Here is a 55,363-nt window from a genome sequence, read left to right as displayed (position 1 = left end):
AGCAGACCGGCGGCTCGAACCCGGAGGCCAAGGAACTGGCCAAGGCCATCGAGACCGCCCAGCAGGCCGAGGTGGAACAACTCCAGAAGATCGCCGACAGGCTCTGACAGCCGAAGACCCGCCCGGGCGCGCTCCCGCGCCCGGGCGGTCGCATCTTGATGGAGGGCTCTTTCCGCCCTGGCTAGCCAGGTCACTGCCAGCAGACGAACGCCACCATGATGCCCATAGCGCTGTCGTAGGCGGCCCGGCCAGCCGTCCGAGGCGATGATCTCGCCTGCGGCAGCGAGCAACGGTCAATCCGCATTAGCTGGATTGCGCGCCTGACCTTCGCCTGCGATCAGGGCCGTGGTCACCTTGCGCATGCGGACGCGCAGATCGGGGGCATGGGGCCGTCAGCCAGACGGCGCGCTCAGACGGTCACGCGCAGCAGCCGTTCCAGGGCGGTGGCCGCCGCTGACGCGCCGCCGGCGGCACGCAGCCGGGCTCCCACCTCCTCGGCCTGCCGTTTGCGCGTGATCGTCTGGCGTACGGCCTCGCGAAGGTTGCCGGCGTTCAACCGGGAGAGCGGTAGCCTCGTCCCTGCTCCGCCTCCTGGACGCGCCGGGCGACTTCGACCTGGTCCCTGCTGAACGGCACCACGCAGACGGGGACTCCGTTGAACAGCGCCTTCTGGGTGATTCCCATCCCGCCATGGCACACGACGGCCGCAGCGTTGCGCAGGACGAGACTGTGCGGGACGAACCGCTCGACGTGGGCGTTTTCCGGCCGGCGGAAGTCGCCGGGGTCGAGGGACGCCGTCGTCACGACCACGTCGTACGGTTCACCTTCCAGGGCGTCCAGAGCGGTCTGAACGAGCTTGGCGTCGTCCTGGAACAGCGTCGAACTGGTGACCAGCACAACGGGCCGGGCAAGGCGCGACAGCCAGTCCGGTTCCGAACTGGGCTCGGAGGGGTCCCAATCGCCAGGTCCCACCATGAGCACGGACGGGGGCAGCTCGGTCCGCGGATACTCCAGCGGCTCGGCGGTGTAGCTGAGCACGAGCGGGGCCTGCATGTACAGCTCGGGAACGTGCTTGACCGGGGGCAGGCCCAGGTCGCGCCGCATCGCGTTGACCGGAGGCAGGAGCATGTCGAAGATCGGCAAGGCCGAGGCCCGCAGCACGGCGTCGCGCAGGCGGGCCGGCCTGCTCCGCGAAGGCTTCAGCCCGAGGCCGAAGGGTGGCGCATCCGAGGACACGAGGGGAATCCGCACCATGACCTCATCGCTGATGCCGGCTAGCGGCAGACTTGGCCCATCTAACTATTGGCCATAGTAGAAAGCATGGCAAGCATCCGCCTTGGCCTTGACGCGTGCACACTGGATCTCTCATGATTGATACATGACCGTCTCACAATCGCGACACTATAATCGCATCACCCTTCCATCCTCGGCGGTCGGCATCGTTGTGGCTGCGGGGCTCGCCTCCCTGACAGCCACGTACTGGGACGACGCCTGGCACACCGATCTCGGGCGGGACGACGCTTTCATCCCTCCGCACCTTCTGCTCTATGGATCGATTGCCGTGTCCGGGCTGGTGGTCGCGAGCTGGGGCCTGCTGACGATCTGGCGGGCACGCTCCTTCCTCGCCGTGTTCCGGCAGCCCGACCTGCTCACCGCGGCGGCTGGTGGAATCGTGACCCTTGGGGCCGCTCCCGCCGACGCCTTCTGGCATGACGCCTTCGGCAGGGACGCGGTTCTGTGGAGCCCGCCGCACATACTGGGCGTCTTCGGCACGGTCGCCCTGATCGTGGGGATAGTGGCAGGCGTACGCCCCGGAATCCCGTCATGGCTCACCTCGGCGGCCGGTGCGCTCCTGCTCGGTGGCGCCTTGGTGTCGGTGATGGAGTTCGAGACCGACGTGCCCCAGTTCAATGAGGCCCTCTACCTGCCCGTCCTGCTGATCGGCGCGATGTTCGCGACCCTCGCACTCCGTCAGTTGATGCCGGGCCGATTCTCCGTGGCAAGGGTGGTCTGCGCCTATGGCGTGGCCCGGTTGATCATCACGGCCGTGCTGCTGGTGCTCGGACGTACGACACCGGACCTGCCGCTGGCCATCATCGGCTTGGCGGCGATGGACCTGCCCTGGCGGCGGGCGACCACCGCCTATGCCGCGGGCGCGGCCGGGATCTCGCTCACGACACTGATCTCCAGCTCGTTCGGCCTCACGAGTGTGCCCGTGCTCAGCGTCCTGCCGACAGCTCTGCCCGTGACCGTGGTGTTCGTCGTGGCCGCGCTCGCGGAATCACGCCGCCTTCGCCCAGCGGCCACCGCCCTCCTGCTGGGGGGCATCATCGTCCTGCCGCTGACGGACCAGGACCAGGCCTTGGCACATGACCCTGGCCAAGGCGAGCCGGTCGCGCAGGTGAGCCTTGTCGGCACCTCCGATGGACATGGATCACTTTCCCTCACCGGCGAACTACCACGCGATGCCACGCCGAGCCGAATCGTGGCCCGGCGTGCGGGAGAAACGGTGACCGGCACCTTGGGCACCGGCACGGTCCGCGTTCCCCCGACCGGTGTGTGGTTCGTCTACCTGGAGGCGACGCACCCACGCGGTGCCGTCGAGACCTGGTTGCCGCTCGACGCGAGTGCCAAGGAGCGCGTCAGCGAGCGCCGTGATCTGTACCTTCCCGTGGGCCGAGCGAGCGGGGCGAGCATGTCCGCGGCACAGATCGCCACGGGTGCCGCCCTCTACGCGCTCGGCATCGGCGTGCTCGTCCTCGCCGTCGCGCAGGCGCGCCGCGCGAGCGTTGATACGGCCGTGTAACGATATTGTGCCGTCCATGACCGCAATTGAACCCGCTCTCGTCGACGCCACCGCCGCGGCCGTCACGCGGTGGGGGCTGAGCCAGGCCACGCTCGAGCGAGTAGCCGACGAAGCGGGAATCTCGCGCGCGACCCTGCATCGGCGCGGCGTGTCTCGTGAGGCACTCGTTGGCGCGCTGGCCAAACGCGCGGCGGATGAGTTCCGCACTGCCCTCTGGCCCGCGCTGACGAGCGCGGGCACCGCGGCAGAACGTATGCGCGCCATGCTGAAGGCGATGTTCGAGGCGGCCGACGGACACCTGGAACTACTGGCAGGCATGTACGTGTCCTCCGGCGAAATGTTCCACGAGCCCGGCCCCGACGCCCTCGTCGTCGACATCTTCGCGGGGCCGTTCGATCGGCTGCTTCGCGACGGCACGCTGGACGGATCGCTGCGCGAGGTGCCGCCCACAGCCACCGCGACCGTCTTGTTCAACACCGCGGGCTGGGGATATGTCCACCTTCGCGCCAGTCACAAGTGGCCGATGGAACGCGCTCGAGACGCCATAACGGACCTGGTCATGAACGGTCTCCTCCCTGAGCATCGGGGCAAGCCGGACTCATAACGCATGGAGATGTGTCGCTCAGAACCCGTCGAACCGGCAATGGCCGCAGCACGTATGGGGTATGGCCGCCACATTGAGATTGATCGCGTCAGGCGTGTTCGTGGCCATGGGGATCCTCGCGACCCCCTCGGCCGCCGTCGCCGCCGACTGCGTGCAGACTCCGCCGGCCTCTCCTCACGTCTTCACCGGCACCGTGGTCTCCGTCGAGTCGTCAGGCCGTGTCGCCACTGTGCGTACCGACGACGGCGCCGAGGTCAAGGTGATCGGCACCCCGTCGGAGACGGCCGTGTCCACCGTGGATCGGGCGTACGACGTCGGCGCGCGCTACGAGTTTCACCCGCTGAACGCCACCAGTCCCTTCAATGACAACGCCTTCGTTCGCCTCAGATCTGACAGGCGTAACAAGTTTCATCTCCAGGAAGGGACAGCATCCCTTCCTCGGCACGTGCCCCCCACCCCCAACTCGCGTGTCGAAGGAGGTTCAGCCTTGCGACGCATCACGACGGCGCTCGCGATGGCCGCCACCATCGTGCTCATCCCGGTGCTCGCCGCACCCCAGGCCCTGGCCCACCAGTGGGACGGCTGGCACTGGAACCGTTACGGCGCGACCGTGACGATCAACGTGCTCAACACCGCCACCTACGCGGCCGAGGCGAACGCGGCGCTCAACGACTGGGACTCCAACACCATCCTGTCGCTGCCCCGCGTCGGCTCGCATACCGACATCAGCATGTTCGACGGCAACTACGGCAACACTGGCTGGGGCGGCCTCGCCGAGATCATCAGCTACATGTCCGGCAATCACATCACGCACGGGCACGCCCGGCTCAACTACTACTACAGCTACACCTCCGCCATGAAGCAGGGCATCCAGTGCCAAGAGGTCGGCCACCTCTTCGGTCTGGACCACTCCAACAACGGCTGCATGGGCCTCGGCTACTACAACAACGTCACCACGACCGTGGCCCACAACTGGAGCGACATCTCCTCCATGTACCGCACCTCCCACCACGCGTCGCTCCTGGAGGGAACCGAGGCGGTCGCCGGCCCGCCGCAGTACTCCGCCGTGTGGCGCTACCAGCCCAGATCCGTCGCCCAGGCCGTCCGCATGGGCACCTCGGTCGTACGGGCGACGGTCCTGGAGACCAAGCAGGCCGAGGACCTCGTCGTCAACGCGCAGGCCGAACCCGGCGGACAGGATCGGGTGCCCACCCAGGCGATCACGTTACGCACCGACGAGACCTTCAAGGGAGCCCCTGGCGCCGTCTTCACCCTGTTCAGGACTGGAACGGACGCCTCAGGCATCGTCGACGACCCTGCCTACCAGGTCGGCCAGCAGTACGTCATGATCCTCGACGGACGGCGGGCCGACGGACGGCAGGTCGCGCTGTCGCCCAGATGTTAGGAACAGTTGGGCTGTCTCAGCCGAGTAGCTGTCTCAGGTTCTGGCACGATCCGGCACACGGGGCATCCATCATGACACGGACCCCATGGCCTGTGATCTGTCTCGGGTTCCCGTAGCATCCGCCGAACATCCAACACATTTGGCTGACCAGTGGAAACCACGTCCGATGGGTCGTTGGAGGCATGCAGCCCGCCAGTAAGGAACTCCGGTCCGATGACAGCAGCCCGCGACGACGAGGCGTTTGCGTGATTGACGTGATGGCGGGGCGGGCCGGTACGCGGATGCCTTCGCTCGGAATGCTCCGTACTGTCGGCGCGGCGGCCGACGGATTACTTCAGCGTGAGCGTGGTCTCGGATGCGATGCGGGTCAGCTTCTGCGGGTTGCGGACGTAGTAGAGGCCGGTGATGCGGGCGTCCTCGACACGGGCCGCTATGACGCCGTCGATCTCGCCGTCCACGCACAGGAGGAGCGCCGGGTTGCCGTTGACCACGGTGGGCTCGCCGGCGAGCGCGATCCCGGCCTTGCCGAGACCGCTGACGATCATGCGGGCCACCTTGCCTGCGCCGATGATCGGCTGCGGAGCGGCCTGCTTGACGCCGCCGCCGTCGCTGATCAGGACGACCTCGGGGGCGAGCACATCAAGGAGACCCTGCAGGTCCCTGGTTTCGACCGCGCGCTGGAACGAGGCCAGCACCGCCCGGGTCTGGCTTGGGGAGACCACCTCTCGAGGGCGGCGGGCATCGACGTGCCGCCGAGCCCGGTGCGCGATCTGGCGCACGGCCGCCGGGGTCTTGCCGACCGCGGCCGAGATCTCGTCGTAGCTCACATCGAAGACCTCGCGCAGCACGAAGACGACACGCTCGGTCGGCGACAGCGTCTCGAGTACGAGCATGAGCGCCATCGACACGCTCTCGGCGAGCTCGACGTCCTCGGCCACGTCCGGTGCGGTGAGCAGCGGCTCGGGCAGCCAGGGGCCGACATACGCCTCCTTGCGGCGCTTCATGGTGCGCAGCCGGTCCAGCGAGCGCCGGGTGGCGATCCGCACCAGGTAGGCGCGCTGGCCGTGCACCTGCGCCGCGTCGACCTTGACCCATCGCAACCAGGTTTCCTGCAGGACGTCCTCGGCGTCGGCGGCCGAGCCGAGCATCTCGTAGGCGACGGTGAACAGCAGGTTGCGGTGGACGAGGAAGGTCTCGGTCGCCTCGGAAACGCAGGCCATCCGGTCACCACCAGCCATCGGCTCGGCTGTGCCCGTCGTCGGCCCGCTGCGCTCGTTCATAGCTGGCTCCTGCCTGTCCACTCTCAACTCCTGCTCCACCACAAGACGCCGGCTCTCACCGCTGTGTGACACCCCATGCTCGGTGGCGTACGTCACATGACCGCACTGTCACAAAGTTCGGGGCGCCGACGCCTCATGGTCGTCAGGACGCCGCGCGAACGATGCGCGCGGCACGTACCTCCCCGAGTTCATCGCCTTGGCCCCGTTGCGTGGTGACCGCCGCGCAACCGCCGCTGCAGAAAGAACGGAAAAGACATCATGAGCAAGGTCTGGTTCGTCACCGGTTCGTCTCGCGGCCTTGGCCGCAACTTCGTCGAGGCCGCCCTGTCGCGCGGTGACAAGGTGGCCGCGGCCGCCCGAAGCACCGCAAGCCTGGACGAGCTGATCGCCGCCTACGGCGAGGCGGTGCTTCCGCTGGAGCTGGACGTGACCGACACGGCCGCCGTCTTCGCGAGCGTCAAGCAGGCCAAGGAGCACTTCGGCCGGCTTGACGTCATCGTCAACAACGCCGGCTACGCCCAGGTCGGCGCGGTCGAGGAGCTGGCCGGGCAGGACCTGCGCGACCAGCTGGAGACCAACCTGTTCGGCGCGCTGTGGGTGATCCAGGCCGCGCTGCCCTACCTACGCGAACAGGGCGCGGGGCACATCATCCAGCTGTCCTCGGCGGCCGGGCTCATGGCGATGCCGCTCAGCGGCGCCTACAGCGCCTCGAAGTGGGCGCTGGAAGCTTTGAACGAATCCCTCGCCCAAGAGGTCGCCGACTTCGGCATCAAGGTGACTGTGATCGAGCCCGGCGGCTTCGCCACCAGGTCCGGCAAGAACCCCGATCCCCTCGCCAACGGCCACCTGGCCGAGCCGAACCCGATCTACGACGCCCTTCGCCGGCGCATCGCCGCGTACGCGGGCAAGCAGCCCGCCGGCGACCCGGCCGCCGCGGCCCAGGCACTGCTCAAGATCGTCGACTCCGACAACCCGCCCCTGCGGGTGCTCTTCGGGCAGGGCTTCTACCCCATGCTCCAGCAGGTCTACGCCGACCGGCTCAAGACCTGGGCCGACTGGCAGGACCTCTCGGCGGAGGCGCACGGCACCCTCGATCGAGAAAACCGCTGACGAAGGGCCGAGTCCACCCCATCAGTGCAAGCCAACCGACAGGAGCGACACATGAGGCATCGGATCGTCGTCCTCGGCGCCGGCTATGCCGGGGCCTACGTGGCCGGGAACCTGGCCCGCCGGCTGTCCCGCAAAGATGTCAAGATCACTGTGGTGAACGCCGTGCCGGACTTCGTCCAGCGCATGCGGCTGCACCAGCTCGCGGCCGGCCAGCAGATCGAGGCCCCGACGCTCGCCGACGTCTTCGCGGGAACGGGGATCAAGCTGCGCCTGGCCCGCGTCACCGCCATCGATCCCGAGCACCGGATCGTCACCATGGCCCCCGCCGACGGCGCCGCCGGCGGGGGCGGGGAGCTCGGCTACGACACGCTCGTCTACGCACTCGGCAGCCGCGGCGACGACGGCAGCGTTCCCGGCGCGGCCGAGCACGCCTTCGACGTCGCCGCCCGCCCCTCGGCGCTACGCCTGCGCGAGCGCCTGGACAGCCTGGACAGGCGAGGCGGAAGCGGGAACGTGGTGGTCGTCGGCGACGGGCTGACCGGCATCGAAGCCGCCACCGAGATCGCCGAGGCCCGGCCCGGCCTGTCGGTGACGCTCGTCGCCCGCCACGAACTGGGCGCCCGGCTCTCCGCCGGAGCCCGCCGCTACCTGCGCCAGGCCTGCGACCGGCTGGGCGTCACCGTCGTGGAACACACCAGCGTGGAAGCGGTCGAGGCGACGCGGGTGCTGTGCGCCGACGGCACCGCCCTGGCCTCCGACGCGGCCGTGTGGACGGCAGGGTTCGCGGTCAGTCCCATCGCCGCCGCCGGCGGGCTGGAGGTCACCGGGAAGGGGCCGATCGTCGTCGACCGCACCATGCGGTCGGTCTCGCACCCGGACGTGTACGCCATCGGAGACAGCGTCCACGCCATCGGTGACAACGGCCGGCCACTGCCGATGTCCTGCGCGTCGGCCGGCTACACTGGCCGGCAGACCATCGAGGCCATCGTGGGACGCCTGACGGGCCGTAAGATCGCGCACACCAAGCTGGTTCACACGTACAACCACATCAGCCTCGGACGGCGGAACGCGATCCTGCAAACAGTCGACGACCAAGGGCAGGCGAAGCCGACGTACCAGGGCGGCCGGCAGCCCTCGCGGGTCCAGGCGGCGATTCACAGGACGGCGCTGTGGGCCACCTTGCACCCCACGTACGGCTTGCCCAAGCGCAGGCACCGCCTGGCCGCCGCGCCGTACCGCATCACCGCGCGGACATCGGCGTAACCGCCACGTGGACCTAGGAGGTGCCGGTGCCGTCAGACACGGTTTCAGGCGTGCCCGGCACCTCGCCCCGCTTGCGTGCCCGCCAGTGGCAGGCTGGGCGGAGCGGTTCGAGCAGGTGCTCGCCGCAATGGGGTGCGGTTGCGGTAGGACAGGCTTAGCAGTCGCACGCGCGCTCGGCCAGAAAGGGCGCCAGTCCGGCGGAGGCTCAGTCCGGCAGGGTTCCGGGTTCGGTCAGATCCAGCCGGACTCCGTGGCGGTCCGGATGGCGTCGACGCGGTTACGGGCGTCCAGCTTGACGACGGCCGAGGTCAGGTAGTTGCGGACCGTCCCGTAGGCCAGGAACAACCGTTCGGCGATCTCCACGGGCTGCGCACCGGTTGCCGACAGGCGCAACACCTCGGTCTCCCGCCGCGTCAGCGGGCTCGGCCCGGCCCGCAGCGCCGCGACCGCCAGCGCGGGAGAGATCACCCGGCCACCCGCGGCGACCGTTCTGATCGCCGCGGCGAGTTCGGCCGGCGCGATGTCCTTGGGCAGCAGCCCGGCCACGTGGCTGTCGATCGCCCGGCGCAGCTGGCCGGGCCTGGTGAGGAGGCCGAAGGCACCCTGGGCGGCAACCCCTACTACCGCCTGGGCATCCTCGGCTTCTCCACCATCGACAAGCGTTATGAGTGGACGACCTTCGACAGCGTGACCCCTTCCGCGATGACGTACCGCGGCCCCAACCTCGCCAGAGGGACACACGTGCTGTCGCTGCCCGGCACGTTCGCCGACCCCGGTTTGCTCGGCCCCAATTACGTCGGCAAGACCATCCCCATATGCACCGTGATCACCATCAGGGAGAACGACCGGCACACCTTCGACATCTACCTCACGCCACCTGGCGAGTCCGAACGCCTGATAGACCGCGTCATCTACGTCCGAAAGTCGGCATAGACGACGGCCGGACGTGAGGCCGTGGGGACTCCCCGGCCGATTGCGGCCGTCGCACGAAGCTGTGGCATGAGGTCGAAAGTCGGTGGTCAGGTTCCTTCCACGGTCTCTCGCGGTCGCGCCGTCGGTGCCGGCGAGCGGCACGGCGGTATCCGTCGTCGGCTCGCTGCGCTCTTCCATACCGGCTCCTGCATGTCCACTCTCGATCTCGGCCTCCACGCACAGGACGCCGCGTCTCACCACCGTGTGGCATCCCGGATCGTGGCGCATGTCACACGACGGCGCTGTCACGGGGAAGGGGTCGCGGACGCCTCATGTTTGTCAGGACGCCGCGCGAACGTTCCGCGCGGCACACCTCTCCATAAGTGATCGCCCCGGCCTGTCGCGCGGTGACTGCCGCACGACTACCGCGGCCTGGGCGGGAACGGAAGGACATCATGAGCAAGGTTTGGTTCATCACCGGCGCGTCGCGCGGGCTCGGCCGTAACTTCGTCGAGGCTGCCCTGTCCCGGGGCGACCAGGTCGCCGCGACCGCCCGCACCACGGCGAGCCTGCACGACCTGGTCACCGCCTACGGCGACGCGCTGCTGCCGCTGGAGCTGGACGTGACCGACAAGCCGGCCGTCTTCGACAGCGTGAAGCAGGCCAAGGAGCACTTCGGCCGCCTGGACGTCATCGTGAACAACGCCGGCTTCACCCAGATCGGCGCGGTCGAGGAGCTGAGCGAGCAGGAGCTGCGCGACCAGATGGAGACCAACCTGTTCGGCGCGGTATGGGTGATCCAGGCCGCCCTGCCGCACCTGCGCGAGCAGCGCTCCGGGCACATCATCCAGCTCTCCTCGGTGGCCGGGATCGTCGCCATGCCGCTCGTCGGCGCTTACCACGCCTCCAAGTGGGCCTTGGAAGGCCTCAATGAGGCCCTCGCCGGCGAGGTCGCCGCGTTCGGCGTCAAGGTGACCATCATCGAGCCGGACGCCTTCGCCACCCGGGACGGCAACAACCCACTCGACTACGGCCACATGGCGCAGATGAACCCGGCCTACGACGAGCTGCGCCAGCGTCTCGGGACCACCGCGGAGCAGCCGACGGGCGACCCGGCCGCCGCCGCCCAGGCGCTACTCACCCTCGCGGACACCGACGACCCGCCCCTGCGCGTGCTGTTCGGCAAGGACTTCTACCCCATGATCCAGCAGGCGTACGCGGACCGGCTCAAGACCTGGACCGACTGGCACGGCCTGTCGGCGCAGGCGCACGGCCCGCTCGACGCCTGACGTCCACGGCCTTCCTGCGCCGCCGTACCCGGCGTGAGCGGTCCGGCTCGGGCGCCACTGCGCAGACGGGATCAAGGATTCTGGTTGAGGTCCGGAATCCCGTCATGGTCGGAGTCGGTCATCTCGGACTGGTGGATTCGCCGGTAGACGTGGCAGATCGGTGCCGTAGCACGCAGCCTGTCGGCGTCGCCAGGCCCGCCCGGATGGCGAGGGTGCCGATCACGCTGGTAACCGCGACCGAGCCGCGCGGGCCGATCAGCCAGGCTTCCGTTCTCATGAGGTTCTTCGCGCCCGGAACGCCCCCGTCTCGGAGGGGTGGTCAGCGTCGAATGCCAAGGAGAGGCGAGACGGTCCGCCGGCCGGGGAACAGTTGATCGGCCTGGGTGCCGTGTGTCACGTGTCCTCCACAATGCTCGGGCGGCTGCTGGGAGCCGCACACGTCATGATCGGATACCGTGGGCAGGATCCGCTCGTAAGCGCCATCGTCCGTACGCCTTCAGAGCGATGTTCTGCGCTGGAGGCCGAGAACCGGGCACCGGCGTGGCCGGCCCCGGTTCCTACGCCTCGATCCCGGCGTTCGGACGCCGGGCGGGCGAGGACTAGCAGTACTTTGTTAGTTCGTTAGGGTGGGCGCTGGTCGCAGGTGGGACAGCGTCCACTCCAGGTGGTTGACAACACCTGGAGAATGGCCGAGATCTTGTAGAAGGTCAGCTCACGCGAGCCGCTTTTGGGCTGGTCAACCGCAGTTCGGTGAGAAACAGGTGAGCCGCCGAGACCAAGGTGACATGGCGATGCCAGCCGTTCCAGGAGCGGCCCTCGAAGTGGGTCAGCCCCAGGCCGGTCTTGAGCTCGCAGTAGTCATGCTCGATGCGCCAGCGGATCTTGGCCAGGCGGACCAGCCCCCAGGCGGCCAGCTCATCGAGCATCTCCAGCACCTGCCGCCACTTGGGGTGGTGCCGCTGATCGTCAGGGATGTGGCAGCGCCGTTGCCGCTCGGCGATCGCCACGGCTTCGGTCCTGTCCTCGGCCAGCGCGTCGTCCCAGCGTTGCGGCGGGAACAGCCGCCAGTTCAGCACGGCCGAGCAGGCATCGATGATCGCGTGCACACTGACCGCGATCTGGCAGTTGGTCACCTTCCCCGCGGTCCCGGTGTACTGCCGGCCACCCCGGGCGAGGCGTCGCCGTCCTTCAGACGCCCAGTGTCATCCAGCACCCACGCCTGCGGCGCCACCACCTTGACCGCTCGCTGCGCCAGACATCGCCGTACCGCCACGTGATCCCGCGTGCATTTGCGCTGCCGTCAGGCCCGTCATGTCTCTCCAATCGGCAGGAAGGGCGTCTCTGATGGGGAGGGCGAGGCCGAGGGCCGCAGGCAGCGGCCCTCGACCGGGCGGCTCAGGACGCCATGCAGATGTTGCCCGTCAGACGAGTGCTCTCGGCGCGTACGATCTCGATCTTCACTATGGTCACCTCCCTCCGCACACTGTGCAGTCCGGATTGCGCTGCCACTCATCCGGCTGGTTCACCGCGCAACCGGAGGCGAAGTCGAGGACGAGTGGCCGACCGACGTGTGCCGGCGGCCGACGAGCTCAACGAGCTGTTGCGGGCCGTCGATCGAGGTGTCGATCGTCTCCACCTCGACCGCGGGGTCGAACGCGCGCACCCACTCCGCGGCGCGCGCCACCTTGCGAGCGCCGAGGTCCGCCGAGCGGTACAGGTACTGCCGCGCGAAGTTGCGCGGCTCCAACCGGTCGCGGTCGAGCAGCGTGAACCTGCCTACGCCCAGACCGGCCAGATGCTGGATGACGGAGGAGTTCAGACCGCCGGTGCCGAGCCAGCAGCTCCGAAACGGACTTGCCGAGTGCCCGCACCATCGGCGCGGCGGCCGGATCGACTATGACGATCGACAGGCCGATGTCGCGGGCGATCGCGGTGGCCTCAGCGCCGATGAACCCGGCACCGATGACCACCATTCGCGATTCCGGCCGCCTACGCGGTCGCAGTGCCAGCGTGTCGTCCAGAGTGCGCAGATAGTGGACGCCGGCCAGGTCGTCACCGGGCAGCCGCCGTGCGGGCGCGCAGGTGGCGATGATCAAGCCGTCGTAGTCGACCGGCTCGCCTTCGGCCAGCGTGAACTCCCGCCGATGCGGATTCAGGCTGGTTGCGGTGGCGCCCAACCGCAGGTTCAGGTCCAGCTTGTCAGCTGTTCGCCGCTGCGCAGCCGCAGCCGTTCCGGTTTCCACTGGCCCGACAGCAACTGCTTGGACAGTGAGGGCTGGCCATAGGGCAGATGGATTCGCTGCCCAACAGCGTGATCCGGCCGGTGAAGCCGCGTTGTCGCAGGGGGTCCGCGGCACTGATGCCCGCCACGGACGCGCCCACAATGACAATCTGGTCCACTATGGTGATCCCTCGATCGAGATCGCCTGTCCTGGACACACCATGGCTGCTTCCTGGACGGATTCGTGTTGCTCCGAATCAGCGTATGGATGCAGCAGAACCGCGATCCCGTCCTCCTCTCGCTGATCGAAGAGCTCAGGAGCGGTAAGCACGCATTGGCCTGAACCGCAGCATTTTCCCTCGTCCAATGTGATCTTCATGGAGGCGTCTCTTACCAGGTCACCGGCAGCCGGTGGATGCCGTAGACGAGTGCGTCGCTCTTGAACGGCAGGCGCTCGACCGTGTCCGCCAGTGCCAGGTTCGGGATCCGGGCGAACAGCGTGTTCAGCACGACCTCCAGCTCCAGGCGGGCCAGGTTCTGTCCGAGGCACTGGTGGATCCCGAAACCGAAGGCCAGGTGGTGCCGTGCACCGCGGTCGATGTCGATCTGATCCGGCCGCGTGAACACGTCCGGGTCGTGGTTGGCGGCCGCGGCCGCCACGATGACGCCGTCGCCGGCGTGGAAGGTGACGCCGTCCAGTTCGAAATCCTCGATGACCACCCGGGAAGTGGCGTTGTCGACGATGGAGTGAAAGCGCAGCAGCTCTTCGACTATCTGCGGGGTCCGCTCGGGCCGCTCCCGCAACCCGGCCAGCAGTTCCGGATCGTCCAGAAGCGAGGCCACGCTCAGCGAGATCATGTTGGCGGTGGTCTCGTGACCGCCAACCAGTAGCAGTAGCCCGATCCCGGTCAGGGCCTCGCGGTCATAGGCATCGATATCGCGGTACTTGTCGATCAGCCGACTCAGCAGATCCTCGCCCGGCTCGGTCTCCTTGCCCACGACCAGGCCGTTGATGTACTGGCGCAACCACAATGCGGTGTCACGTCGCTGTTCGCTTGTCGAGTTGCGACTGAGAATGATCTTTGTTCTGCCCTGGAACTGACCGCGATCAGCGTAGGGCACTCCCAGTAGCTCGCAGATCACCAGCGACGGTACCGGCAGCGACAAGGCCTCCACCAGGTCGGCCGGCAGCGGTCCAGCCAGCATCTCGTCGATGGATCGGTCGGTGATCCGCTGGATCGCCGGACGCATCTGCTTGACTCGTTTGACGGTGAACTCATTGGTGATCATGCGCCGGTGCTGGGAATGCTCCGGCGGGTCCATGGCGACGATCGTGCCCTTCAGCGGCACCGAGGCCACCCCGGGAATCAGCTGCGGAAAACCGGGGTTCGCGCGGTTCGAGCTGATCTTGTCACTGGACAGGAATTTTCGCGCGAAGGCGTGCCCGGTGATCAACCACGCTTGCTTGCCATCTTGCAGGGTCACCCGCGAAATCGGTGCCTCCCGTCTGACTTGCTCGTACTGCGGCGGCGGACCGAATGGGCAGGAGCGGGGCATCGGGAATGCCGGCGGAGCCTGAGTGACGGAATTTGTCATGATGTCACCTCTCGAAATAAGAAACCTTGAGTTCCTTATGCTCAGGCTAAGCTCAGCGATCAGGGAACGCAAGGTTTCTTGGGAGTTGTGATGCCGAACACGCCGAGGACGGCCCCGTCTGCAGGTGAGACCATGTCGCGCCGCCGGGGGACCGAGCTCGAAGACGCCATTCTGGACGCGGCTCGCGAGGAACTGGCCGAACTGGGTTACGCGAAGTCCACCATGAGCGGTATCGCGAACCGCGCCGGTACCAGCAAGGCCGTGTTGTACCGCCGCTGGAGCAGCCTGCCCGAGCTGGTGCTGGACACACTGCGGAGCCGGTTCACCAACGTGCCGGTCCCCGACACCGGTGATCTGCGCGACGATGTGCTGGACCTCTTGCGTCAGGCGCAAACGAACCTCGGCGACACCCGCCGCGACACGGTCTCTGGGCTGATCGCGGACACAGTTCACGACCCGCGGCTGGCACAGCGATTGCGGGACCTCATCGCCAACTCTGCCCTGTCGGACGCTATGTCCACGGTGCTGAAGCGCGCGGCCGAGCGCGGTCAGATCCCGCCCGGCCCCTGGCCGCGACGGGTGATCACCCTGCCGATCAGCCTGCTGCGGGACGACTTCGTGGTCTTCGGGATCTGGCCATCCGATGCCGACCTGGCCGCGGTTGCCGACGAGGTCTTCCTTCCGCTGCTGGGTTACGCGTCACCTTCCAGCGTGGTTCGAAACGGCGATCGTCCGTCGAGCGAGCATCGAGGGTGATGCGCACCACTGATTGACGCTGTCAGAGTACGGTTCGCGACTCTATGTTCTTGAGGTCGCAGTGTGATCGCACGGATTCGTAACAGCACCATCGGTTTCCACCGCGTTGGTGAGCAGGGTCAGGCACCAGGCTTGCTCGCTCTGCCCGGTCAGGTGCGGGCTGCGGAAGGCGCCGCCGTGCGCGTAGCGCAGGTCACGGCGCAGCGCGTGCAGGCTCTCGCCCTTGTTCAGCTGCCGGGCGATGCGCCCCGGTAGGCCTCGTCCGACAGGTAGCGGGCGGCGTTGACGGTACGGCGGATCATGCCGTACTCCTTCAGCGCGGCCGCCATCGGGAACCCCGTCTCAAGGTCAAGGCCTCTGAGTTGTCAAATCGTGACGCTCCCTCAGCCAGGGGAACAGCTCAAGGACCTGTAGGCGGCTGTTGGGCGTCAAGTTCTCTGCTTCTCGGACCTGCTGTTCGGTCAGCCAGACGCGCTCCATCACCCGGACGCCGACCCGGTCGAACTCCTGAGGCTCCTCCAGGACTGGACGAGCCGTCCGGACCCGCTGCTTGCGTTCCCCTCGGCGTGCCATCAGGCAGCCCCCCGTCCCGCAGCGTGGGCCGCATAGTCCGCGTATGTCTTGTCGGCCTCGTTCCAGTCGGCGATCGCCGGTGCGACCAGCGCATTGGTGTTCCGGATGTAGCGCAGGTACCCAAACGTCGAGGACGCGTTGTGGTGACCGAGCAGTCGCTGCACGATCAGCAGCGGATTACGGGCGAGGTGGTCGGCCAAGTAGGCGTTGTGTCCGCCCTCGCGGATCCGCTCGCTCTCCTGCTCGATGACCAGTTGGGTGAGCTGCTGCAGCATGTAGATCGCGAACGAATGGCGCAGATCATGGATTTGAAACCGCGGCGGCATGACCAGGCCGAGCTCATGGGCTGCAGCAACCTCGATCGCCCTGACGTGGGCGGCGGTGAACACCTGCTCCCAGCGCTGCTTGCCGGGCATCCGGCCGCCTCGGGCGACGAACAGTGCCGTCGGCTCCAGTCCATGATCGCCCTCGATCACAGCCTTCCGGCGCAATTCCGCCGACATCATCTCGACCTTGAACGTACGGACCCTGTCATCCAGCCGCCCGCGCACCTTCATGTTGCGCTCGTCGATGTCGGTGACGACGAACAGTTCGGCTCTGCGCCTGGTCAGTGCACGGGCGGACTTCCGGATCGTGGCCGCGCGCTCAGTCCGCCGGTAGAGATCGAGTTCCTTCAAGGTGGCGTGCTGGATTGTCACGTCCCGGGGTAACCCGTACTTGGCGATCTCCTGCAATCGGACATCGACCGGCAGGCCGTCGCGGCGCGGCGGGCCGACCTCCATGTCCAGCAGGCAGGAGAACTCCCTGAGCCGCATCCCCGTGGTGATCGCCAGTTCGCCCGCCGCCGCGTTCCGCAGCGGCGACGAACCCCGAAAGGTCGGGTCCGCCGAGCCGTCCGGGAGCAGGCCGCGTAAGCCCACCTGCTTCAAAACCGCCACTGCCGGTACGCCAATTCCATGACCGCACCCCAGGACAGGACGTCCCTGCCGTTCCTGGTCTTGGTGTAAGGACGACGTTCGAGCCACTGAGCCTCAATAGCCCAGTCGTAGAAGTTGTTGATCAGAGCCCTGCGTCGCCGCCAGGTCGCCGGCGTGACCGGCTCGTCTTGGTACTTCGTCCGCTCGTCCCGATAGGCAAGCAGATCCTCCTCCGTCGCCGACAGAAGATCTGTGGGCAGTTCCAAGCTGTCCAGGAAGGCGACGATGTCCAGCAGGTCATAGGTGTAGTCCTGGAGCGTCTTGGCCAGCTCGAACATGAACGAGCACAGCGGTTCCACCGGACGCATATCCGACCCCAGGAAAAACGGCGTCCCGTCCGGCAACGCCCCCTTGCCGCGTACATCATGGACATGACCGACAAGAAGGATCATGCTCAGAGAGACTGGTGAGACAGGCTTAGATCGTGGTCCTAATGAGGGCCGCTATCTCGTGGACGGCGGCGTGGTCCGCACGTTCAGCGCCATTCCCGGAGTGGCCCGTGCGAACGGGATGTCGTACGACGACTTCCAGCGCATACTCCGTCAGAACGCATGACCTCCTCGGCGGGGCGGGAGCTCAGCACGTGAAGCGGAATGCCCATCGCGACCATCAAGTTCTATCGCCGCGAAGGTCTGCTGCCACCTGGTCGACATGTGTCCGCCAACCAGGTCGAATACGAAACGAGCCATTTACACCGGTTGCGCCTCATCCGCGCACTCGCGGAGGTCGGCGGGCTCACGCTACCTTCCGTCCGCGCCCTGCTCGACTCGCCGCAGGCCCCCTCGGACGTGCTGGCGGCGGCGACCGAACGGCCGCGCCGTACGTCAGCGCGCGACGAGAGGTGGCACTCCGCACGCGACCAGGTCATGCGGTTGCTGGTCGTCAACGGATGGCGGGTCCGCCGCGAGGCGGCGGGCCTCGACGCGGTGGCCGACGTGCTGTTCTGCCTGCGGGATCTCGAACAGGGACTGCCCGCCGACATCCTCGCCGGTTACGTGAGGCTCGCGCGGGCGACCGTGGGACTGGCAGCCCACAGCCTCGAACGGCCGCAGGACCGCCCGCCGCAGACCTGAGCGGCCCTCCCGAGTCGCTGGTCACCTGGCGTAGAAGTCAAGGAGGGCCTTGCCGATCCCGCCCGCCGCGTCGAACGCCCCATTGCCGTGCGCGACGACGGGGATCTCGACGTACGTGGCGTCCGGCCAGATTCCGGCCGCTTCGCGGGCGCGAGACGGGGGGAACTGGACATCGTGCTCGAACGCGACGATCAAGGCGGGTACGGTCATCCGTTGCCAGCGCTCATGGTGGGTGCCGTCGAGCAGCCAGTCCCGAGCCGCGGCTGCCTGGCCCAGCGAACAGCTCCCGCTCGGCCAGCATCTTGGCCCGCAGGTACGCGGTCGTGCGCCCCGCGCCGGCGATGAGTGCGACCGAGCGGACCAGGTCAGGGCGCTGGTGGGAGATCTCCTCGGCCACGAATCCGCCCAGTGACAGCCCGACGACGCGGCACGGTCCGGTGGCCGCGCTCTCAATGACGTCGATCGTGTCGCGCGCCATGTCGGCGATCGAGTACGGGGGAGGCGGGGTGTAGGAGCCGCCCGTTCCCCGGCTGTCGACGGCGATGACCCGGTATCCCGCCTGGACGAGCGCGGGCTTGAACGGCAGGTCCCAGGCTCCGGCGGTCACGCCTGTCCCGCCGATGAGCGCGACGTCCTCTCCCGTCCCGGTCTCCGTATGCGCGATGTTCCCCATGCTCACAGTTCATCGGGAGTCGGCTTCGGCGGTCGCCGGCTGGGCGTACCGCTGTTCGAGCTTGGCGAGCTTCCAGTACGCGACGCTGCCCAGCCAGGTGAGCAGGAAGACGCCGACGATCACGTAGCCGATGGTGTTGAGATCGATGGCGGCGAGAGCGGCCCAGGGCTGGCGGTCGGCCAGGCCGAGTTGGTCGGTGAGGATGCCGAGCAGTTCGACGGTGCCGACGGCGAAGGCCACGAAGATGGACAGGCCGGTGGTGGAGAGATTGTAGTAGATCTTGCGGAGCGGGTTGCTGAAGGCCCAGTTGTAGGCGTGGGACATGAACGCGCCGTCAAGGGTGTCCCACAGCGACATGCCCGCCGCGAAGATCAACGGCAACGAGATGATGGCGAGCGGAGGGAGTTGGCCGCCCGCGGCTGCTCCGGCGGAGACGCCGATCAGACCGACCTGGGTGGCGGTGTCGAAGCCGAGCCCGAACAGCAGGCCGACCGGGTAGATGTGCCAGCCGGCGTTGATCAGCCGGGTGTAGCGGCCTTTGAACAGACGGTTCAGCAGGCCGCGTTCGGCCAGCAGGCGTTCGAGCCGCTCCGGTTCGTAGGCGCCGTGGCGTACCTGTCGCCACATCTTCCAGATGCCGGCGAAGATGACCAGGTTCAGCCCGGCCACCAGGTAGAGGAAGGCGCCTGAGACGGTGGTGCCGATGATGCCGCCGACGTCGGCGAACGAGCTCTGGAATCGCACGGCCGCCTGGGTGGCGAACGCGACCGCCACCGACAGCGCCAGCACGACGGTGGAGTGGCCGAGCGAGAAGAACAGCCCCACGCCCTGCGAGGGCCGGCCCTTCTGCAGCAGGAGCCGGGTGGTGTCGTCGATGGCGGCGATGTGGTCGGCGTCGAAAGCGTGGCGCATGCCGAGCAGGTAGACGATCCCGGCGGCGGAGGCGAAGACGAGCTGGCCGCGGCCGTCGGTCAGGTTGTGGTAGGCGGGCTGGGCGTTGTAATAGGCGAACAGTCCGAAGCCTGCCACGTGCAGAGCGGCGACGACGCCGAACAGGGGGATCAGACGTAGGACGTCGGTCCGGGTGAATCGTCGGCTGCTGGTCTGCATGGGAGCCCTCCGTAGCTTCTGCACAAGGTTAGCAACTGCGGGCTATTCGCTACTAAATGGCATAGCAGATGAAGCGCCTCTGAGAAATTCACATGGAGGTCGGAATACCCATAGGGGGTATATGGTTCCGGGCGGGTGTGAGGGTCTGCCGGATCTTCCGGGAGGCCGGTCTTCCAACCTCAGAGGAGCTTGCGATGAGGAAGTTGCCGCTCGCGATCTGGGCGATGGTGCTCGGCGCCTTTGCCATGGGGGCCGACGAGTTCATCGTCGCCGGAGTCGTACGAGAGATAGCACAGGCACTCAACGTCTCGATCGGCGCGGTCGGTCATCTGGAGAGCGTGTACGCGCTCGGCGTGGCCGTCGGCGCTCCTGTGTTCACCGCGCTGGGCACCCGGTTCGGCCGGCGGTCGATGCTGCTGCTGACTACCGGCGTGTTCCTGCTCGGGAACCTGATCTCGGCCCTTGGGCCCACGTACGCGTTCATCATGTCCGGCCGGGTCGTCTCCGCGATGGCCCATGGGGCGTTCCTGGGCATCGCGGCGGTCTTCGCGGCCGAGCTCGTGGATCCGGCCCGCAAGGGGCGGGCGGTGGCGGTGGTGTTCTCCGGGCTGACCGCCTCCACGATCCTCGGCGCGCCCATCGGGGCGGCGGTCGGGCAGGCACTGGGCTGGCGGTTCACGTTCTGGACGCTGGTGGTCTTCGGCGGGCTGGCGCTGCTCGGCCTGCTGGCCGCCTTGCCCCAGCAGACCGCCGCCCACCAGCACGAACACGCGCCCGAGCACCACGCGCCCGAGCACCACGCGCCCGCAGCCGGTCATGAGCAGCACGATGTCGGGAGCGAGTTCGAGGGGCTGGATGCGCACGCGCTGGCTCATCTGGGAGGCGGTGGCCAGGGGCCGTCGATGCGCGAGCAACTGGCCGCGCTGCGCCGCCCGGCGGTATGGGGCGCGCTGCTGACCACGATGCTCGGTTACGGCGGCGTCTTCACCAGTTACGTCTACATCGCCCCGCAGCTCACCGAGGTGACCGGGTTCGGGGCCGGCTGGGTGACGCCGTTGCTGCTGCTGTTCGGGGTGGGCCTGTTCGCGGGCAACACGCTTGGCGGGCGGCTGGCCGACAGGACGCTCATGCCCACCGTGATCGGCACGCTCGCCGCCTTGGCGATCGCGCTGTTCGTGATGACGCACGCGATCGAGGCGCGGGCGACGGTCGTGGCGATGATGCCGATCTTCGGCACCGCCGCCTTCGCCGTGGTGGCGCCGCTGCAACTGCGGGTGATGACCGCGGCCGGGCACGCGCCCGACGTGGCCTCGGCGGCCAACATCTCCGCCTTCACCCTGGGCAGCGCCATCGGCATCTACCTCGGCGGCGCGGCCATCGACGGCGGTCTCGGACTGGCCTCGGTCAACTGGGTCGGCGGCCTGCTGACCACCGCGGGCCTGCTCACCGCCCTGATCACCTGGGCGGCCCTCGATCGCCGCCAGCCCGCGGACACCCACCACCACGAACCGGTGGCACACCACCACCACTGAACGCGATCTCCCCGGGCACCGAGCCCGGGGAGATTCGTCATGTACGGAGTCGGGTCAGTTCCTCGCAGAAGCGGGCCAGCTCCTCCTCGGAGTTGTAGTAGTGGACCGATGCACGCACGAGTTCGGAGATGTCGCGATCGGTCATGTCCAGGAGCGTTGACGGGGCCCGCGACACGCTGACGTTGATCCGGCGCTCCGCCAAGTACTCCTTGATCGTCTCGGCGGCGACGCCGTCGAGGGTGAAGGTGACGATGCCGCAGCGTTCGGCGCCGACGTCGCGCACGGTGCAGCCGGGGATGGCCGCCAGTCGTTCCCGGAGGGTGTCGCCGAGCAGGTAGACCCGGTCCCGGATGTCCTCCGGCCCCCAGGCCAGGGTCTCCTCGATCGCGGTCGCCAAGCCGACCCGCCCTGCGACGCCGTACTCCCAGTTCTCGAACCTGCGGGCGCCCGGCTGGATCTCGAAGCGGTCGGGCGCCGTCCACCTGGCGGAACGCAGGTCGAGGAAGGGCGGATCGAGCTGGTCGAGCACGGACCGCCGGACGTACAGCAGCCCGGTCCCGCGGGGCGCGCGCAGGTATTTGCGGCCGGTCGTGGAGAGTATGTCGCAGCGGATCTGCTCGACGTCGACGGGGATCTGGCCCACCGACTGGCACGCGTCGAGCAGATACAGTACGCCCGCCTCGGCCGCGATCTTGCCGATCTCCGCGGCCGGGTTGACCAGGCCGCCGTTGGTGGGGATGTGGGTGACCGAGATGAGGCGTACGCGCTCGTCCATCATCGCTCGCAGCGCGTCCACGGAGAGCTGGCCGAGCCCGTCGTTGGGCACGACCTCGACGCTCACGCCGTGGCGGCGGGCTACCTGCAGGTAGGCGATGAAGTTGCTGGCGTACTCGGCCTTGCTGGTCAGGATCCGGTCGCCGGGGCGGAAGGGGATGGCGTAGAAGGCCAGGTCCCAGGCGCGGGTCGCGCTGTCGACGATGGCGATCTCGTCGGGGGAGCAGTTCAGCAGCCTGGCGGCGGAGCCGTACGCCGCCTCGACGCGTTCGGCGGCGCGTGCGGCCGCCTCATATCCGCCGATCTCGCCTTCCAGCCGGAGATGCCCGACGGTCGCCTCCAGCACGGGCGTGGAGGGTAGCGAGGCTCCGGCGTTGTTGAGGTGGACGGTGTTCGCGGTGCCCGGGGTCAGCTCCCGGGCCCGTGCGAGGTCGATCACGTTCGCTCCACGTTCTGGGGTGAGGGGTGGCCGTTGTGTGAAGGGCCGACGAGGCGCAGGAAGGCCTGTACGCGGGGGTGCGCGGGCGCGGTGAAGAAGCGCTGCGGGGGAGCCTCTTCGATGACGTTCCCGCCGTCCATGAACACCACCCGGTCGGCCACGTCACGGGCGAAGGCGGTTTCGTGCGTCACGATCACCATGGTCATCCCGTTTCCGGCCAGGTCTCGGATGACCTGCAGGACCTCGGCGTGCAGTTCGGGGTCGAGCGCGGAGGTGGGTTCGTCGAACAGGATGACCTGAGGCTCCATCGCCAGTGCCCGGGCGATGGCGACGCGCTGCTTCTGCCCACCGGAGAGGGTGGCCGGATAGCAGTCGCACTTTTCGTCGAGGCCCACGAGCGCGAGCAGTCGCCGTCCGAGGCCGTCCGCCTCGGTCCGGCGCAGGCCCCGTACGGAGATCGGGCCCTCCATGACGTTCTGCAGTGCCGTGAGGTGCGGGAACAGGTTGAACTGCTGGAAGACCATCGCCGAACGCCGCCGGATCTCGCGCACCTGCGCGGCCCTGGAACGCCCGCGCCCGCCGCAGTCCACCTGGTTGCCGCACATGCTCACCGTGCCGGTGTCGGGCTCTTCGAGCAGGTTGAGGCAGCGGATCAGGGTGGTCTTGCCGGAGCCTGACGGGCCCATGACCACCACTACCTCTCCGGGCCGTACGTCCAGGTCGATGCCCTTGAGTACCTCGTTGTCGCCGAAGCGCTTACGCAGCCCGCGCACGCTGACGATGGGTTCTGGGGTGGTCATGTGGCGTAGGCCTTTCTCATCCGGCGCTCGAGGGCCTGCTGGCCGACCTGCAGGAGGGTGTTGATCAGCCAGTACATGAGCCCGACGATCAGCAACGCGTCCATGTAGCGGAACGTCGAGGTGCCGATGCCCTCAGCCACCCTGGTCAGCTCCACCACGGTCACCGCGGACGCCAGTGACGTGTCCTTCATCAGCGCGATGAACCGGCTTCCGACGGGTGGCAGGGCGATCCTGATGGCCTGGGGGAAGATGACGCGGCGCAGCGTCTTCCAGTACGGCATCGCCATCGAGGCCGCCGCCTCCCACTGTCCTTTGTCGACGCCCAGGACGCCGGCGCGGAAGTTCTCGCTGAGGTAGGCGGCGGTGAACAGGGTGAACGCGATGATCGCCGACGGGATGGGAGGAATCTCCAGGCCGATCTGCGGCAGCCCGAAGTAGATGATCATTATTTGGATCAGCAACGGCGTGCCGCGGAAGACCGACACGTACGCGGTCGCCACGGCCGAGAGGACACGGTTGCCGGAGATCTTCGCCAGCATGATCGCGGCCCCGAGGACGCTGCCGAGGATGAAGGAGATCACACCGAGGAGAAGCGTGATCACCATGCCGGTGAGGAGATCGGGAAAGGAGTCGACCAGTAGATCCATCAGTGTCTTCCCTGCTCAGTTCGCCGAAACCTTGGCCAGTTCCTGCGTCATGTCGAGGCCGCCCAGCCACTTGCGGGAGATGGCGGCCAGGGTGCCGTCGGCGATCATGTCGTTGAGCGCCTTGTCGACGGCCTGCTTGAAGCTCGCCGAGCCCTTCGCGAAGGAGATCCCGTTGACCTCCGATTCGAGCAGCGGCCCTGCGGGCTTGACCTTCAGGTTGTTCTTCGCCGCCAGGAACGCCCCTTGGAACCGCGACACCAGCACGGCGTCGGCCCGCCCTCGCGCCACCTCGGTCAGCCCGAGCGTGGCGTTGTCGTAGGTCTTGATGTCGGCGCCGGCGACGCTCTTCTTGGCGAAGGCCGCCTGCGTGGTCCCGGCCGTCACGGCGATCTTCTTGCCCTGGAGGTCGGTCAGCCCCGCGATGGCGGAATTGGCGTCGGCCACGAAGATCGAGATCCCGTTGACCTGGTACGGGCGGGAGAAGTCCACCTGTTTGGCACGTTCCGGAGTGATGGTCTGGCCGGAGATGACGGCGTCGAACCGGCCGGCCTGAACGCCCGCGATGAAACTCTGGTAGTTGGAGGCGACGAACTCGACGTTGGCGATGCCGAGCCGCTTGGCGAGCTCGTTGGCGACGTCGACGTCGTAGCCCGCGGGCTTGCCGCCGTCCAGGAAGTTCCACGGCGGGTTCGCCTGCGTCTGGGCCACCCGGAGGGTCCCGGACGCCTTGACCCGCTGCAGGAGGTCGGCGGCGTCCGCGGATCCGTGGCCGCACGCGGACAGGGCGATCAGTAGAGCGGCGGACACGAGGCTTGATCGGATACGTATGTTGTTTGCCACCGTGGGCTCCTTGTGACGCGGTAGTAGCCCGGCTCTGAACCCCCGTGAACCGTGGACATCCCCTAGATAGGGCTTATCTGTCCATGACGTATACGGTGGGCCAATATGTCCTGAGCGTCAAGTACCCCCATGGGGTAATTTGTCGTACGCGCTGCTCATGCCGGGTGTGTCGCCAAGGTTGTCGCGTAAGGGGGTCAGATTTACGGACCCAGGGAGGTCAGTCCAGCCAGCCCAGGCGGGCCGCGCGTACGCCGGCCTGGAAGCGGCTGCTCGCGCCCAGCATCGTTGTCAGCTCGCCGACCAGCCGGGTCACGGTGCGCGTGGAGACACCCAGCCTGCGGGCGATCACGTCGTCCTTGGTGCCGGCCGCGAGCAGGAGGAGCACCGCGCGTTGCTGCTCGGTCAGCGCCGTGCCGTCAGCGGAGCGAGGAACGTCCTGCGGCTCCGACGCCGTCAGCCAGAGGTAGTCGTAGATCGCGGCCAGGGACCTGACCACGTTGGCGCCGCGGATCAGCACGGCGCCCGCCCCGACGTCCTCGGGGTCGGCCTGGACGACCGCGACCCGCCGGTCGTACACCAGCATGCGCGTCGGTACGACCGGCGCGACCCGGACCTCGACGCCCTCCGTCACGCGGTCGCGCAGATGATCGCGCATCAGCGGGTCGGACAGCGTGATCTGCGCGTGAATGCTGCGGATGCGGACGCCTCTGCTCAGCGAGATCTTGGTGCGTTCGGTGCCGCCGTCCAGCCCCCGCGCGGACCAGGTGGCGGCCGGGTGCATGCCCACGATCTCGTGCCGGGCCATCTCGGCGAGTTCGTTGAGGCGCTGGTTGAGCCGGGTGGCACGCTCCTGCCGCGGATAGAACTCCACCTGGGTGTCGTCGTGCGGCCGCTGCGCCAGCCCCAGGTAGTCCCGGGCCAGGGAGGCGGTCAGAACGTGCTGTTCCACGAGCTTGTCCAGGGCTCGATGGCCGTGTTCGAGACTGAGCGCCAGCGCCGTGGAGGTCTCGACGCTCAGCTCGGATCCGGGGGTGAGCAGGCCTAGATGGACCAGGCGGTCGCGCGCGGCGGCCCGCTGCCGTGGGGTGAGGCCCAGAGCGGCCGAGGCGTCGGCGACGCTCTCGCCTCTGGTGTGGACGCGTTCGTACAGGGCCTGCGCGAGGCGGTCGGCCTCGGCAGGGGGATCATCGCTCACGTCACAGCCCCGGTCATCGCGAAAACCATGACATATCGCCAAATGATTCACCAAACCGGCGTGTCTTGTTCCCGCCATGGCGTGACCCCGAACCCTCCAAGGCCCGCCACCCGGCTCCCCGTGCGGCAAGATCTCCACCTAGGCGCGCCGATTCCACCGTTTCGATACTTGGAGGATGGATGATCACTGTCGCCTATAGTCTGACCACCTACCGCGTCAACGGCCTTTCCGCGGCGAGCTGCGAACACTGCCTGGCGAGCATCCGTTCCGAGCTCATCCTGGTGCCCGGCATCGTCGGCGTCGACCTGAACGCCGGGGAGTCGAAGATCAGCGTTCTGACCGACGGTCCGGTCGACGACGCCCGGATCAGGGACGCCATCGATGCCGCCGGCTGCGACATCCTGACCTCCTGACGAGGTGCCCTTCCGGACGCCGGCATGCCCGGCGCCCGGAAGGGCTCATTCAGGGTGACGAGCCCGGCGGCGCCTGTCCGTCTATACCGTCTGCTCGGCGGGTTCGAGTCCGGCCAGGAGGTTGAAGGAGCCGGTCAGCAGGTTCAGGGCGACCAGGCCGGGGATCTCGGCGATGATCCGGTCGTTCCATCCGTGTCCGCGTATGTCGGCGATGTCCTGGTCGGTGAGGGAGGACGGTTCGGCCAGGACGCGGACGGCGACCGCGATGAGGGCGGCCTCGCGGGCGTCGGTGGAGGTGCCCTGCCGGGCAAGGGCGATGTCGGTGTCGCTCAGCCCCGCCGCCCGGGCTGCCTGCGTGTGCGCGTCCATGCAGAGACCGCAGCCGATCCATTCCTGCAGGGCGAGCGAGATCTTCTCGCTCAGGCTGCGCGGGAGTTTGCTCCGTTTCATGGCGCTTGAGAGGTCGAGGTAGCCCTGGAGCATCGCCGGCGAGTGGGCCATGGTGGACACCATCTCACCGACATTCCCCCTGCGGTCGATGATGTCGTTCAGCAGCTCGCGTGACTTGCCGGGCGCATCAGCGGGGTCGAGTGCGGTCAGGCGTCGCATATGTTCCCTCCTCAGGCTTATGGTGTGGGTACTATACCCCTGCACCGTATATGATGTGGATCATGATGCCAGAATGCCGGCTCGCCGAACACCTCGCCCGTTGGCTCGGCTCGTGGCCGCCGGGCCGAGAGCTCGACATCGTCGGCGAGCCGGGACGGGCGCGGCCCGGTTGGGATGGCAGGTTCCATCCCGTGCTCGGGGTTGCGACGCCGGAGCGCGGCGTGCTCTCCGTCCCGCCGGAGCATGCCGATCCGGTCGCGCGGGGATACGCCGGCGTGGGGTCGCTCACGGAGCTGGGGCCGCGGCTTCCCGCGATGGTGGGTTATCCGGAGCGTGGCTGGTTCACCGCCGTGTACCGGTGGACGGCCGCCCCCGCGGCCCTTCCTGAGCCGGGAGTGTGGGTTTCGGCTGCCGATCCCGAGGTTCCGGAGTGGTTGCGCGTCTTCGGCGGGGACGTGCTGGTCACCCGGGATGTGGAGACGGGTGCCCACCTGGCGGGTGTGGGGGTCAAGCGCCATGACGCGTACGGGCACGAGCTGGCCGTCGTGACCGTCCCCGAGGCGCGGGGAAGAGGCTTGGCGCGCGGGCTCATCGCCCAGGCCGCGCGGCGAGTTCTCGACGAAGGGGCGATACCCACGTACATGCACGCCCTGGACAACCATGCCTCGGCCGCCGTGGCGACGGGGGCGGGCTTTCCCGACCACGGATGGACCTCCTACGGCCTGACCGAAGAAGCGACAGCGGCCAGGCCGCCCGGCGACCGCACCGTCATCGCCGACAGTCTGGATCGAGAACCTCCGTGACGCCGGGCCGCGATCGACCGGCTGGGCGCCAAGGCGGTGGCACGGGCACTGACCCGCATGGACGGCGCCGGCCTCGCACCGGCGACAGCGGCGGCTTTCGAAGGCGCCGCCGAGGCCAGGATCGCTCAACTACCAGGCGACAGCCTGTCGATCCGCAGGCCGTCCAGGGCCGCAGTGGTCTTCTCCCTGACCGGTCTCATCGTGGTCGTCAGCCTGGTCATGTGCATCGGGCAGGCAGCGTGGACGCCTTGATGGCGTGACGGCACAGGTGCGGTGGTTCGGGGAGGTCAGGGGCGGACCGCGCCGAGGAGGCGGGCGCGCCAGTAGTCGTCGAGGTCGACCACCTTGACGACGTCGCCGGTCTGCGGCGCGTGGACCATTTTGCCGTTGCCCGCGTACATGCCCATGTGTCCCAGCCCCTTGCTGAAGAGCAGGTCTCCGGGCTGCAGCTCGTCCAGAGACACGCGACGGCTGGCGCCCCAGCTCCACTGGGTGTACGTCGTGCGAGTCAACTCGACCCCCGCGGCCCGCCAGGCGGCCTGGGTGAGGCCGGAGCAGTCATAGGAGCCTGGTCCTGTGCCACCCCATTGGTAGGGCTTGCCGACCTGGGCGAAGGCGAACTGGAGCGCGACGCGGGCATTGCCGGAGGCCGCACCGGTGTACTTGATGCCGGTGCTGTTGGGGTCGCCCGCCTGGAAGGCGCCCAACCTTCGAAGGATCTTGGTCTGTTCGGCGACCAGCTTCTCGACTTCCGTCTTCTGCCCGCGTACCTTGTCGCGCGCGTCGTCGGCCTCGGCCAGAACGGTCTTGGCGTCATCGCGCCGATCACGCAGGTCCTTGGTGGTCGCCTCGTAGGCGCGCAGTTTCGCCACCCTGATCTGGGCCATCTGGTCGAGCGAGGCCATGCCGCTCAGTGTCGTCTCGGGGGTGCCCTGGACGACGAACCTCTGCCAGCCGGCGAAATCGCCGAACTGGTAGTTGCTGATCGCTAAGGTCACGAGGTCTTTGCGCAGGGCATCGGCTTGTACGCCCTTGCGGCCGACCTCGGCGTTGAGGTCGTCGTACTTCTTCTTGGCCTTCTTGTACGTCTCGGTGGCCTGGTTGTACTGCTCGACCACCTTGTCGGCGCGTTCGTTGAGCTTCACCAGTTTGGCCTTCGCCTTGGCCCTGGCCTGTGGGGTGGGCGTCGGCGCGGCGAGAACGCTGCCTGGGGTGGAGACCAATGCCACCAGTGCCAGCGCCGCGACCACTGCCATCCGCCCAAGCCTTGTCGGCACGGCCACTACGACGCCTCCTCGTAACTATCCAACCTGGGGCGTAAGAGTACAGAAGTGGGCGGGTCCGATGGCCTGTTCGCAGCTATTTTTCGCGGGGAGCGGTCGGTACTACTCTCCATAGAGGAGAGGTTGTGCCGCTCCATGTGGAGATACGCAAGTCGCTTCCAGAGTGTTCGGTGTGCGCTCCTTTGGCGGTGGTTCGGGCCGTGGAAAGAGGATGCCGCCCCGCTTGGGTGCGTCCGGGCATGCGCGCTCAAGGCCTCCAGGGGCGTGGCGATCGCTCTCATGTACCGCGCGAACCAGGCGCAGTCGCCGCAGCGATGATCAGTGCGGTGATCGGGTCGGCGCAGGTCGGCCTGTTGTGCGCGGGGGAGGCGGGAGGGCGCCGTCCACAGCGGTGGCCAAGTGGGGGCAGTCGGCCAGCCGGGAGTGGAGCGACTGGCGGACGTTGATCATCCATTGGGAGGTGGTCGCTCGGCCGGTGGGTAGTTCTGGCGAGTCGGCGGTCGGGACGCGAGCGGGCCGGCGCCGCGTACGGTCGGTGGCTCAGTGGTGGTAGGCGTGGACCACCGCATGGCCCTTGCCCCGGCCGATGATCCACTTGTTGACCGGGGTGGTGATCAGGAAGGCGACCAGCAGGGACAGTGCCAGGGCGCCCCAGAACAGTCCGGAGGTCAAGGTGGCGTTCATGGCGCCGGGGATGATGAGCATCACGCCGTTGTCCACGATCTCCATCACGATGATCGACACGGTGTCGGCGGCCAGTGCCAGCTTGATCGCGGTGCTCCAGTTCACGCCTGCCCGGCGGAGTGGCAGCAGCGTCAGCAGGTAGCCGAAGAAGAAGGCGAGCACCACGGCCACGGCGATCGACGGAGCCGTGCTCCAGCCGAGCGCGGTGGCGATCACCAGGCCGAGGATCTCACCGATGGCGCAGCCGGTCAGGCAGTGCAGGGTCGCCGACGCCGCCGTCGACCACGACACCTTGCCGGGTTGGGCGGCGGGCTCATGTCCCTCCGGGTGTGACATGTGCTGGTGGTGCTGCTCACTCATGAGGTACTCCAAAACTGGTGCGTGATTTCACTGCTTCGTCCGGAAATGTATACCCCCTATGGGTATATGGCAAGTGAGCGGTAAGCAGGCAGAAGGCACCATACCCCCGCTAGGTATAGCTGGATAGGCGGATCCGCTGGAAAGGGAACGTTCTGGGGCGGAACAGCCGTGTTCTGCGTGCTGGCCGTGGTCGGTGTCCGCGTCGGGTGCACGAATCGTGCTCGCGACAGTCGTCGGGGTGGGCACGGTGACCGTGCCCACCCCGACCGCGTGGACGGTGCTCGCGACCGCCGTCAAGCAGGTACGTCGAGTACCGTGCCCGCGCCGACCGTCAGCCCGCCCTCGCGGATCGCGAAGCCGAGCCCCGGCTCCAGGGCGACCGCCTTGCCCAGCTCGACCCGCACCTCGACCGTGTCGCCCGGCTGAGCGGCCTCGTCCAGGAGCAGCTCGCCGGGTACGTCGGTCGTACGCAGGTAGAACTGCGGCCGGTAGCCGGACGCGACCGGCCGGCGCCGCCCGCCCTCCTCGGGGGTGAGGAGGTAGATCCGGGCGGTGAACGACCGGCGGGCCCGCTGGCTGCCGGGCGCGGCCAGCACCATGCCCCGCCGCACCTGGTCGCGGCGGACACCGCGCAGCAGTACGGCGGCGTTGTCGCCCGCCTCGCCCCGCTCCATCGTCTTGCCGAACGTCTCCACCCCGGTCACCACCGCGGTGAAGCCACCACTGGTCCCCGGCGCGGCGGCGTCGAACCCGACGACGCCCACCGTGTCGCCCACGCGGACCGTGCCGCGCTCGATGGCGCCCGTGACGACCGTGCCCCGGCCGGTGACCGTGAGCACGTTCTCCACCGGCATCAGGAACGGCGCGTCCACGTACCGCACCGGCACCGGGATGTGGTCGTCGACCGCCTGGAGCAGCGTGCCGATCGACGCGGTCCACTCGGGGTCGCCTTCCAGCGCCCGCAGCCCGGACACCCGGACCATCGGGACGTCCCGATAGCCGTGCTCGGCGAGCAGGTCGTGCAGCTCCAGTTCGACCAGGTCGGTCAGCTCCGGGTCGGCGCCGTCGGCCTTGTTGACCGCGACGACCAGGTGCTCGACGCCGACGCGCCGGGCGAGCAGCACGTGCTCCCTGGTCTGCGGCATGATGCCGTCCTGGGCGGACACGACGAGGATCGCGCCGTCGAGCTGCGCCGCCCCCGTGATCATGTTCTTCACGTAGTCGGCGTGGCCCGGCATGTCGACGTGGGCGTAGTGCCTGGTGTCGGTCTCGTACTCGACGTGCGAGATGTTGATCGTGATGCCGCGCACGGCCTCCTCGGGCGTGCGGTCGATCCGCTCGAACGGCGTGTACGTCGCCTGCCCCCGCTGCGCGAGCACCTTGGTGATCGCGGCGGTCAGCGTGGTCTTGCCGTGGTCGACGTGGCCCATCGTGCCGATGTTGAGATGCGGCTTGTTACGGACATAGGCCTGCTTGGCCATGATTTCTTCCTCTTGAAGTCCTGGATGTGCTGTGACCCGCACGGGCCGACTACCTCCCCCCGCCGGGTCACCACAGGACTTACGGGAAGAGGTCAGCGCTCCAGGCCGTCGCAGGCACGCTCGAACGCGCCCGCGTTGGCGGGCGTCGCGAGGTGATCGTGCCTGAACATGAGGACCATAGTGGGACCCACAGCGCCGCCACGCAACGCAATATTCCCGCCGGTCTTTCCGGCACCGCCCCGACCGTCCGGCACCAGGGCAAGCACGTCGGGACTCGTTCGCTGTCACATCTGGTCGGCCAGCCCGTTGGCGGCTTCGACGGCGATGTCGATGGCGCGGGTCGCGAGTGGCGATCGGGTGCGTCCGGCCGGCCAGTACAGGTACCACGTGCAGGCGGGCGATGGTCGCAGTCGATGGATGCTGAGCCGGTCGTCGGACCAGACATCGGATCCGTGGAGGCCGAGCCATGGCAGCACCGCCGAGCCTATGCCAGCCCGCACCATGGACACGATGGTTTCGTGGCCGGCGGTGCGGAACACGATCCGCGGCCGCGCGCCATCGCCGGCGAGCGTCCGCTCCAACCATTTCTGGTGATCTGTGGGAGGCCAGGCGACCATCGGAGCATCGTCGAGCAGTTCCACCCGTACTGGACCATCGGGGAACGCGCCGGCGCGGGCCACCAGGAGGTACGGCTCGTCGAGCAGTTCGACGTGCTCGACGTCGCCTTCGATCCGGCTGTAGTGGAACAACAGGTCGAGATCTCCGATCTGCGGATCCTCCGGCCCCACCTCGGACAGCCTGATGTCGCAGCCGGGGTGCTCCTCCAGCAGCCGGCGCACGACGGCCGGCAGGATCAGCTTGGTTGCGCCCTGGAAGGTGCCGATGTCGATCCGGCCGTTACCCGCCCTGAAACGATCGACGGCGTCGGCCAGCGCCTCCGCCTTCGTGAGCAGCTCGCGCCCGTGGGTCAAGACCACCTCGCCAAGGGGAGTGATCCGTACCGGCCTGGGACCTCCGGGCCGGTCGAAGACGGCACCACCGACGGCCTTCTCCAGCGCGGCGATCTGCTGGCTCACCGACGATTGGGTGTAGCCGAGCCGACCCGCGGCTCGTCCGAACGTCCCTTCCTCGGCGATAGCGGCCATGGTCCTCAGATAGCGCAGCTCGACGTCCGCCATAACGCCATAGCATAGCTAATAGCGATTAATTTGATCGGAAGTAATCGCTTTTCTTGATGTTCCGTACGATTCTCACACCGCTGGGCCATCGCGGAGTACGCCGCGCACGGTGTCGAGCCGTACACCCGGGTCGAGCTCCGGCAGCCACCAGGTCGCACCGGCCTTCGCGTACGGCTCGGGATCGACGCCGAGCGGCAGGCTGATGGCGATGTCGTAGGCGGCCATTTCGCCATCTCGCAGTTCGGTGAGGGTGCCGACGACCTCAGCGAGCTGGTCCGGGTGCTCCAGATTGATCGGGAAGAAGCCGTCGAGCCGGGCGGCCCGGCGGATCGGCTTGACGTTGCCGGGGAACCCGGCGGCCCACACCGGCACCCCGGGCCGCTGAACCGGTCGCGGCAGGAACGTGATGTCGTCGACGGTGTAGTGCTCGCCGCGATGGCGCACCGGCTCACCGGACCAGGCGGTGGCCAGGATCGTCAAGGACTCGTCGAGCATCCGCCCGCGCTGCCGGTCGTCGAGCTGCTCGCCGGTCTTGGACAGCTCGCCACCGAACCGGTCGCTGCCCAGGCCGACGCCGAGGGTGAGGCGGCCGTCGCTGAGCCGATCGAGTGTCGCGGTCTCGCGTGCGACCTTGACCGGTCGCCGGCGGGCAAGCGTCGACACCATCGGGCCGAGCCGCAGCCGCTCGGTCGCGGTCGCGATCGCCGCCAGCGCAATCCATGGGTCGGCGACCTGCTGGACCGGCGCCCGCCAGGACAGGTGATCCCACACGAAGAAACCGTCCCACCCGGCTTCCTCAGCGCCGGCGGCCAGGCGCGCCACCGCCCGTGGGTCGGCGAGGTCGTCGAAGAGCGGCAGCCAGAGCGCCGACCGTAGCCGGTTCATGAGCGGCCCCCTTCCGTGTGCCGCACCAGACCCGACACGAAGTCGTTCCACACCGGCCCCGGCAGGTCATGTCCGGCCCCCTCCAGGACCAGTAGCTCGGCATCGGGGATCGCGTCGCGTAGCGCCTGTCCGTGCGGCAGCGGCAGGAAGGGGTCGTGGTCGCCGTGGACCACGAGCGTCGGCGCCGCGATGTCGCCGAAGCCGCCTCGCGCAGGCCCATCGAGCTCGATGGCGTAGTGGTTGACCAGAGTCGAGGCATAGCTCTTGGCTCGCGCCACGTCACGTTCGGCCAACGCTCGAATCGCGGTCTCGTCGAAGTACGGAGAGCCACCGGCGAACGCCCTCGCACCGGCGACCACGTACTCGACGACCGCGGCCGCGTCGGAGGAATCAGGCTCGGCTGGCATGGCCAGCCCGCTCGAGGGCGGCGGGAGGTCGTCGGCCCCGGTCGAGGCCGAGACGAACGTCAGCGACGCGACCCGATCGGGATGGTCCACACCGAGGATGAGCCCGCTCCCGCCGAACATCGACTGACAGACCACGTGGGCGCGCTCGATGCCCAAGGCGTCATGGACACCGAGTACGTCCAGGGTCAGGTCGGTGAAGGAGTACGCCGGCTGTCCCGGCGGGTAGCAGGTCGACCGGCCGGTGTCGCGATGGTCGTACCGGACCACGAACCGGCCACGGGCGGCGATGCGTTCGCACAGTTCGGCGTCCCACCACAGCATTGAGGCAGACGCCCCGGCCACCAGTGTGATCGCCGGGGTGGCGCGGTCTCCGAAGGTCTCGACACACAGCTCGACGCCGTTGATCTCGAGGAGCTGCTCGCCGTTGGATTGACTGGTGTTCATGTCCGGCACGCTATGCCTGGCAACTTCATCGTGAAAAGCGATGATTTTCGATCATTTTGATCGCTTATGTCGATGGGCTTGTTTGGCTGGAGGTGAGCAGGGCCGCAAGCTGCCAGCCGCGGTGGTGGCCGCCGGGCAGCGGGACGATAGCCCCCCTACGAGGGTCAGCCAGCGAGTACGGTGTCGAGCCAGTCGAAGGTGCGCTGGTGGAACAGGGAGAGCGCACCCTCATGGCAGTGCTCGCCCGCGCCTTCGTCTTCGCGGAAGAAGATCAGCTCTTTCTGGCAGGTCAGCTCGTCGAGCAGACGCTGCGGCTGCCCCTTGAAGAACTGGTCGTTCTCGGCTTCCAGCACGAGCGTCGCGCAGGTGATGCGGTCGGCGATGCCCGCCATCGTGTACGCCTGGGTCGCCTTGACCAGCTCGTTGAGGTCGGACACGCCGAAGGTCCACCGGCCGTTGCGCACAATCCACCGCACCTTGGTGTTCTGCGCCATCAACGCCTCCAGACCGCCGGGCGTCGAAGCGGCGCGGTCGGCGGTCGCGGTGGTGACCGCGTGGAAGTCGTAGACGCCGTCGTACAGCACGCACGCGGCGATGCGGTGCTCGAAGGCGGCTGCTCTCGCGGCGAGGTAACCGCCGAGACTCATGCCGATCAGTACGAGGCGCTCCGCGTCCACGTCGGGCAGGGTGAGCGCGAAGTCGATGACCGGGGTGACCACGGCCTCCCAGTCCGGCCGGAAGTGCAGGCCCTGGTCGCGAACGGTGCTGCCCTGGCCGGGGCCGTCGAACGCGATGACGTTGTAGCCGCGCCGCAGCGCGCCCGCGGCCAGCGCCGGATAGTCCTCCTCCAGCGTGGAGTCGTACCCGCCGTGGAAGAGCACGGTCGGGCGCGGGGTGCCCGAATCGTCGGCGAGGAACAGGTAGCCAGGCAGCGTGGTGTCCTCGTACGGGATGCGCAGGGCGCGGGCCGGTGTGTCGAGCAGGGCGGCCGCGTCGGCGAACGTCTGCTGGGAGGCCTTGGCCAGCCGCGCCGACTCGGCGTCGGCGGCGGGATTGTCGCGGCGGTAGAAGTCGGCGGTCCGGTAGTAGTTGGACGCGCGCAGCAGCGCCTCCCGGGCGCTGACCCGGTGACCGGCGGCCAGCGCGTCCCGGCCGATGCGCTCGATGCGCGCTGCCGTCGCAGCCCATTGGGCCGACCAGGCCTCCTCGTCCCCTTCCGGGATCTGCCGGCAGGTGACCAGGACCTCGCCGAGGTCGGCGCCACCGTAGGCGGCGTAGCCCGCGGAGCGCAGCGCCTCGAAGGAGAAGGACTCGTCGTCGTAGAGGAATCTCATCGTCGGCTCTCTTCAGAGCATGGAACGGAATGGAAGCGTTCCGCCCTGCACACCGACCTGCGCGAGCTGGCTGATTCGCTGCCTATCCGGATAACGGCCGGACCGCTCACCGAGGCCAGTCACGACGTTACTCCGGCGGAGATGCTCAACACCGGGGCGACCGCACCGCGGCGAAGATGAGCAGGATGCCGTCCTCGATCACGCATGCGGCCGTCCGGGTCAGCGTGGGGTTCCCGCCGCAGATGTCGGCGGCGAGCTCCGCCGCGTGGTGCTTGAGGTCGGCGCCGCACTCCTGTGCGACGGCGGGTTCCGGTGCGGGCTTGTCCGGTTCCGCCGTCACCGGAGTGGCGGGGACGAGCAGGGCTGACAGCCCTGAAGCGACGCTCGCGATCCCCGCTTTCCATCTGGCCATGGGTACTCCTTTCGTGGAAGAGCGTTGGGCGAAGGAGATCGCCGGCCTCTGGAGAGGCTCTGGATCTTCACTGCACATCGCCACTACACTGTGGCGGTGCTTGTCATCCAGGTGCTTGGCCGCCTGCGGGTGTGGCACGATGATCGCGAGGTCGATGCCGGGCCGCCCGCCCGCCGCCTGATGCTGGGGGTCCTGGCGCTCAACGTCGGGCGGCTGACCACCCGCCGGGAGCTGATCGAGTCGCTGTGGGGCGAACGGCCGCCGTCAAGCGCGGTCAACATGCTGCACACCTACACCAAACACCTGCGCCACCTGCTCGACCCGAGGCGCGGCCCACGCGACCAGGGTGGCGTGCTCTCCACCGTCGGCGACGGCTACCTGCTCCGTCTGCCGGAGGATGCCCTCGATCTGCTGCGCTTCCGGCGAATGGTGGCAGCCGCGCAGCAGGCCGGAAGCGACGGCGCCCCGGCGCGAGCGGCCGCGCTCCTCCGCGAGGCGCTGCGGCTGTGGGAGGGCGACGATCCCCTGTGCGACGTGCCGGCGCTCGAGGGCCACCCCAAGGTGTGGGGCCTCAAGGCTGAGCGCCGCCGCGCGCAGCTGTCCTACTGGGACCTGATGCTGCGGGCGGGCAACGCCGCGGAGGTCATCGCCGCGCTGGCGGTGCAGGGCGCGGCGACTCCGCTCGACGAGGCGGTGCAGGCCACGCTGATCCGCGCGTACCAGGCGACGGGCCAGCGGACGATCGCCTTCGAACGGTACGAGGCCACCCGGCTCGTGCTGGCCGAGGAGTTGGGCGTGGAGCCGAGCGGGGAGCTCGAACGGGCGCACCGGCAGCTGCTCGAGGAGCAGGAAAGCCGTGGTGCGCCAAGGATTCCGCGGCAGCTCCCGGCGCCGGTGCCGGACTTCACCGGACGCGCCGAAGAGCTGGCCCTGCTTGACGCCGCGAACGTCCGCCGCCCCCCGGGGATCGCGGTCGTCTGCGGCACCGCGGGCGTGGGCAAGACGGCGCTCGCCGTCCATTGGGGTCACCACAAGCGCGAGCTGTTCCCCGACGGGTGCATCTACCTCGACCTGCGCGGCGACGCCGCCGAACACGCGCTGCCCCCGCACGAGGCGCTGGGCCGCCTGCTGGCCGCCGTCGGCGTGTCCGATCAGGACATTCCTGCCGACACCCAGTCACGGGCCGCGCGCTGGCGCACCGAGACCGACGGCCGCAGGCTGCTTGTGCTGCTTGACAACGCGGCCTCGGCCGAGCAGGTACGGCCGCTGCTGCCCGGCACGCACGACACCCTCATGGTGATCACCAGCCGGGACAGACTGGCCACCCTGGTCGCCCTGCACGGCGCGCACCGCATCGAACTGGATCTGCTGCCCCGCACCGACGCCGTCCACCTGCTGCGCCGGCTGCTGGGCGAGCGGGCGGGCACCGATCCCGACAGCGTCGACTCGCTCGCCACCATCTGCGCCCGCCTGCCACTGGCGCTGCGCCTGGCCGCCGAGTACGCCGGGGCGCAGGCGCACCTGCCGCTGTCCGGCGTGGTGACGCGGCTGCACCGGGCCGGACCGCTGGATCTGCTCGACCCGGGTGGCGGGGCGGCGATCCGGCACGTCTTCGACTGCTCGTACCGGCTGCTCGACGCCGAGGCGCAGCGCCTGTTCCGGTTGCTGAGCCTGAACCCGGCGCCGCACTCGACGCTGGCCTGCGTGGCGGCGCTGTCGGACGTCGACGAGATCGGCGCGGCCCGGCTCCTGCACCGGCTCACCTCGGCGCACCTGCTGCGATGCGATGCCTTGGGGCGCTACGGGTTTCACGACCTTCTGCGTGCGTACGCCGCCGAGATGAGCCTTGCCATGGACGGCGAGGTCGAGCGGCAGGCGGCCATGGACAGGCTGCTGGAGCACTACTGCGGGACCGCCGTCGAGGCGAGCGGCACCCTCTACCCCGGGTGGAGCGGGAGCTGGCGGCACGCCGGGCTCGCCCTCAAGCCCAGCGGCGTCACCCTCTCGCCGGGCGAGGCACTGTCGTGGTTGGACAGCGAGCTGGCGTCGTTCGGCACGATCTGCCAGTTCGCGGTCAGGCAGGGACGGCCGGAGCGGGCGGTCACCCTTGCCGCCGCGCTACACCGCTACCTGGAGGCGGGGCACGGCACCGAGGCCCTGTCGATCTACGAGTGCGCCGTCGACGCCGCGCGGGAGATGGAGGACACGGAGGGCGAGGCGCATCTGCGGACCAACGCCGGCGTCATCCTGCGGCTGCTCGGCCGGTACGCTCCGGCCGTCGAGGAACTGAGCGAGGCGCTGGAACTGTGCCGGCGCATCGGCAACCGCCACGGCCAGGCCCGCGCGCTGTCCAATCTGGGCATCATCGAGGAACGCCTCGGCGAGTTCGCCTCCTCGGCCGCCCGGCACAGCGAGGCCATCGCGCTCTACCGCGAGATCGACGACCCCTTCGGCCAGGCGGCGGCGCTGACCAACCTGGGCAACCTCGAGGAGTCGATCGGCGAGGAGACCGAGGCGGCGCAGCACTTCCTGGCCGCGCATGACATCTTCGCCGCGCTCGGCGAGCGTGCCGGGCAGGCCATCGCCCTGTCCAACCTCGGCCAGATCTACAGCTCGCTGGGCGAGGACACGCTCGCCGTCGCGAAACTGCGCGAGGCGCTGAGCCTGTTCCGCGAGATCGAGCACCGTGACGGGGAAGCGACCGCGCTGAGCAATCTCGGCACCGCCCTATGCCGTCAGGCGAAATTCGACGAGTCCCTCTCGCACCTGGAGCAGGCGCTCGAGATCTTCCAGTTGACCGGGCACAGGTACGGTGAGGCGAGTGTCCTCAACGCGATCGGTGAGACGTTGCGCACCATGGGCCGTGACGGCGAGGCGGCGCAGCGGCACCGGCTGGCGCTGGCGATCGCCGCCGAGACAGGCGACGAGGACGAGCGCGGCCGTGCCGCCGCCGCGCTCGAAAGCCTCGGCTGAGGCCCGCAGGGGTGCCTCGCGGTTTCATGGTGTGGGCGCCGGGTTGAGCATGGACTCGATGGAATCCCACGCCGGAGGCTCCGGCCACTCATCTGATCCCACCGACGCCGAGCCCCGGCCCTCCAGGCCGATGACCGCGCAGACCAGCAGGTGCTCTCCGGGCGGCAGGTCGCCCATCAACGTGGGGATCGTGGTACGCGGGGCGAACACGTTGGTGCCGGGCAGGGCCACGACCAGCTCTCCCTCCCGCCGGCCGTGCAGATCCTCGATCACACACATGCCGTTCGGCGAGTCGAGCCTGACCCGGCCAGGACCGGTGTCCACCCGGGTGGGCGGCTGGTCCCGGTCGATCGCGAAGCCGCCCTCTGCCGTGCGCAGCGCCCGCCCGTTCCTGATCCGGTGCACCCGCACGTGCCACGGGGGCCGCGCCACCAGCCAGGTCTCGATCTCCACGTCGTCCCAGGGAGTCCAGCGCGAGTACAGCACACCGTCGGAGGCGGAGACGTCGTGCGGCTGCTCGCACGGCCGCCAGTGCTCGCCGTCCTCGCTGAGCGCCAGCGTGCTGTCGAAGGCACCCTGCTCCAGCTTCAGCGTCCCGGCGGGCACGCTGAAGCCGAACCGCGTGGAGTAGGCGAACTTGGCGTACTTGGCCGCGCCGTGCCGTGCCCACGGGGCGTGCTGCCCCGCGCTCAGCAGCACCACGTGCCGCCCCTCCTCGCAGCGCAGCAGCGCCACGCCCGCCTCCGGCTGGGTGCTGACCTCGGGCAGCGGGGGCGCGTCGGCCTCCTTGGCGGTCCAGAACGGGTGCTCCGCGGGCAGGGCGAGCGGCAGGAACGCCTTCATGGCCCAGTACGGTGAGCCGGGCGCGTTGTACTGCTCGGCCATGTGCGGCTGGGGGTAGCCATAACCGATGGTGAGCAGCCCGGAGGCATCGCGGATCGGCTGGCGGGCCCACCAGCGCAGGTTCCGCAGCAGGTGCCCCTTGATCACCTCCCAGGGCAGCGCCTCCACGCCGGCGAAGGCCAGCGCGCCCCAGAACGCCGACTGCGCGAAGCGGTAGGTCAGGCTCCGGCCGAACGGGACGGCCACCCCCTCGCTGGTGAACCAGTGCTGGAAGTCCTGGGCGAACGCCGCGGCCCGCTCGCGGAAGCGCTCGGCCCGGGCAGGGTCGTCGCCGAGCGCCGCGTAGATGAGACCGTAGTAGTGCATGGCGAACGGGATGTAGTAGTCGCGCTGCCACTTGGGCCCGTCGGTGTACCACCCGCGTCCCAGGTCGAACTCCTCCAGCCGATCCAGCCTGGCCCTGTTGGCGTCGTGGTCGTGGGAGACCCCGACGCGGTCGAGCCCGAGCCCCACCATGACCGGGAAGAACAGCCAGTTGTTCTCGTTCGGCTCCACGGTGACCGAGTGCCGCAGCCAGGCGGCCACCGTGTCGCGTTGCCGGCCGGTCAGCGGGTCCCAGATCTGCTCGGGGGCCAGGGCCAGCGTCAGGCCGAGTGCGGCGGTCTCGACCAGCCGCTGGCTCCGGTCGAAGGCCGCGCCCCAGTAGTCGGGGTGCTCAGGGTCGGTCCCGGCGGCGAGGCCGTCGCGCCAGAGCTCCCAGTGATCGAACGCCCCGCCGCCGGCCGCCAGCGGCGCCAGCCCCCACAGCGGGCGTGCAAACGCTTCCAGCTCGGCGGACTCCTTGTCGTAGTGCGCCGTGCTGACCCCCAGCCGCAGTCGCCCCCGGCCCGGACTGAACCGGGAGATCAGCGGCGCTACCAGGTCCAGGACCTGGTGCCGCAGGTCGTCTCGGTCGCTGCCAGGCTGTCCTGCGCGGTGGTCGGTGTCCACAGGCGAGCTCCTCTGCTGGGAAAGCGCTTTCACAGACAGGGTTCCCGCCGCCGCCCTCGATTGTCAACAGCCCGGCCGTCCGGCCATGGGTCCGCGGAAGGTGCGACAGTACGGTCAGCCGGCCAGTTCCTGCGTCACGCGGGGCGGTGCGGTGCTGTCGCGGACGTGCAGCTCCATCGGCAGGTACACCGGCTCCCCGTCGTGCCCCTCGGTCATGAGGGTCTCCAGCATCTCGGCCGCCTGCCTGCCGAGCCGTCCCCGCGGCGCCGACACCGTGGTCAGGCCCGTGTGCGCCACATGGTCGAGCGCGATGTCGTCGAACCCGACCACCGACAGCTCCTCGGGAACCCGCACCCCGAGCTCGCGCATCCGGGTCACCGCCCCCAGGGCCACCAGGTCGTTGTACGTGGTGAGCGCGGTGGCGCCGGTGGCGGGCACCTCGGCGGCGGCGGCGTACCCGCAGCGGCTGGTGGACCCGCACGGCAGGATCGTGACGGACAGGCCGAACGCCTTGGCCGCCTCCAGCGCCCTGATCCGCTCGGAGTTGGCCCAGGACACCTCGGGCCCGCTCAGGTAGGCGACCTGCCGGTGGCCCAGTTGCGCCAGGTGGCCGCAGATCAGCATCATCCCGCCGAAGAAGTCGGCGGAGACCGCGGGCGCGGCGAGGCCGGGGACGATCCGGTCGAGCAGGACGAGCGGATGGTCCCGGGCGGTCAGGACGACCAGGTCGGCGCGATCCATGCGGGGGGAGCAGAGCAGCACCCCGTCGCAACTACGCATCAGATCCTCGACCAGGTCGTGCTCGATCGAGGGGTCCTCGTCCGACTCCATGACCATGACGCGGCGCCCGTGGGCGCGGGCGACGGCCGAGACGGCCTTGAGCACCTCGGGAAAGTAGGGGTTGGCCAGGTCGGGGACCAGCACGCCGATGGTGCCCCACTCCCCGCGGGCCAGCCCCTGCGCCGCGGCGTTGGGCCGGTAGCCCAGCTGCCTGACCGCGTCGTGGACGCGCTCCGCCAGTGAGGGGTCGACCTTGGTCGTGCCGTTGAGCACGCGGGAGACCGTCGAGGCCGACACCCCCGCCGCCGCCCCGACGTCGCTGATCGTCACCCGGGTCGGGCGGCTTTGCCGCGGATTGCGCACCTGCTCCTCCTACCCCCGTGCAGCGCCCGTCAGCCGAGCAGCTCGCGCAGATGATCCAGATCTCTCCGTACGGCCGCCACCGGGTCGGCCGCCGGGTAGTGGACGTGCAGCGACAGCAGCCCGGTGTAGTCGCGTGCGCGCAACCCGGAGATGATCTCCGGCCAGCGGACCACGCCCCCGTCCGCGAACGGTTGCCACTCGCACACCCAGCCGTCCGCGGTGGACCGCCAGACGGCGTTCTTCACTCCCATGCAGACCATCCGATCGCCCAGCAGATCGAAGTTGAGCGCCCATGCCTCGCTGCCCTCCTTGACCTGGTTGCCGGGGTCGGCGTAGACGCGCACGTCGGTGAGGTCGCCCGCGAGTGCGAGGGCGAGCGCGGCGGATGGGTGGATCGTACCCTGATGCAACTGGAGCGCCAGCCGCACGCCGTGCCGGGCGGCGAGGTCGGCCAGGCGGGCCAGCGCGGCCTTGGACTCCTCCAGCCCGCGGCCATACCCGACGGCGGGGTCGTAGCGGTAGAAACCCGTCCGCATGAGGGGGACACCGCTCTCGCCGCAGGCCGCGATGATCCGTTCGGCGTCGGGGCCGGCGTCGAGCAGGTCGGTGGTGACGATGTCGAGGGTGAGCCCGCGGCGCTCGAGCTCCTTGGCGACGACCGCGATGCCGCCGGGGTCGGCGGGGCTGACCGTCTGCCCCTCGCGTACGAGGAGGTCCGCCCCCTCGGCGCCGACCGAGGCCACGGCCTCGGCCAGCGGGGCCGCGTCGATGGGGCCGAAGGGCTTGGTGAAGGCGAGCAGACGCACACGTACTCCTGAAGTGAGAAAGCGCTTGTTGAACTTCTTCCAAGGCGCCGATCGCGGCAACCTTCTGCGGCCTCCCTGGTGGGATTATCCCTGGATAACGGGCATTGGGGGGCCATGGAAGTCGTCGATCGGCAGACCTTCACAAGTGAGCATCGACCTGAAATCGCTTTCTCACAAGCCTTGTATCAGGTTATGAGGCGGGTTACCCTCGGACCCACCCTCGGGTAAGCGCTTACCCGCCGCCTGAACCCCCCTGACCTCCGCCTCCTTTGGAGGGTCCATGAATTCTCATCGGCGTTGGACCGCCGCGATGATCGCCGTATCCATGGCGTCACTGCTCGTGACGGCATGCGGCACCTCAAGCAACGGGAGCGGAGGTGGCTCGCAGACCAAGCTGCAGATCTGGGACTTCTCCGCCGAACAGGTGAACTTCCACAAGGACATCGCCAAGCAGTTCACCAAGGAACATCCCAACATCACGATCGAGTGGCGCTCGATCACCCAGAACGACTACATGCAGACCCTGCCGCTGGCCTTCCAGAGCAACCAGGCGCCGGACATGTTCTACTGGAACGCGACCGGGCTGTCGCAGTTGCTGGACCAGAAGTGGATCCGCCCGCTCAACCCGAGCGGGACCGTTGCCGCCGACTTCACCAAGCGCTGGCCGGACGGGTCCTTCCTGGAAGGCATCAACGTGCAGGACGGGAAGACGTACGGCTTCCCGTTCTCGGAGAACCTGTACTGGGGCCCCGGCTACATGTTCCTCAACAAGCAGGTCTTCCAGGAGGCCGGGCTGGACGTCAACAATCCGCCCAAGACCTGGACCGACCTCAAGAACACCTGCGCGCAGATCAAGGCCAAGACCAAGGCGCAGTGCATCGGCGCCCCCACCAAGGGCGTGGACATGCAGCGGCCCTGGTTCGGGCTGATGGGCAGCGTCTCGACGGACGAGTTCTTCGACTACAAGACGGGCAAGTTCGACCTGACCGAGGCCCCGCAGGTCAAGACCTTCGCCTTCCTCCAGGAGCTCAAGAAGCTCGGGTACCTGGCGCCGGGCACCAACGACAAGAACTTCTCCCGCCAGCAGTTCGCCGCCGGGCAGTCCGGCATCTTCTTCGACGGCACCTGGGTGCCGAGCGTGTGGGCCAGCCAGGGCTTCAGCAGCGACAAGTACGTGGTGGCGCCGCGGGTCGACCCCGACGAGGGGCGGACCGGCGCGGCCGGCCGCAAGTACGACGGCAACAAGTACTGGGTCAGCTCGCAGACCAAGCATCCCAATGAAATGTGGACGTTCATCCAGTGGATGACCGACCCCAACGGCTACTTCGTCAAGCAGTACTACAAGAGCGCCTTCGGCACGCTGGCCTACGTCGACAACCAGAAGATGGTCACCGACCCGGCGCTCAAGCAGATCATGCAGATCGCCGCGCAGCCGGGCTACCGCGTCCAGCTTCCCGTGCCGCTGCTCAAGTGCCCCGACATCGCCAAGTCCAAGGCGTACGTCAACGCGCTGGCCAAGAACCCCGACGGGGAGTGGGCGGCCATGGGTGAGGCGCTGACCAGCGGCCAGTCGCTGGCGACCACGGGCGCCGCCATCGTCCAGCAGCGGCAGGCCGCCCTGGAGGAAGGGCTCAAACAGGAGGCGGCCAGCGGCCTGAAGGTGTCGATGGACTGCTACACCTTCTCCGACTGGGACTACACCAAGGACTACACCTCGGACAAGTACCCCAACTGACCGGACGGCGCCGCCGGCCACGCGCGCCGGCGGCGCCCTCTTCTCCTTTTCGTGAAGCTCCCTCGTGAGGACATCCATGACAACCACCGCTCCCGCCCCCGGCAGGGAGAGGGTGACGGACAGGGACCGGTCGCCCGCCAAACGCGAGCCCGAACGCGCCGATCACTCCCGCGAGCGCGTCCGCGGCCTCGACAGGGTCTGGCTGCTCGTCTTCCTGGCCCCCTTCCTCCTGCTCTACCTCGGCTTCACCATCTGGCCGCTGGTCGCGACCATCTATTACTCCTTCTTCGACTGGTCGGGCATCGGCCCGATCGACCAGTTCGTCGGGGCCGGCAACTACGGCTCGATCCTGGTCGATCCGCTGTTCTGGCTCTCGGTGGTCAACACCCTGATCTTCGCCCTGCTGACGACCGCCATCAAGCTGCCGATCTCGCTGCTGGCGGCGATCCTGCTCACCCGCAAGTGGCTGCGTGGCAAGCGGTTCTTCCGGACCATGTTCTTCGCGCCGCTCATCATCCCCGTGGCCATGGCGGGCCTGGTCTTCACGTACCTGCTCAACCCGTCCAACGGCGCGCTGAACGCGATCCTGCGCGACCTCGGTCTGGTCGACGAGGGGTTCGACGTGTTCGCCAACCGGTGGAGCGCGCTGCTCGTGCTGGTGCTCGTCTCCGTCTGGCAGATCTTCGGCCAGTACATGATCTACTGGATCGCGGCGCTGCAGAACGTGCCCGAGGAGGTCTACGAGGCGGCCGCCATCGACGGCGCGAGCGAGTGGAAGAAGCTCACCCGCATCACCCTGCCGATGATCAGGCCGGTCGCCGTGATCATCACCCTGCTCGGCCTCGTGAACGCCATGCATGTCTTCGGCCTGGTCGTCACGCTCACCGCGGGCGGGCCCGGCACCAGCACCTACATGGTGTCCTACTTCATCTACCAGAACGCCTTCGGCGCGGTGCCGTTCGCCTACGGTTACGCCTCGGCCGCGGCGCTGCTGTTCTCCGTCATCGCCTTCGTCCTGGTCTCCGCCCAGGGTGTCGCGGTCCGCCGGGCCCAGCGGCTCAGGAAGGAGTACGGCGTCTGATGGAGACGATCACCAAACCCCCCAGGCGTAGCCATGCCGTGCGGGCCAACCTCATCGCCCTGCCGATCCTGCTGGTCGTCGGGCTCGTGTGGATCTATCCCTTCCTGTGGACGATCTCGGCCGCGTTCAAGACCCAGGCCGGGATGTTCACCAGCGGCGCGAGCCTCGTGCCCGACCAGCTGAACTTCGACAACTTCGTCCGGGCCTGGGTCAACGCCGGGTTCTCCGGATACTTCTTCAACACGGTGCTCTACTCGGCCGCCTCGACCCTCGTCGAGCTGGTCAAGGCCGCCCTGTGCGGCTACGTACTGGCCAGGTACGAGTTCCCCGGCCGCACCCTGCTCTACCGGATGATCGTGGGGACGCTGTTCATCCCGGTCGCCTCGATCATCGTGCCGCAGTTCGTGCTGATCGAGCAGCTCGGCCTGCTGAACACCCGGGCCGGGGTCATCCTGGCCATGTCCGGCGGCGCCGGCGCCCTCTACGTGCTGCTGTTCGTCGGGTTCTTCTCCAGTGTCCCGACCGATCTGTTCGAGGCGGCCAAGCTCGACGGGGCCGGCTTCCTCAAGACGTTCCGGCTCATCATCCCGCTGGCCAAACCGGTCATCGCGGTGGTGGTCATCTTCCAGTTCATCAGTAGCTGGAACGAGTTCAACATCCCGCTGGTGTTCACCCTCGGCCAGCCCGACCTGCAGAACCTCGCCGTCGGGATGCTGTCCTTCCAGGGCGAGCACGCCACCGACTGGACCGGATTCGCCGCCGGGATGACGATCTCGTTCCTGCCGATGCTGATGATCTTCCTGTTCTTCCAGAACTACTTCACGCGCGGCCTGGCCGGCGCCACGAAAGGATGACGTCCCCTTTGAGGCACGGCGCGTTCGCCTACACCTGGGACATCGTCGGCGACCCCGCGGGGGCCGAGCGCATCGCCGACCTCGGCGTGAGCACGGTGACCCTGCAGGCCGCCTACCACTCGGTCCGGGCCACCACCCCGTGGCATCCGCGCCACCGCATCGTGCGGGCCGACCACGCGGCTGCCTACTTCCGGCTGCGCCCCGAGCGCTGGAGCGGGCGGCTCCGGCCGTACCCGCCGAGCTGGGGGGTGCCCGACGAGGACAGGTTCGGCACGGCGCTGGCCGCGCTGGCCGGGGCCGGGCTGCGGACCGAGGCCTGGATGGTGCTCACGCACTCCTCGGTGCTGGGCCGCGAAGCGCCCGACCTGACCGTCACGAACGCCTACGGCGAGAGCTTCCCCCACGCGCTCTGCCCCGCCCAGCCCGCCGTGCACGACTACGCGCTCACCCTCGTGCGCGAGGTCTGTGAGCAGTACGACGTGCCCGCCCTGATGCTGGAGGCGTGCGGCTGGCTGGGCATGGAGCACGCCGGCAACCACGAGAAGACCTCCGGCGCCTCCCTGTCCGCCTGCGGCAGGGCGCTGCTGTCCCTCTGCCTCTGCCCGGCCTGCCGGGCCGGGCTGACCGGGCGTGGCCTGGACGTCGAGGAGCTGGCGCGCGACGTGCGCACCGCCGTGGACGGAGAGCTTCAGCGGGACGTCCGGGCCGGGACGAGTCTGGACGAAGCACTCGGCCGCGAGCGCGCCCAGGCCCTGTACGCGCACCGCGGCCAGGTCATCGCCGACCTGGTCCGCGCCGTGGCGGCGCTGGCCGGCGGCCGTGAGCTGCTGCTCATGGCCACCGACGACCCGCAGGTCACCGGCCCCGACGTGGGCGTCGACCTGGCCGGCTTCGACGCGCCGGTCGACGCCTACGTGCTCAAGTGCTGGGGCCAGGAGGAGGCGGCCCTGTCCCAGATGAAGGCCGCGGCGAGCCGCACCGCGACCCCCCTCGTCGCCAACCTCACCGTGCTGGAAGACGGCCACGCCCGGACCCCGGTCCTGGCCGCCGACCTCATCGCCGCGGGCGCGCGGCAGCTACGTTACTACCACGCCGGGCTCGGCTCGCCAGCCCGCCTGGCCAGTGTGCGAGCGGCGGCTCGCTTGAAGGAGAAACAATGCTGAACGGCCTGTACGTGATGGACCCGAACCGTTTTGACGACGTCTACGGCCCGGAGGCCCGGGCCGCGATCGAGCGGCATTTGGTCATCGACTCGCCCCTCCTCACCCGCGACCAGATCACCCCAGATGTGCTGGCCGGCCTGGACGTGCTGGTGACCGGGTGGGGGGCGCCCAAGCTGGACGCCGAGTTCCTCGCCGCCGCGCCCAAACTGTCCTTGGTGCTGTACGGGGCGGGCTCCATCAAGCCGATGGTCACCCCGGAGATGTGGGCCAGGGGAGTGCGCGTCACCTCGGCGGCCACCGCCAACGCCGAGCCGGTCGCCGAGTTCGCGCTCTCGCAGATCCTGTACGCGCTCAAGCATGGCTGGCGCTACGTGCTGGCCGCGCGCGCCGCCGCCGCGTCCGCCCCGCGCGGACCCGAGCTCGGAGCCTATGGCGCGACGGTCGGCCTGGTCTCGCTCGGCGCCACGGGCCGGGCCACGGCGCGGCTGCTCTCCCACCACAAGCTCGACGTGCAGGCCTACGACCCGTACGCCGACCCGGCGCAGGCCGAGCGACTCGGGGTGCGCCTCGTCGGCCTCGAGGAGCTGTTCGCCACGTCCGACGTGGTCAGCCTGCACTCGCCGCTCACCCCGGAGACCGAGCGCCTGGTCGGCACCGAACTGCTGGAGTCGATGAAGCACGACGCCACACTGATCAACTCGGCGCGTGGCGGCCTCGTCGACGAGGCCGCGCTCGTGGACGTGCTGAGCCGGCGGACCGACCTGTTCGCCGTCCTCGACGTCACCGACCCGGAACCGCCCGTCGACGGGTCGCCGCTGTTCACGATGCCCAACATCGTCGTCACCCCGCACGTGGCGGGCAGCCTGGGTCACGAGCGGCGCCGCCACGGGGAGACCATGGCCGACGAGCTCGCCCGCTACGTCGCGGAGGAGCCGCTGCTGTACGAGATCACCGAGTCCGGCCTGGCGAGAAGGGCGTGAGCACCACCCTGGTGCTGCTCCCGCCGCACGATCCGGCCACCGAGGAGTGGCCGAATCGGCTGGAGGAGGCGGTGCCGGAGCTCGTCGTGCTCCAGCCGCGGACCCGCGAGGAGGCGGCGCACGCGCTGGCGGAGGCCGACGCCGCCTACGGCACCCTGCCCGCGGACCTGCTCGCGCACGCCGGGCGGCTGCGCTGGCTGCAGGCCCCGCAGGCCGGGCCGCCTCCGGGGTTCTACCATTCGGCCCTGATCGCGCACCCCGTGCAGGTCACCAACATGCGGGACACCTACACCGACCACGTGGCCGCGCACACCATGGCGCTGGTGCTCGCGCTGGCCAGGGGCCTGCCCAGGTACGCCCGCGAACAGGCCCGCGCGCACTGGGCACCCGACTGGGATCCCCGCTCGGTGCTCGCCCTGGGCGAGGCGACCGCCCTGGTCGTGGGGGTGGGCGCGATCGGGGCCGAGGTCGGCAGGCTGCTGGCGGCGTTCGGCACCAGGGTGGTGGGCGTGGACGCCCGGCGCGGCGGCCCCGTGCCGGGCTACGCCGAGGTGCTGCCGGCCGACGCCCTCGACCGGCTGCTTCCCAGGGCGGACCTGGTCATCCTGACGGTGCCGCACACCCCCGCCACCGAGGGCATGCTGGACGCGCGGAGGCTGGCGCTCATCAAGCCCGGGGCCTACTTCGTCAACATCGGCCGCGGGCCCACCGTCCGGCTCGACGACCTCGACGCCGCCCTGTCCACGGGGCACCTGGCCGGCGCGGCCCTGGACGTCGCCGAGACCGAACCGCTTCCCGCCGACCACCCGCTCTGGGCACGTCCCAACGTGCTCATCACCCCGCACGTGGGCGGCGTGGGGCCGCACGCGGACGAGCGACGCTTCGCCGTCCTGCTGGAGAACGCCCGGCGCTTCGTGAGCGGGCGAGAACTGATCAATCTGGTTGACAAGTCCGAATGGTACTGAAGGGGTTCGTGTCACGTGAACCGGATAGCACAGGTCGAGACCTTCACCGTGGGCCTGCCCTCGCTGCGTGACTTCGCCGTCGCGGGCGGGTCCGTCGTCCAGGGCGGCCGCCCGGCCGTCAGGGTCCTGGTGAAGGTCACGGCCGAGGACGGCGCCTTCGGGTGGGGTGAGGCCACCCCGATCCCTTCCTGGACGTACGAGACCACCGAGTCCATCGTCTCCACCATCGAGGGCTACCTGACCCCGGCGGCGGTCGGCCGGCCGCTGTGGGACCTGGACGGGCTCTGCCGCACCTTCGACCGCACCATCAGCAAGGGCTTCTCGATCGGCATGCCGCTGGCGCGCGCGGCGGTCGACGTGGCCTGCCACGACGCCTTCGCCCGCAGCCTGGGCGTGTCCCTCGGCGAGTTGTGGGGCCGGCGCAGGCGCGACACCATCGAGCTGGCCTGGATCGTGGCGGGTGCGTCGGCATCCGAGGCCGCGGACTCGGTGGCCGAGGGCCGTGCGCACGGCTACCGCCACGTCAAGGTCAAGCTCGGCCTGCACACCGAGGACGAGGACGTCGCCATCGTGGAGGCCGTGCGCGCCGCCGCCCCCGACGCCGTGCTCTGGGTGGACGCCAACCAGGGCTACACGGCCGCCGCCGCGCTCCGGGTGGCCAGGCGCCTGGCCGGCCTGAACGTCGCCGTCTTCGAGCAGCCGGTGCCGTCCAACGACATCGCCGGCCTGCGCCGCCTGCGTGCCGACAGCCCCATCACGGTGGCCGTGGACGAGAGCCTGCGCCATCCGAGCGATCTGGCGACGTTCGTCCGGCTCGACGCCATCGACGTCGCCGTCGCCAAGGTGCAGCGCTGCGGCGGGCTGACCCTGGCGCTGCGCCAGTGCCAGCTCGCCGAGGACAGCGGCCTGGCGATCATGGGCTCCGGCCTCACCGAGTCCGACATCGGGCTGGCCGCCTCGCTCCACCTGTTCGCCGCGTTCGGCGTGGACACGCCCGTGGACCTCAACGGCCGGCAGTTCATCACGAGCCCGTACGCCACTGACCCGGTCATCACCATTACCGACGGCGTCGCCCACGTGCCCACCGGCCCCGGCCTGGGGATCGGCGTGGACGAGAAGGTGGTCCGCGCGCTCGCTCTCTGACAGCGCCTGAAAACTCGCTTGCACGGCGGGCCACCGCTCAGCATAGTGATCACGATGAGCGACATGCCCGAGCGGTGGAGCAAGGCCAGTGTCTACCCCGACATGTGGGCGGATCCCGACGAGGATCCCCGCAACCTCGACGGAGTCAGCCCGGACGGTGAGCTGGCGACGCTGCAGGACTACCTGCGGAACTATCGGCTGACCCTGCGGCTGAAATGCCAGGGGTTGAATCCGGAGGAGCTGGCGCGGCGGTCGGTGCCACCGTCGACCATGTCCTTGCTGGGTCTGGTCCGCCATCTTGCCGAGGTGGAGCGAGACTGGCGCAACTGGGTTGCCCCAGGGGACCCGGCACCGAAGCTGTACGGACCGGGCGGTGACTTCGACGGAGCCGTCGCGGAGCAGGCGGTGGTCGACGGCGCATTCGCCGATCTCGCTCGCGAACAGGCGGCATTCGACGCGGTGCTGGCCGACTATCCGGATATGGGCGCACGGGTGGGTAAAGACGACATCGCCGTCCGGGAGCTGTGGGTTCACATGATCGAGGAGTACGCCCGCCACTGCGGGCACGCGGATCTGCTGCGCGAATGCATCGATGGCCGGGTAGGGCAATAGGCACTGCTCACACTAGGCCGGGTCGCCCGGGGGATCGCACCCCCGGGCTTCCCCAGTAGCCGCCGATCAGCTGAACATGCCCGGCTCGTAGGAGCCGCCCTGGGTGCGCACGATCACGCCGAGCCGGTTGGCCGCGTTGATCATGGCGACCAGGTAGACCAGCGCGGCGATCTGGTCCTCGTCGTAGTGCTTGCGCACCTGGGCCCAGGTCTCGTCGGACACGCCGAGGTAGGCGTCGGCGAGCCGGGTGCCCTCCTCGCCGAGCGCCAGCGCGGCCCGCTCGGCCTCGGTGAACACGGTGGACTCGCGCCAGGCGGCGACCAGGTTGAGCCGGACCGCGGTCTCCCCGGCGGCCGCGGCGTCCTTGGAGTGGTAGTCGACGCAGAAGCCGCAGCCGTTGATCTGGCTGACCCGCAGCATCACCAGGTCCTGGGTGGCTTTGGGCAGCGTCGACTGCTCGATCGCCAGGCTGACGTTGTAGAACCGCTTGCCGATCTTGGCACCGAGCTCGCTGGCGTTCAGGTTCATCCGAGGTTCCATGACTTCGTCCTCACTCGTGGAGCTGTATGCCGCGGATCGTTCGCGCGGCGTTCCGACGACCATGAAGATGCCGACGACCCGCGCCTTGTGACAGCGCGGGGATGTGACCTGCGCCACGTCCGCGAAATCGTTGGACAACGCGCATACCCCTGAGCCGACCTCAGGAGTGCCAACCTTTCGCCGCGCCCACAGCGTCTGGGGGGTATCGACATGAGGAGAGACGTTGGATCGCGATGCCAGTTTCCAGGCGTTCGTGGATGCTCACCAACGCCCGTTGATGCGCCTGGCCTACCTACTCACCGGAGAGGTCCACCTCGCAGAGGACCTCGTACAGAGTGTGCTGGTCCGCATGATCGGGCGCTGGGCGAAATTAGGCCACGTAGACAACCTCGATGCGTACGCGCGCAAGACCATGGTGAACCAGTACATCTCGTGGCGGCGGCGCCGTGGTTCCAGCGAGGTGCCGAGCGCCGAGCCGCCCGATCGCGCCTACTCGTCCGAGGACTCCGCCGTCCTGCGGATCGTCCTGCGTCAGGCGCTCATGCGGCTGACGCCCAAGCAGCGCGCGGTAGTCGTCCTGCGCTTCTACGAGGATCGGACCGAACGTGACGTCGCCGACCTGATGGGCTGCTCCGTCGGCACCGTGAAGAGCCAGGCGCACCACGCCCTGGCCCGCCTGCGTGCACTGGCGCCAGAACTGGCGCCGAAACTGCCCGTTCTGGACGCCCATAGTGAGGAGGCACGCCGATGACCTGGCTCGGAGAGCAACTCGGCCGCATCGCGGACGACATGCCGGAGCGCGACCTGGCCGCCAGGGCGATCGAGACCCATCAGCGCAGGCGGCGCAACCTCATGGCGCTCACCGCAGCCGTGGTGGTCGTGATCACCGTGCTCGCCGCCACCATCGGGGTACGGGCACTGCCCGCGGAGCCGCGCGCCGCCGCCCGCCCGTCCAGCCCGCCCGAGCAGTCCGACATCGTGGTCGGCGTGCTGCCGACCGTGGAGTCGGCGCCCGTGTTCGTGGCAGTGAGCAAGGGCTATTTCAAGGAGGAAGGGCTGACGGTGCAGCCGAGGATCATCACCGGCCCGGCGGCCGCGGCGACCCAGATCGCAAGCGGGAGGCTGGATCTGGCGCAGACCGAGTACGCCACAGCCTTCAGCATGAACGAGATGGGCCTGGAAGAGTTCAAGATCGTCTCTAGCCTGTACCAGGCCGCGCAGGGAAGCTTCGCGGTCGTCGTGGACTCGAGGTCGAAGATCAGGACGGCGGCCGAACTCAAACGCAAGAAGATCGCGGTCTCGGACCGCAAGGGGCTCGGGTCGTTGATGTTGGCAGCCATACTGAAGCGGGCCGGACTCAGCTGGAGGGACGTCTCGCTGACCGAGGTGCCCTCTGCCAATATGCTCGTCGCGGTGGCCAAGGGGCAGGTTGACGCTGCCCTGATGGCCGAACCGTTCCTCACTTTCGGCCGCGAGAAAGGGCTCACGCGGATTGTGGAGGACGCGATGACCCACGAGTTCGCGAACCTGTACACCGCGGGCATCATGACCTCCGACAAATGGATTCGCGGACACCCTCGCACGCTGGCGGCCTTCCAGCGCGCGCTGGCCAAGGCGCAGCGCCTGATCGCGAGCGACCCTCAGCAGGTGCGCGATGTTCTGCCGGGCTACACGAAGATCCCCAAAGCAAGGGTGGCAGACGTTGCGTTCGGCTCCTATCCCGCCAAGCTGGACCTGACAGAGCTCCAGCGGGTCGCCGATCTGGCCCTCGCCTACGAGGCGATCACGCGCCCGGTAGACCTCAGGAACGTCGTGGTGAAGGGCGGGTGAGCCCGGCGGCACGACTCGCCGTTTAGGCGGCCGGCCCGCCGAAGTCGCGGGCCGGCCGCTGCCAGTTCATCGAAGGATCAGAACGGCCAGCCGATGTCGTAGACGGAGTACATCGGGCACCTCCTTCCGCCTGTCGCTCTCTGCCGACGACACCAGCATCCAGCCAGGTAGAACCCTTGATCAGCAACGATCTAGATCACGTAGCGATGAGCGACAGGTTCGCGATCGGGAGCGGTGAGGGTCAGGCCGCGGCAGGGACCGGGCCATCCTGCCGCGGGGTCCGCACGCCCTTCACCAGTAGCCAGATAAGCATCACGATCTCCGCGACGCCGGCCGGCGTGACGACGAACGGGCTCAGAGCCGCTCCCAGATCCGGTGCCAGGAAGAGCGCGAACGCGTCCACGAGATAGCCGCCGCATCCGGCGACGAGGAGGACTCCCAGCGTGCGCGGGAACATGCGTGACCGGTGGACGAGATAGCCCAGCGGCAGCAGCCACAGGCCGAAGAAGATCTGCGCGATGAGGTAGCCGTAGTGATGGAGGTCGAACATGAGCAGCACCAGCGCGTCGGACCCCTGAGGGCTGAGGGCGCTCGCGTACGGGGCCTCGGTGGCGACGAGCAGCGCCGCGAGTTGATGAACCATGTTGAGGCAGGTGATGGCCACGGCGACGGCCACGAAGATCACCATCGTGCGGGCCACGTCCTTGTTCACGTGCCTGAGGAGCAGGTACAGCGCCATGGCCACGAACAGGAAGAACGGGGCCTGCACGAGATCGGCCACGAAGCCGACGCGGACCAGGCCGGCGTTCGCCACCGTGTTGTGCGCGGTGGTGGTGGCGTCGCCGGGCACGTAGACCTTGGCGCGCACATAGAGGTGAGCGAAGCCGCCGAAGATGGCGACGATCAGATAGAACAGCCCGGCGATCCTGGCGAGGCGCTGGGGTGGGCGCATGACTTCTCCCTGATTTCGCCCGAAGGCTCGGATGTAAAGAAAAGCAGACACGGAGGAATGTAAAACAAAGCAGACATGATGTCAACGATTCTTACCTCACGCCCAGGCGGGCGGACGACGTGGGCTTTGGTCTTCCGCACAACAGGAGGGGTGGCGTTCGTCGGATGTGCCGAAGATGCCGTGGCCTGGTCCGGCCTACGGTTCGGTCATGCCACGCCTCGTCCTCGACGACCTCTACCGCATCGCGGTCCCATCCGACCCGAGGCTGCGCCCCGATGGCGGCGCCGTCGCCTACACGCTCACCACCGCCGACCGTGACTCCGACGAGAACCGGGCCGAGATCTGGCTCGCCGTCCCCGGTGCCGAGCCGCGCCGCCTCGCCGCCGGCAGCGCGCCGCGCTGGTCGCCCGACGGCCGGCTGCTGGCCTTTCTGCGCCCTGTCGATGGGTGTGCCCAGATCCATCTGCTGCCGATGGAGGGGGGTGAGCCGCGCCTGCTCAACTCGGCGCCGCTCGGTGCCGGTGCGCCCGTGTGGTCGCCCGACGGGACCCGCATCGCGTACGCGGGCCCGTACGGCGAGCTCGA

At 68.8% G+C, this 55,363-nt stretch carries 59 protein-coding genes and 2 pseudogenes (2 of these 61 only partly in view); 26 read left to right on the top strand and 35 right to left on the bottom strand.

Going from position 1 to position 55,363, the window contains the following annotated elements:
* Window positions 1–107: the end of a DUF305 domain-containing protein gene (locus KME78_RS47170; protein WP_219536492.1), read on the top strand. 499 nt of this gene lie to the left of the window's left edge; the window shows 107 of its 606 coding nt (coding positions 500–606); its start codon lies off the left edge, out of view; the stop codon is at window positions 105–107.
* Window positions 108–409: 302 nt separating this feature from the next.
* Here the strand turns inward: KME78_RS47170 and KME78_RS47165 are convergent, their stop codons facing one another.
* The gene (locus tag KME78_RS47165; protein ID WP_219536491.1) at window positions 410–556 is read right to left on the bottom strand and encodes a hypothetical protein; all 147 of its coding nucleotides are present in this window, start codon (window positions 554–556) and stop codon (window positions 410–412) included.
* Entirely contained in the window at window positions 553–1,254 is a 702-nt protein-coding gene (locus tag KME78_RS47160) for a glycosyltransferase (RefSeq protein ID WP_219536490.1), read from the bottom strand. Before KME78_RS47160 ends, KME78_RS47165 begins: the two co-directional genes overlap by 4 nt.
* Before the next feature lie 307 nt (window positions 1,255–1,561).
* Between KME78_RS47160 and KME78_RS47155 the strand changes: the two genes are divergently transcribed.
* From KME78_RS47155 to KME78_RS47145, 3 genes are all read left to right on the top strand, one after another.
* Window positions 1,562–2,806, top strand: a complete 1,245-nt coding sequence (locus tag KME78_RS47155) for a hypothetical protein (RefSeq protein ID WP_219536489.1) — start codon at window positions 1,562–1,564, stop codon at window positions 2,804–2,806.
* A 16-nt stretch (window positions 2,807–2,822) separates the two neighbouring features.
* Window positions 2,823–3,410 carry a TetR/AcrR family transcriptional regulator gene (locus KME78_RS47150; RefSeq protein WP_219536488.1) on the top strand — a complete coding sequence of 196 codons (588 nt, stop codon included), beginning with the start codon at window positions 2,823–2,825 and terminating at the stop codon, window positions 3,408–3,410.
* Between the two features lie 73 nt (window positions 3,411–3,483).
* On the top strand, window positions 3,484–4,815 hold the full coding sequence (locus tag KME78_RS47145) for a hypothetical protein (protein ID WP_219536487.1): 1,332 nt from the start codon (window positions 3,484–3,486) through the stop codon (window positions 4,813–4,815).
* A gap of 329 nt (window positions 4,816–5,144) precedes the next feature.
* On the opposite strand, the gene KME78_RS47140 is transcribed toward KME78_RS47145, so the two are convergent.
* Complete coding sequence (locus KME78_RS47140) at window positions 5,145–6,095, bottom strand: RNA polymerase sigma-70 factor (RefSeq protein ID WP_219536486.1); 951 nt, start codon at window positions 6,093–6,095, stop codon at window positions 5,145–5,147.
* 258 nt (window positions 6,096–6,353) lie between these two features.
* Here KME78_RS47140 and KME78_RS47135 point away from each other — a divergent pair, with 258 nt between their 5' ends.
* On the top strand, window positions 6,354–7,205 hold the full coding sequence (locus tag KME78_RS47135) for an SDR family NAD(P)-dependent oxidoreductase (RefSeq protein ID WP_219536485.1): 852 nt from the start codon (window positions 6,354–6,356) through the stop codon (window positions 7,203–7,205).
* A 51-nt stretch (window positions 7,206–7,256) separates the two neighbouring features.
* Window positions 7,257–8,468: an NAD(P)/FAD-dependent oxidoreductase gene (locus KME78_RS47130; protein WP_219536484.1), complete on the top strand. Its 1,212-nt coding sequence runs from the start codon at window positions 7,257–7,259 to the stop codon at window positions 8,466–8,468.
* Window positions 8,469–8,699: 231 nt separating this feature from the next.
* Here the strand turns inward: KME78_RS47130 and KME78_RS47125 are convergent, their stop codons facing one another.
* Window positions 8,700–9,014, bottom strand: coding sequence for a response regulator transcription factor (locus KME78_RS47125; protein WP_308127405.1), 315 nt, complete (start codon window positions 9,012–9,014; stop codon window positions 8,700–8,702).
* Here KME78_RS47125 and KME78_RS47120 point away from each other — a divergent pair, their 5' ends adjacent.
* Both KME78_RS47120 and KME78_RS47115 read left to right on the top strand, forming a co-directional pair.
* Complete coding sequence (locus tag KME78_RS47120) at window positions 9,015–9,401, top strand: DUF1579 family protein (protein ID WP_219536483.1); 387 nt, start codon at window positions 9,015–9,017, stop codon at window positions 9,399–9,401.
* A gap of 434 nt (window positions 9,402–9,835) precedes the next feature.
* Entirely contained in the window at window positions 9,836–10,669 is an 834-nt protein-coding gene (locus KME78_RS47115; RefSeq protein WP_219536482.1) for an SDR family NAD(P)-dependent oxidoreductase, read from the top strand.
* 707 nt (window positions 10,670–11,376) lie between these two features.
* Here the strand turns inward: KME78_RS47115 and KME78_RS65330 are convergent.
* The 6 genes and pseudogenes from KME78_RS65330 to KME78_RS47090 all read right to left on the bottom strand — a co-directional run bounded on the left by KME78_RS65330 (window position 11,377) and on the right by KME78_RS47090 (window position 14,486).
* On the bottom strand, window positions 11,377–11,595 hold the full coding sequence (locus tag KME78_RS65330; protein ID WP_443687883.1) for a transposase: 219 nt from the start codon (window positions 11,593–11,595) through the stop codon (window positions 11,377–11,379).
* Between the two features lie 30 nt (window positions 11,596–11,625).
* Window positions 11,626–11,942, bottom strand: a pseudogene (locus tag KME78_RS65325) (transposase); the annotation flags it as partial.
* Between the two features lie 249 nt (window positions 11,943–12,191).
* Window positions 12,192–12,455 carry a ThiF family adenylyltransferase gene (locus KME78_RS65320; protein WP_246653464.1) on the bottom strand — a complete coding sequence of 88 codons (264 nt, stop codon included), beginning with the start codon at window positions 12,453–12,455 and terminating at the stop codon, window positions 12,192–12,194.
* Window positions 12,456–12,549: 94 nt separating this feature from the next.
* Window positions 12,550–12,912 (bottom strand): annotated as a pseudogene (locus KME78_RS68260) (FAD-dependent oxidoreductase); the annotation flags it as partial.
* A 156-nt stretch (window positions 12,913–13,068) separates the two neighbouring features.
* Window positions 13,069–13,269 (bottom strand): ferredoxin, encoded by a 201-nt coding sequence (locus KME78_RS47095; protein WP_219536478.1) that lies wholly within the window; start codon window positions 13,267–13,269, stop codon window positions 13,069–13,071.
* An 11-nt stretch (window positions 13,270–13,280) separates the two neighbouring features.
* Complete coding sequence (locus KME78_RS47090; RefSeq protein WP_219536477.1) at window positions 13,281–14,486, bottom strand: cytochrome P450; 1,206 nt, start codon at window positions 14,484–14,486, stop codon at window positions 13,281–13,283.
* A gap of 132 nt (window positions 14,487–14,618) precedes the next feature.
* Here KME78_RS47090 and KME78_RS47085 point away from each other — a divergent pair, with 132 nt between their 5' ends.
* Window positions 14,619–15,242, top strand: a complete 624-nt coding sequence (locus KME78_RS47085; protein WP_219536476.1) for a TetR/AcrR family transcriptional regulator — start codon at window positions 14,619–14,621, stop codon at window positions 15,240–15,242.
* A gap of 42 nt (window positions 15,243–15,284) precedes the next feature.
* On the opposite strand, the gene KME78_RS68255 is transcribed toward KME78_RS47085, so the two are convergent.
* The 3 genes from KME78_RS68255 to KME78_RS47065 form a co-directional block, all read right to left on the bottom strand.
* A complete protein-coding gene (locus tag KME78_RS68255; RefSeq protein ID WP_372455098.1) occupies window positions 15,285–15,434 on the bottom strand; it encodes a hypothetical protein in 150 nt (49 codons plus the stop codon).
* A gap of 380 nt (window positions 15,435–15,814) precedes the next feature.
* Window positions 15,815–16,630, bottom strand: coding sequence for a site-specific integrase (locus tag KME78_RS47070; RefSeq protein ID WP_219536474.1), 816 nt, complete (start codon window positions 16,628–16,630; stop codon window positions 15,815–15,817).
* Window positions 16,631–16,740: 110 nt separating this feature from the next.
* Entirely contained in the window at window positions 16,741–17,184 is a 444-nt protein-coding gene (locus KME78_RS47065; protein WP_219536473.1) for a site-specific integrase, read from the bottom strand.
* 201 nt (window positions 17,185–17,385) lie between these two features.
* Between KME78_RS47065 and KME78_RS47060 the strand changes: the two genes are divergently transcribed.
* The gene (locus tag KME78_RS47060; protein ID WP_219536472.1) at window positions 17,386–17,865 is read left to right on the top strand and encodes a MerR family transcriptional regulator; all 480 of its coding nucleotides are present in this window, start codon (window positions 17,386–17,388) and stop codon (window positions 17,863–17,865) included.
* A 21-nt stretch (window positions 17,866–17,886) separates the two neighbouring features.
* On the opposite strand, the gene KME78_RS47055 is transcribed toward KME78_RS47060, so the two are convergent.
* From KME78_RS47055 to KME78_RS47045, 3 genes are read right to left on the bottom strand one after another with little or no spacing between them, the layout of a single operon-like run.
* Entirely contained in the window at window positions 17,887–18,075 is a 189-nt protein-coding gene (locus tag KME78_RS47055; RefSeq protein WP_219536471.1) for an alpha/beta fold hydrolase, read from the bottom strand.
* A gap of 13 nt (window positions 18,076–18,088) precedes the next feature.
* Window positions 18,089–18,538 (bottom strand): alpha/beta fold hydrolase, encoded by a 450-nt coding sequence (locus KME78_RS47050; protein WP_219536470.1) that lies wholly within the window; start codon window positions 18,536–18,538, stop codon window positions 18,089–18,091.
* A gap of 9 nt (window positions 18,539–18,547) precedes the next feature.
* Window positions 18,548–19,648: a HoxN/HupN/NixA family nickel/cobalt transporter gene (locus KME78_RS47045; protein ID WP_219536469.1), complete on the bottom strand. Its 1,101-nt coding sequence runs from the start codon at window positions 19,646–19,648 to the stop codon at window positions 18,548–18,550.
* Between the two features lie 194 nt (window positions 19,649–19,842).
* Here KME78_RS47045 and KME78_RS47040 point away from each other — a divergent pair, with 194 nt between their 5' ends.
* Window positions 19,843–21,180 (top strand): MFS transporter, encoded by a 1,338-nt coding sequence (locus KME78_RS47040; RefSeq protein WP_219536468.1) that lies wholly within the window; start codon window positions 19,843–19,845, stop codon window positions 21,178–21,180.
* A gap of 37 nt (window positions 21,181–21,217) precedes the next feature.
* Here KME78_RS47040 and KME78_RS47035 read toward each other — a convergent pair whose 3' ends face one another.
* The 5 genes from KME78_RS47035 to KME78_RS67605 all read right to left on the bottom strand — a co-directional run bounded on the left by KME78_RS47035 (window position 21,218) and on the right by KME78_RS67605 (window position 25,875).
* On the bottom strand, window positions 21,218–22,393 hold the full coding sequence (locus tag KME78_RS47035) for an aminotransferase class V-fold PLP-dependent enzyme (protein WP_308127404.1): 1,176 nt from the start codon (window positions 22,391–22,393) through the stop codon (window positions 21,218–21,220).
* Window positions 22,390–23,193, bottom strand: coding sequence for an amino acid ABC transporter ATP-binding protein (locus KME78_RS47030; RefSeq protein ID WP_246653438.1), 804 nt, complete (start codon window positions 23,191–23,193; stop codon window positions 22,390–22,392). The genes KME78_RS47035 and KME78_RS47030 overlap by 4 nt, the downstream gene beginning before the upstream one ends.
* Complete coding sequence (locus tag KME78_RS47025) at window positions 23,190–23,840, bottom strand: amino acid ABC transporter permease (protein WP_219536467.1); 651 nt, start codon at window positions 23,838–23,840, stop codon at window positions 23,190–23,192. Before KME78_RS47025 ends, KME78_RS47030 begins: the two co-directional genes overlap by 4 nt.
* A 15-nt stretch (window positions 23,841–23,855) precedes the next feature.
* Window positions 23,856–24,680, bottom strand: coding sequence for a transporter substrate-binding domain-containing protein (locus KME78_RS47020; protein ID WP_219536466.1), 825 nt, complete (start codon window positions 24,678–24,680; stop codon window positions 23,856–23,858).
* A gap of 217 nt (window positions 24,681–24,897) precedes the next feature.
* Window positions 24,898–25,875, bottom strand: coding sequence for a helix-turn-helix transcriptional regulator (locus KME78_RS67605; RefSeq protein WP_219536465.1), 978 nt, complete (start codon window positions 25,873–25,875; stop codon window positions 24,898–24,900).
* Window positions 25,876–26,054: 179 nt separating this feature from the next.
* On the opposite strand from KME78_RS67605, the gene KME78_RS47010 reads away from it, so the two are divergent.
* Window positions 26,055–26,288: a heavy-metal-associated domain-containing protein gene (locus KME78_RS47010; protein WP_219536464.1), complete on the top strand. Its 234-nt coding sequence runs from the start codon at window positions 26,055–26,057 to the stop codon at window positions 26,286–26,288.
* 81 nt (window positions 26,289–26,369) lie between these two features.
* On the opposite strand, the gene KME78_RS47005 is transcribed toward KME78_RS47010, so the two are convergent.
* A complete protein-coding gene (locus tag KME78_RS47005) occupies window positions 26,370–26,897 on the bottom strand; it encodes a carboxymuconolactone decarboxylase family protein (protein ID WP_219536463.1) in 528 nt (175 codons plus the stop codon).
* A 62-nt stretch (window positions 26,898–26,959) separates the two neighbouring features.
* On the opposite strand from KME78_RS47005, the gene KME78_RS47000 reads away from it, so the two are divergent.
* Both KME78_RS47000 and KME78_RS46995 read left to right on the top strand, forming a co-directional pair.
* A complete protein-coding gene (locus KME78_RS47000; protein ID WP_246653437.1) occupies window positions 26,960–27,700 on the top strand; it encodes a GNAT family N-acetyltransferase in 741 nt (246 codons plus the stop codon).
* A 36-nt stretch (window positions 27,701–27,736) separates the two neighbouring features.
* Window positions 27,737–27,952: a hypothetical protein gene (locus KME78_RS46995; protein WP_219536462.1), complete on the top strand. Its 216-nt coding sequence runs from the start codon at window positions 27,737–27,739 to the stop codon at window positions 27,950–27,952.
* A 35-nt stretch (window positions 27,953–27,987) separates the two neighbouring features.
* Here the strand turns inward: KME78_RS46995 and KME78_RS46990 are convergent, their stop codons facing one another.
* The 8 genes from KME78_RS46990 to KME78_RS46955 all read right to left on the bottom strand — a co-directional run bounded on the left by KME78_RS46990 (window position 27,988) and on the right by KME78_RS46955 (window position 36,168).
* Entirely contained in the window at window positions 27,988–28,956 is a 969-nt protein-coding gene (locus KME78_RS46990) for a C40 family peptidase (RefSeq protein WP_219536461.1), read from the bottom strand.
* Window positions 28,957–29,523: 567 nt separating this feature from the next.
* Window positions 29,524–30,027 carry a DUF4396 domain-containing protein gene (locus KME78_RS46985; RefSeq protein ID WP_246653436.1) on the bottom strand — a complete coding sequence of 168 codons (504 nt, stop codon included), beginning with the start codon at window positions 30,025–30,027 and terminating at the stop codon, window positions 29,524–29,526.
* 293 nt (window positions 30,028–30,320) lie between these two features.
* Window positions 30,321–31,508 (bottom strand): elongation factor Tu, encoded by a 1,188-nt coding sequence (tuf, locus tag KME78_RS46980; protein WP_219536460.1) that lies wholly within the window; start codon window positions 31,506–31,508, stop codon window positions 30,321–30,323.
* A gap of 284 nt (window positions 31,509–31,792) precedes the next feature.
* A complete protein-coding gene (locus KME78_RS46975; protein ID WP_219536459.1) occupies window positions 31,793–32,686 on the bottom strand; it encodes a LysR family transcriptional regulator in 894 nt (297 codons plus the stop codon).
* 72 nt (window positions 32,687–32,758) lie between these two features.
* Window positions 32,759–33,571 (bottom strand): LLM class flavin-dependent oxidoreductase, encoded by an 813-nt coding sequence (locus tag KME78_RS46970; RefSeq protein WP_219536458.1) that lies wholly within the window; start codon window positions 33,569–33,571, stop codon window positions 32,759–32,761.
* Window positions 33,568–34,422, bottom strand: a complete 855-nt coding sequence (locus tag KME78_RS46965; protein WP_219536457.1) for an alpha/beta fold hydrolase — start codon at window positions 34,420–34,422, stop codon at window positions 33,568–33,570. The genes KME78_RS46970 and KME78_RS46965 overlap by 4 nt, the downstream gene beginning before the upstream one ends.
* A gap of 164 nt (window positions 34,423–34,586) precedes the next feature.
* Window positions 34,587–35,756: an alpha/beta hydrolase family protein gene (locus tag KME78_RS46960; RefSeq protein WP_219536456.1), complete on the bottom strand. Its 1,170-nt coding sequence runs from the start codon at window positions 35,754–35,756 to the stop codon at window positions 34,587–34,589.
* 145 nt (window positions 35,757–35,901) lie between these two features.
* Window positions 35,902–36,168, bottom strand: coding sequence for a hypothetical protein (locus KME78_RS46955; protein WP_219536455.1), 267 nt, complete (start codon window positions 36,166–36,168; stop codon window positions 35,902–35,904).
* Window positions 36,169–36,264: 96 nt separating this feature from the next.
* On the opposite strand from KME78_RS46955, the gene KME78_RS46950 reads away from it, so the two are divergent.
* Complete coding sequence (locus KME78_RS46950; RefSeq protein ID WP_219536454.1) at window positions 36,265–39,141, top strand: AfsR/SARP family transcriptional regulator; 2,877 nt, start codon at window positions 36,265–36,267, stop codon at window positions 39,139–39,141.
* A gap of 24 nt (window positions 39,142–39,165) precedes the next feature.
* Here the strand turns inward: KME78_RS46950 and KME78_RS46945 are convergent, their stop codons facing one another.
* From KME78_RS46945 to KME78_RS46935, 3 genes are all read right to left on the bottom strand, one after another.
* Window positions 39,166–40,974: a DUF2264 domain-containing protein gene (locus KME78_RS46945; RefSeq protein ID WP_308127403.1), complete on the bottom strand. Its 1,809-nt coding sequence runs from the start codon at window positions 40,972–40,974 to the stop codon at window positions 39,166–39,168.
* Between the two features lie 114 nt (window positions 40,975–41,088).
* Entirely contained in the window at window positions 41,089–42,117 is a 1,029-nt protein-coding gene (locus tag KME78_RS46940; protein ID WP_219536453.1) for a LacI family DNA-binding transcriptional regulator, read from the bottom strand.
* 29 nt (window positions 42,118–42,146) lie between these two features.
* Window positions 42,147–42,923, bottom strand: coding sequence for a sugar phosphate isomerase/epimerase family protein (locus KME78_RS46935; RefSeq protein ID WP_219536452.1), 777 nt, complete (start codon window positions 42,921–42,923; stop codon window positions 42,147–42,149).
* 280 nt (window positions 42,924–43,203) lie between these two features.
* Here KME78_RS46935 and KME78_RS46930 point away from each other — a divergent pair, with 280 nt between their 5' ends.
* From KME78_RS46930 to KME78_RS46895, 8 genes are all read left to right on the top strand, one after another.
* Entirely contained in the window at window positions 43,204–44,658 is a 1,455-nt protein-coding gene (locus KME78_RS46930; RefSeq protein WP_219536451.1) for an ABC transporter substrate-binding protein, read from the top strand.
* A gap of 76 nt (window positions 44,659–44,734) precedes the next feature.
* Complete coding sequence (locus tag KME78_RS46925; RefSeq protein WP_219536450.1) at window positions 44,735–45,739, top strand: carbohydrate ABC transporter permease; 1,005 nt, start codon at window positions 44,735–44,737, stop codon at window positions 45,737–45,739.
* On the top strand, window positions 45,739–46,593 hold the full coding sequence (locus KME78_RS46920) for a carbohydrate ABC transporter permease (protein WP_219536449.1): 855 nt from the start codon (window positions 45,739–45,741) through the stop codon (window positions 46,591–46,593). The genes KME78_RS46925 and KME78_RS46920 overlap by 1 nt, the downstream gene beginning before the upstream one ends.
* A gap of 8 nt (window positions 46,594–46,601) precedes the next feature.
* The gene (locus tag KME78_RS46915; RefSeq protein WP_219536448.1) at window positions 46,602–47,756 is read left to right on the top strand and encodes a hypothetical protein; all 1,155 of its coding nucleotides are present in this window, start codon (window positions 46,602–46,604) and stop codon (window positions 47,754–47,756) included.
* Window positions 47,750–48,736: a hydroxyacid dehydrogenase gene (locus tag KME78_RS46910; RefSeq protein WP_219536447.1), complete on the top strand. Its 987-nt coding sequence runs from the start codon at window positions 47,750–47,752 to the stop codon at window positions 48,734–48,736. Before KME78_RS46915 ends, KME78_RS46910 begins: the two co-directional genes overlap by 7 nt.
* Window positions 48,733–49,701, top strand: coding sequence for a D-2-hydroxyacid dehydrogenase (locus KME78_RS46905; RefSeq protein ID WP_219536446.1), 969 nt, complete (start codon window positions 48,733–48,735; stop codon window positions 49,699–49,701). The genes KME78_RS46910 and KME78_RS46905 overlap by 4 nt, the downstream gene beginning before the upstream one ends.
* Window positions 49,702–49,716: 15 nt before the next feature.
* Window positions 49,717–50,844, top strand: coding sequence for a mandelate racemase/muconate lactonizing enzyme family protein (locus tag KME78_RS46900; protein ID WP_219536445.1), 1,128 nt, complete (start codon window positions 49,717–49,719; stop codon window positions 50,842–50,844).
* 54 nt (window positions 50,845–50,898) lie between these two features.
* Window positions 50,899–51,456, top strand: a complete 558-nt coding sequence (locus KME78_RS46895; RefSeq protein ID WP_246653435.1) for a DinB family protein — start codon at window positions 50,899–50,901, stop codon at window positions 51,454–51,456.
* Between the two features lie 66 nt (window positions 51,457–51,522).
* On the opposite strand, the gene KME78_RS46890 is transcribed toward KME78_RS46895, so the two are convergent.
* On the bottom strand, window positions 51,523–51,996 hold the full coding sequence (locus KME78_RS46890) for a carboxymuconolactone decarboxylase family protein (protein WP_219536444.1): 474 nt from the start codon (window positions 51,994–51,996) through the stop codon (window positions 51,523–51,525).
* A gap of 223 nt (window positions 51,997–52,219) precedes the next feature.
* Here KME78_RS46890 and KME78_RS46885 point away from each other — a divergent pair, with 223 nt between their 5' ends.
* Complete coding sequence (locus tag KME78_RS46885) at window positions 52,220–52,747, top strand: SigE family RNA polymerase sigma factor (RefSeq protein WP_219536443.1); 528 nt, start codon at window positions 52,220–52,222, stop codon at window positions 52,745–52,747.
* Window positions 52,744–53,826 (top strand): ABC transporter substrate-binding protein, encoded by a 1,083-nt coding sequence (locus tag KME78_RS46880; protein WP_219536442.1) that lies wholly within the window; start codon window positions 52,744–52,746, stop codon window positions 53,824–53,826. The genes KME78_RS46885 and KME78_RS46880 overlap by 4 nt, the downstream gene beginning before the upstream one ends.
* 241 nt (window positions 53,827–54,067) lie before the next feature.
* Here the strand turns inward: KME78_RS46880 and KME78_RS46875 are convergent, their stop codons facing one another.
* On the bottom strand, window positions 54,068–54,778 hold the full coding sequence (locus tag KME78_RS46875) for a DUF4386 domain-containing protein (RefSeq protein ID WP_219536441.1): 711 nt from the start codon (window positions 54,776–54,778) through the stop codon (window positions 54,068–54,070).
* Window positions 54,779–54,986: 208 nt separating this feature from the next.
* Here KME78_RS46875 and KME78_RS46870 point away from each other — a divergent pair, with 208 nt between their 5' ends.
* Window positions 54,987–55,363: the 5' end (the start) of a S9 family peptidase gene (locus KME78_RS46870; RefSeq protein ID WP_219536440.1), read on the top strand. Its footprint extends 1,588 nt past the window's final position; 377 of the gene's 1,965 nt are visible here — the first part of the coding sequence; the start codon lies at window positions 54,987–54,989; the stop codon falls past the right edge of the window.

It is taken from the genome of Nonomuraea guangzhouensis, from assembly GCF_019396345.1.
In the GTDB taxonomy this organism is placed as follows: domain Bacteria; phylum Actinomycetota; class Actinomycetes; order Streptosporangiales; family Streptosporangiaceae; genus Nonomuraea; species Nonomuraea guangzhouensis.
Note: the sequence above shows the minus strand (reverse complement) of the source record. Positions and strands in the feature narration are given on the sequence as shown.

Coding starts and splice junctions, on each gene's coding strand:
- KME78_RS47160 (WP_219536490.1), bottom strand. CDS start 1,254: ATGGTGCGGATTCCCCTCGTGTCCTCGGATGCGCCACCCTTCGGCCTC.
- KME78_RS47150 (WP_219536488.1), top strand. CDS start 2,823: ATGACCGCAATTGAACCCGCTCTCGTCGACGCCACCGCCGCGGCCGTC.
- KME78_RS47140 (WP_219536486.1), bottom strand. CDS start 6,095: ATGAACGAGCGCAGCGGGCCGACGACGGGCACAGCCGAGCCGATGGCT.
- KME78_RS47135 (WP_219536485.1), top strand. CDS start 6,354: ATGAGCAAGGTCTGGTTCGTCACCGGTTCGTCTCGCGGCCTTGGCCGC.
- KME78_RS47130 (WP_219536484.1), top strand. CDS start 7,257: ATGAGGCATCGGATCGTCGTCCTCGGCGCCGGCTATGCCGGGGCCTAC.
- KME78_RS47115 (WP_219536482.1), top strand. CDS start 9,836: ATGAGCAAGGTTTGGTTCATCACCGGCGCGTCGCGCGGGCTCGGCCGT.
- KME78_RS65330 (WP_443687883.1), bottom strand. CDS start 11,595: ATGCTCGATGAGCTGGCCGCCTGGGGGCTGGTCCGCCTGGCCAAGATC.
- KME78_RS47095 (WP_219536478.1), bottom strand. CDS start 13,269: ATGAAGATCACATTGGACGAGGGAAAATGCTGCGGTTCAGGCCAATGC.
- KME78_RS47090 (WP_219536477.1), bottom strand. CDS start 14,486: ATGACAAATTCCGTCACTCAGGCTCCGCCGGCATTCCCGATGCCCCGC.
- KME78_RS47085 (WP_219536476.1), top strand. CDS start 14,619: ATGTCGCGCCGCCGGGGGACCGAGCTCGAAGACGCCATTCTGGACGCG.
- KME78_RS47070 (WP_219536474.1), bottom strand. CDS start 16,630: ATGCGGCTCAGGGAGTTCTCCTGCCTGCTGGACATGGAGGTCGGCCCG.
- KME78_RS47065 (WP_219536473.1), bottom strand. CDS start 17,184: ATGATCCTTCTTGTCGGTCATGTCCATGATGTACGCGGCAAGGGGGCG.
- KME78_RS47060 (WP_219536472.1), top strand. CDS start 17,386: ATGCCCATCGCGACCATCAAGTTCTATCGCCGCGAAGGTCTGCTGCCA.
- KME78_RS47055 (WP_219536471.1), bottom strand. CDS start 18,075: ATGACCGTACCCGCCTTGATCGTCGCGTTCGAGCACGATGTCCAGTTC.
- KME78_RS47050 (WP_219536470.1), bottom strand. CDS start 18,538: ATGGGGAACATCGCGCATACGGAGACCGGGACGGGAGAGGACGTCGCG.
- KME78_RS47045 (WP_219536469.1), bottom strand. CDS start 19,648: ATGCAGACCAGCAGCCGACGATTCACCCGGACCGACGTCCTACGTCTG.
- KME78_RS47040 (WP_219536468.1), top strand. CDS start 19,843: ATGAGGAAGTTGCCGCTCGCGATCTGGGCGATGGTGCTCGGCGCCTTT.
- KME78_RS47030 (WP_246653438.1), bottom strand. CDS start 23,193: ATGACCACCCCAGAACCCATCGTCAGCGTGCGCGGGCTGCGTAAGCGC.
- KME78_RS47025 (WP_219536467.1), bottom strand. CDS start 23,840: ATGGATCTACTGGTCGACTCCTTTCCCGATCTCCTCACCGGCATGGTG.
- KME78_RS47010 (WP_219536464.1), top strand. CDS start 26,055: ATGATCACTGTCGCCTATAGTCTGACCACCTACCGCGTCAACGGCCTT.
- KME78_RS47005 (WP_219536463.1), bottom strand. CDS start 26,897: ATGCGACGCCTGACCGCACTCGACCCCGCTGATGCGCCCGGCAAGTCA.
- KME78_RS47000 (WP_246653437.1), top strand. CDS start 26,960: ATGATGCCAGAATGCCGGCTCGCCGAACACCTCGCCCGTTGGCTCGGC.
- KME78_RS46990 (WP_219536461.1), bottom strand. CDS start 28,956: ATGGCAGTGGTCGCGGCGCTGGCACTGGTGGCATTGGTCTCCACCCCA.
- KME78_RS46985 (WP_246653436.1), bottom strand. CDS start 30,027: ATGAGTGAGCAGCACCACCAGCACATGTCACACCCGGAGGGACATGAG.
- tuf (WP_219536460.1), bottom strand. CDS start 31,508: ATGGCCAAGCAGGCCTATGTCCGTAACAAGCCGCATCTCAACATCGGC.
- KME78_RS46975 (WP_219536459.1), bottom strand. CDS start 32,686: ATGGCGGACGTCGAGCTGCGCTATCTGAGGACCATGGCCGCTATCGCC.
- KME78_RS46970 (WP_219536458.1), bottom strand. CDS start 33,571: ATGAACCGGCTACGGTCGGCGCTCTGGCTGCCGCTCTTCGACGACCTC.
- KME78_RS46965 (WP_219536457.1), bottom strand. CDS start 34,422: ATGAACACCAGTCAATCCAACGGCGAGCAGCTCCTCGAGATCAACGGC.
- KME78_RS46960 (WP_219536456.1), bottom strand. CDS start 35,756: ATGAGATTCCTCTACGACGACGAGTCCTTCTCCTTCGAGGCGCTGCGC.
- KME78_RS46955 (WP_219536455.1), bottom strand. CDS start 36,168: ATGGCCAGATGGAAAGCGGGGATCGCGAGCGTCGCTTCAGGGCTGTCA.
- KME78_RS46930 (WP_219536451.1), top strand. CDS start 43,204: ATGAATTCTCATCGGCGTTGGACCGCCGCGATGATCGCCGTATCCATG.
- KME78_RS46925 (WP_219536450.1), top strand. CDS start 44,735: ATGACAACCACCGCTCCCGCCCCCGGCAGGGAGAGGGTGACGGACAGG.
- KME78_RS46920 (WP_219536449.1), top strand. CDS start 45,739: ATGGAGACGATCACCAAACCCCCCAGGCGTAGCCATGCCGTGCGGGCC.
- KME78_RS46910 (WP_219536447.1), top strand. CDS start 47,750: ATGCTGAACGGCCTGTACGTGATGGACCCGAACCGTTTTGACGACGTC.
- KME78_RS46895 (WP_246653435.1), top strand. CDS start 50,899: ATGAGCGACATGCCCGAGCGGTGGAGCAAGGCCAGTGTCTACCCCGAC.
- KME78_RS46890 (WP_219536444.1), bottom strand. CDS start 51,996: ATGGAACCTCGGATGAACCTGAACGCCAGCGAGCTCGGTGCCAAGATC.
- KME78_RS46880 (WP_219536442.1), top strand. CDS start 52,744: ATGACCTGGCTCGGAGAGCAACTCGGCCGCATCGCGGACGACATGCCG.
- KME78_RS46875 (WP_219536441.1), bottom strand. CDS start 54,778: ATGCGCCCACCCCAGCGCCTCGCCAGGATCGCCGGGCTGTTCTATCTG.